Raw genomic sequence first — 45,271 nt, 5'->3', positions numbered from 1 at the left:
GGTTGTATTGCGGTTTGAGGACAGGTTTTTTGCCTTGCAACTATCGAAAAAAGAGGTTTTTTCACAGCCTGACGTTCCCTTGCTACAAGAGGTTTGGGGTTAAATTAAGCCTTATTTTCGGATTTGCCTAAACATTCCAAATGCAAGACCATTTTTTAATTAAGCCAAATACTCAAATCTATTGTAGCAAGTGTTAGCCGACGTATTTTTTACGACATCCAAGTACCTTCCAATTTTACGATTTTCCACTTTCCGTCGATTTCTTTTATATAAATTAGATATCCTCTTCCACATCTTCCGCAATAAGCAAAGCTAGCTTCTAAAACTCCGCTTTTTTTGTCTTTGTTAAATTTTATTCTTGAAATTTCAAGTAAACCAGAAAATACAAAATTATATTTTTGTTCATATAATAAGACTCTATCATGTTTTAATAGTATTTCTGCTTTTGGAAATTCAGATATATTTTTTATTTTAAATTTGCTGTTTAATTTAATTTTTGAATAGTCAAATTTAAAATTACTGTAATTTGAATTTAATAATTTTGATTCACTATCTAATCTTCCTTGCCCATACTGTAATAAATATTGGTCAAAACCAATAATTATTTTAGAGGTGTCATTGTCAACTCTTTTTTGTTCATTCTTCCAATTATGATATTTGATTCGTTCTTCATTTGTAACTTTTGAAGTATCAACTTTTATGAGTTCTCCTTTATCCCAAGTTTCTATTCCAAATCTCGGTGGCGGATTCATCTTTCTACTATCAACACAAATAGAGTCAATTATTTTTGGAAAAATTTCTGTCAGCACATTTTTTTCAAATTGTATATCATCTATTTTCTTTTCACAATTTGTAAAAAAAAATAAGAATGATAGAAGAAAGGTTGTTTTTAGTAGTTTTCTCATATATATCGGCTAACTCATATATAAACAATACAAAACCTCCTATATACATCCATTTCTGGAGGATTGGCGAAGTTCTGTTTCGTTTTGATTTGAATTCAAATATATAAAATATTCTTACAAAGTTTAGTAGAGTCGGTTACTTGTGGTTCATTTCCCTAAAGGCTTCCAGCTGAATTTCCATTTTTTGTATGATGGCTTCTTTTTCGGCTAGTTCTTTTTTTAATGCTTTTTCTTTAATGGATTCAAAACGATAAGGTAAATATTCGCCCAACTCGGCTATAAAATTGTGTTTCAATGCCATACTAAGCTTCCATAGAATAGCAAATTGCAGTGAGTCTCTCTTAAAATAATCGTTTAATCCAGTAGGGAGTATTCCTAACGATCGGCTCACATCGGCTTTTTTGATTTTATTGTGAGTAATGTGGTAATGAATAAAATTACCTACCAAAGGGTAGCGTTCTCCTAAATCTTTTTTGTATTTCCTGTTATTACTATCCATGCTTTTTGTGTTTTATCTGATAAAGATAATTATTTTTTGTAAGAAATAATATTTTAAAAATATAAATAGAGGTGTTTAACACCAATAGTACTGGTGTTAAATACCTCTATTGCTGGTCTTTATTACCTCTTTTATTGGTGTTAAGTACCAATACTATTGGTGTTAAACACCTCTGTTATTGGTTATAAACACCTGTATTATTAGTGCTAAGTACCAATAGTGCTGGTGATAAGTACCTCTATTATTGGTGTTTAACACCTGTATTATTGGTGTTAAGTACCAATAGTGCTGGTGATAAGTACCTCTATTATTGGTGTTAAGCACCTGTATTGTTGGTGTTTAACACCTGTTTTGAGGAAATTATTGGAGATATAGGTGTTTTTTTAGCAGTGAAGTTTATTTTTAAAAGATTTTGAATGAATACACATGGTCTTGCTGCAGGGCTTTGCGAGGAGGGGATTGGAATCAATATCATTAAGTTTAAGATTTTTTAGACCTCAGAGAGGTCAAATGTTTATAGAAAGAATGTTCGATTTTGACAATGACCCCAGCGGGGTCTAATGTTTTTTCGTGTCGTACAACCCCGCTGGGGTTGCTGTAACGCACATTTTTGATTTCTATAAACATTGAAACCCTCTGGATTTCTCTTAATTTCACTCTCGCAAAGACGCAGAGGCGCAAAGTTAAGATCGTATTTCTTTGCGTCTTTGCACCTTTGCGAGAATTATATCTTGGACAAACTTTAATAAGAAACCCTTAACTTAATGTCACGCCCAGAGTAATTTTAGAATTCAGATTTAAGATTTTAGGACTGAAATAAAAAATCCGCCAAGTTGAGAACAAGGCGGACTTTGGTTAAATTCAGGCTGGGGCAATTTATTATCTAAAAAACTAAAATTAAAAACTAAAAGAGCATTTCCCAGCCTGCAAGGGTTTGGTTAGTAGTATGTAAATCGTCTTACTTTGGCAATGTATTTGGCAAGCCGGATGACCTGATGGCTGTAACCGTATTCGTTGTCGTACCAAATGTATAGCACTATATTTTTTCCGTCTTTGGAAACGATGGTGGCACTGCTGTCGTAAATGGAAGGTGCCGAAGTCCCCACGATATCCGAAGAAACTAATTCGTTATTCAAAGAATATTTGATCTGTTCGACTAGTTCTCCTTCCAGTGCATATTTTTTCATAATGGCGTTGATGGCTTCGACAGATGTTTCTGTGTTTACTTCCAGATTCAGCACTACCAGCGAACCATTTGGAACGGGAACCCGAATAGCGTTGGAAGTTAATTTGCCTTCGAGTGATGGCAGTGCTTTGGCAACAGCCGTACCTGCACCTGTTTCGGTGATTACCATGTTAAGCGCGGCGGCTCTGCCACGGCGGTATTTTTTGTGCATATTATCGACCAGATTCTGGTCATTTGTGTAAGCGTGAATTGTTTCCAGATGTCCTTTTGCAACGCCGAGTGTATCTTCAATCGCTTTTAGAATTGGAGTAATGGCATTGGTGGTGCAGGAAGCGGCCGAGAAAATGTCGATTTCGTCTGGATTGTATTCGTTATGATTTACGCCATAAACGATATTTGGAACGCCTTTGCCTGGTGCAGTAAGCAGTACTTTGGCAACTCCTTTGGAAACTAAATGACGGCTCAAAGCATCTTGGGTTGTAAAAGCACCAGTATTGTCAATCACAAGTGCATTGTCAATTCCGTACTGAGTATAGTCGATTTCTTCGGGAGTATTTGCGGTAATGATATGAACGGTTGTGCCGTTGATAATTAACGCATTGTTGGCTGTATCGGCAATAACTGATCCGTGGAAATCTCCGTGAATGGAATCGTAACGCAATAACGAAGCTCTTTTTTCTAGACTTACAGCATCGTTTTTGTCTCTCGTAACGATGGCTCTCAGGCGCATTTGGTCTCCTTTGCCGGTTTTGGACATCAGCTCTCGTGCCAACAGGCGTCCGATGCGTCCAAAACCGTAAAGGACAACGTCTTTTGGTTTTATTTCTTTGGTTAATTTGGCTTTTTTTAATTTGTGTAAAACGAAATGTCTCACATCTGGGTATTTTTCGTCTTCCAATCGGTATTCGTAAGTCAATTTACCAATGTCTAATTTGGATGGCGGAAGGTCTAAAGTGAGTATAACGCTGGCAATTTCAACTGAGTCAGAAACAGAGATTGGCTTGCCGATAAATTTACCTGCATATTCATGCAGATTGATAATCTCACTTACATTCCGGTCAATTAACTGGTTGCGGAACAAAACCAGTTCAATTGATTTGTCGTACCATAAATCGCTGATGATTTTAATTAATTCTACTCCTGAACGTCTTCTGTCGGCTTGTAACGAAACCTCTTTTTCGTATAAATCCATGTTATTCATGTTGAAAATTTTGTATTTGCTTAATTTATTTTTTGTAACAAAAACAATAGTTATTGTTGTAATAATTTAAATTTTGCAGCAAAAATAATTATTTCAATCGATTTCGTAACTTTTTTTATTGCTTTTTTTATTGCTTTTTTTGAAATAAAAAAGCCAGCATGCAATTGCAGGCTGGCCTTTAGATTTAGTGTTTTAACTTTTTAGATGATGATTCTCATGATCTCACCATTTTTATTTATCATTTCAATGCGGATGCTTTGTTTTTCATCTTTATTATTTAAAATTTTAGAAACCGTTTCTACATTTGTTGCTTTGACATTGTCAATGCTCAAAATGATGTTTCCGATGAGTTCATCACTGTATTGTGCCAGATTTTCATTGGTAATTGATTTGATTTTTACACCGTAATCCAATTTAAATTTCTTTTTATCAGCTGTATCAATATTTCCAAGCTCGATTCCCTTGAATTCGGTATTGAAGCTTTCGTTTTTGCTCAAAACAACTGGTACAACCATATTTTTCCCGTTTCGGATAATAGTTACCTGTACTTTGTCATTAGGTCTTTTGGTGTTTACATAGCCAGAAAGATCGGCAAAAGTAGCAATATCCTGATTGTCCAATTTGATAATAATATCGCCTTTTTGCAGATTGGCTTTCTCGGCTCCCGAATTTTTAGATACTCTGTTAATGTAAAAACCTTGTGTTTGTGTAACGCCCAGTTCCTTGGAAGCTGTTCCGTTCAATTCACCGCCTTCAACACCAAGAATTCCTCTTTGTACATTGCCAAACTCCATGATGTCTTCGATAATTTTTCGGGCATTATTAGAAGGAATGGCAAAAGAGTAACCTACATACGAACCTGTCATTGACGAAATCATCGTGTTGATTCCAATTAATTCCCCACGGGTGTTTACGAGTGCACCACCGCTGTTTCCTGGGTTAACGGCAGCATCAGTCTGAATGAAAGACTGAATGCCTCTAGTGTCAAGATTTCTGGCTTTGGCCGAAACAATTCCTGCTGTAACTGTCGAGGTCAGGTTGTACGGATTACCTACAGCCAAAACCCATTCGCCCACTTTAACCGAATCGGAATTAGCAAATGCAGAATACGGCAGTTTTTCGTCGGCATCGATTTTTAGCAGGGCAATATCCATTTTAGAATCGGTTCCAATGAGTTTTGCCTTGTATGTTTTCTTGTTGTTCAGCGTGATTTCAATGTCTGATGCATCTTTCACAACGTGATTGTTGGTTACGATATAACCGTCCTCCGAAATAATAACTCCAGATCCGGTACCAATCTGTTCCTGCTGCTGTTGTCCGCCGTAACCGTAAAAATATTCCATAATAGGATTTGAAATTGTTCTAACCGAAACATTTTTTACGTGAACAACAGAGTGAATTGTTTTATCAGCGGCCGTTGTAAAATCGATATTTTCGGCACCAAAACTCGTTTGTCTTGCATAAGATTCGGGAGCAATTGTCGTAATTCCGTTTTTGTTTGAAGAAAAATAACCATTGCTGTCAAATAATAATTTATAAGCGCCAAGGGTTGTTGCGCCACTCAACAAGGATACCAAGAATAAATTAGAAATTTGTTTCATTTTGCTTTTCGTTTTTATTAGTTATTTGATTACGAATTTAGGGCAATTTTTTTTTCGCACAATATGGTTTAACGCTCTTTAACAATGATTAACAATTCATTAATAGTTCGTACTTTTGTGAGACTAAAATTGAAATAAAAATGCAATTAGAATTCTATAAATATCAAGGTGCTGGAAACGATTTTGTTATGATCGACAATCGCTCCGGTTTTTTCCCAAAAGACAATACACAATTGGTAGCTCATTTGTGTGACAGACGATTTGGAATAGGAGGGGATGGACTTATCTTGCTTGAAAATGATTCCGAAACCGATTTTAAAATGGTGTATTACAACTCCGACGGGAATCAAAGTTCAATGTGCGGGAATGGCGGACGCTGTTTGGTCGCTTTCGCCAAAGATATGCACGTTATTGAAAATGAAACTACTTTCATAGCGACAGATGGTCTGCATCATGCTTCATTTGAGGGTAAACTGGTTTCACTGCAGATGATTGATGTTCCCGTAATAGATATCAAAGCTGATTATTCGTTCCTGAATACCGGTTCTCCGCATCATGTGCAGATGGTTGAAGATTTGGAACATTATAATGTAAAAGATAATGGAGCAGCCATCCGTTATGGCGAATTGTACGGCAAAGCAGGCAGCAATATCAATTTTGTAAAAAAAATAGATGATACCACTTTCAGGCTGCGCACTTATGAAAGAGGCGTAGAAGACGAAACGTTAGCCTGCGGAACTGGTGCTACAGCTGTTGCCATTGCGATGAATGCCACAGGACAAACCGAAGCCACTTCCATTAATGTAAATGTTGAAGGAGGGAAACTGGTTGTTTCTTTTGATAAAAATCAAAATGGGTTTACCAATGTTTTCTTAAAAGGACCAGCAGAATTTGTGTTTAAAGGAACGATTACTATTTAATTACGAATTATCAATTATGAATTACGAAATTGGTTTGTTCAAATTAATAATTAATTATATATGAAGCCTGACAATGTAATTCAAAATAAAAGTTATGACTTCGCTTTAAGAATTGTTAAGGTTTATAAATATTTAAGTCAAGAAAAAAAAGAATTTGTTTTGTCAAAACAATTGTTGCGATGTGGCACTTCAGTTGGTGCTAATATTGAAGAGGCTATCGGGGGGCAATCAAAAGCCGATTTTTTTGCGAAATTAACAATTTCTTATAAAGAGGCCAGGGAGTCTAAGTATTGGATTAGACTTTTGAGAGATTCTGATTATCTCACAATGGAGCAGTCGGCTGATTTATTAAAAGATGTTGAAGAGCTTTTGCGAATAATAGGTTCTATTCAAAAGTCAATTCGTAATTCGTAGTATAATTACGAATTAACAATTACGAATTACAAATTAGGTAGTTGAAATTCATAATTCATTATTTACAATACATAACTCGTAATTCATAATTTAAAATTCGTAATTAATTATATGAAAACATTAAAAGGCGACACTATTTACCTCCGAGCACTTGAGCCCAATGATCTGGAGTTTATTTATGCGATAGAAAACGATCAGAGCATCTGGGAAGTAAGTAATACACATACACCCTACAGCCGTTTTTTGGTAAAACAATATTTGGAAAACGCTCATCAAGATATTTATGAAGCCAAACAGTTAAGATTGGCAATATGTCAGGATGAAGATTTTCCAGCTTTGGGATTAATTGATTTATTTGATTTTGATCCGAAGAACAATAGGGCAGGTGTAGGGATTGTAATTCAGGACAATGCAAACCGAAATCAGAACATTGGTTCGGAAGCTTTGGACCTGCTTATTCACTACTCTTTTTATAATCTCAATCTGCATCAGTTATATGCAAATATTGGGTGCGAAAATGAAGCTAGTATTGCTCTTTTTACTAAATTTGGTTTCCAAAAAATCGGCGTAAAGAAAGATTGGACTCTGATAAATGGAGTTTATAAGGATGAAGCCATTTTTCAGCTAATCAATAATCAGACGGGTGACAGCGAACTGTCTCAGTAATTTTTAATTTTTTTATTTTGAATCAAAAAAAAATAATATCACTAGCTGCAGTTGCATTAATATCAGGTTTAATCGTTTATGGTGCATTTTTAATGTATCAGGTTTTTAGCGGTAACACAAAATTTGAAGAAAATGAGGTATACGTGTATGTGCCCACAGATTCGGATTATGAACAGGTAAAGAAAATCATTACTCCTTATGTAAAAAATATAGACCGTTTTGAAATGGTAGCCAATAAGGCAAGCTATCCAGAGAATGTAAAACCTGGGCGTTTTTTATTCAAAAAAGGGATGAGCAGTTATGATTTGGTCAAAGCGATGAGACATAACGATCCGGTAAATCTGGCTTTCAATAATCAGGAGCGGCTGGAAGATCTGGCAGGACGCGTTGGCTCTCAATTAGAACCGGACAGTCTGGAATTGCTGAATACGTTCAAAGATTCTATTTTTTTGAAAGAAAACGGTTTTAATGAAGAGAACGTTTTTGTAATGTTTATACCAAATACTTATGAATTTTATTGGAATACTCCTGCGGTGAAGTTTCGTGATAAAATGATTAAGGAATACAATAAGTTTTGGAACAAAGAGCGTACTTCAAAGGCCGAAGCACAAGGCCTGACTCCAATTCAGGCAACTATTTTAGCTTCGATAGTGCATAAAGAATCGGTAAAAAAAGATGAAAGACCTAGAATTGCAGGTGTTTATCTGAACCGATTGAAACTGGGAATGCCATTACAGGCTGATCCAACTGTGATATTTGCGATGAAAAAGAAATCGAATGATTTTAATCAAGTTATAAAAAGAGTTTTTTATAATGATTTAATTATGAAGCATCCTTACAACACCTATGTAAATATCGGACTTCCTCCTGGACCAATCGCAATGCCCGATATTACCGCACTTGAGGCAGTTTTAAATCCTGAAAAAAACAATTATATCTATTTCTGTGCCAGTGTTGACCGTTTTGGATATCATGAATTTGCGGCGACTTTGGCAGAGCATAATGTTAATGCCAAAAAATATTCAGACTGGATTATTAGTCAAGGCGTACAGCGATAGTTTTATTATAACTTAAATTTTTAAAAAACTTCAAAATTGTTGAAAGACGGTTTTGAAGTTTTTTTTGCTTTTTACTATTTATTGATTCTTAAATTTGACTTAAGACCAATGTAATCATCCAATTTGACAAAACTATCTGAGTTAATTTTGCTACATTTAGATTTTGGGAAAATATTGCCGATATAAGTTTATAATCGCAATTTAAAAACTAATCACAAATGAGCGGTATGAAATGTAAAATTTCCTTTTTGTTTTTATTAATGACAGTTTTTGGCTATTCGCAAAATTGGCATACTAGTTTTGAAGAGGCTAAAATAAAGGCTGAAAAAGAAAATAAAAACATTTTATTGGTTTTCTCTGGATCCGATTGGTGCGGTCCCTGCATGAGATTGGAAAAAATAGTTTGGAAATCTCCTGAATTTCAGACTGAAGCCGATACTAACTGGGTCATTTACCGAGCCGATTTTCCCAGAAAAAAAATAAATCAGCTTTCACCGGAAAAAGCCGAAAGCAACAATAAGTTAGCCGAAAAATACAATAAGCATGGCAGTTTTCCATTGGTTTTGCTTTTGGATAAAAAAGGAAAAATAATTGGCTCCACAGGTTTCAAAAATGCATCGGCATCCGAATATATTAAGCTGATCCATTCGTTTGAAAAATAGTAAATAATGAAAGTTTTAATTGTTGAAGATGAAATAGGAATTGCCAATTTTCTAAAGCAGGGTTTAGAAGAGGAAGGCTACGAAGTCTTGGTTGCCCACGATGGAAAGTCAGGACTTGAAATAACCAGAAAACAAAAAGTAGACATCGTTCTGCTGGATTGGATTTTGCCTCAAATGCTGGGCATTGATGTCTGCAGGGAAATCCGAAAAGAAGATTCAAAAACTCCTATATTGTTTCTAACGGCCAAAGACACTATTCAGGAAACCATCGAAGGTTTGAAGGCAGGAGCCAATGATTATATTAAAAAGCCATTTAGTTTTGACGAATTGGTGGAGCGCATAAAAATTCATTTTAGAAATGAAAACCAAAATGATGTTCTTTCCCTTGGCAGGATCAGAATATTGCTGTCCAAACATCAGGTATTGGTAAATGATGATGAGGTTTTGCTTACACAGCGTGAGTACGAGTTACTCGCTTATTTAATAAAGAACAAAGGAAAAGTATGCACAAGGAATGAAATCATTAATGATGTCTGGGATATACATTTTGAATATGATACCGGTGTAATTGATGTTTTTATGAATGCCATCAGGAAAAAACTTAATTTGAATAAAGACGAAGATCTTATAAAAACCATTAGAGGTGTTGGTTATATTGCAAACGATATAAATTAAACTGATGTTTTCATTCTCCTATAAAAACCGGATTGCCTTTAATTACATTCTCAGCACAGCACTATTGATTTCGGTGGTGTTCTGCACTATTTATGGAATCACTTTATACAGTATTAATAAACATATAAACGATGACATTTTAGAGGAATCCAGTGAATATTTGGAGCAGGTAAAAATTGACAGTAATAATGCCTATCTGATTCAAGTGGATCAATGGAGAGAAAGCGACAATAACAGAGTCAATGTAAATCCTGTTTTTGTACAGTTTTTGGACAATGACAATAAGCTGATTGATAAATCTCCAAATCTCAAAGGATTTCTGCTCAAACCGCATGAACCTGAAAAAGACAATCAATTTGTTGATACTTATCTGAATAAAAAACCAATCCGGCAGATTCAGATTCCGCTTTTTGATAAAAATAAAAAAATAGGATATCTTTTTGTAGCGATGTCTTTGGATGAGGCTACATTGATATTGACCAATCTCAGAAATACTCTTTTTATTGCCTTTCCATTAATTTTAGTGCTGTTGTTTTTTATTGCCAGATTGATTGCAGGACGCAGTATTAAACCAGTAACCTTAATCACAGAAACTTCCAGCAGAATAACGAAAGACAATCTGAAAGACAGAATCATTCTGCCTCAAAATAAGGATGAATTATTTGTGCTTTCCAAAACGATTAATGATTTGCTGGATCGAATTGAAAATGCGGTCGAAAGAGAAAAACAATTCACTTCTGATGCTTCTCACGAGCTAAGGACGCCTTTGACGGTTTTAAAAGGAACGCTCGAAGTTTTGATACGAAAACCAAGAAACCAAACCGAATATGAGGAAAAAATTAATTTCAGTATTTCCGAAGTTAACCGTTTGAATAATCTGGTGGATCAATTGCTTTTATTGGCTCGGTTCGAAAATCAAAAGCAAAGTTTACGCATAGAACAGATTTATTTGAATGCTATAATTTTAGATACACTTTCTTTATACTCAAGTAAAATAAACGATAAAAAACTGGAGGTTTTGCATGATTTTACAAAAGACTATTTTGTTACATCCGATAATTATCTGGTTTCGATAATTGTTAGCAACGTAATTTCAAATGCCATAAAATATTCTCATCAAAATGGGAAAATTGTCATAAATATTGATAAAAAAGACTCAAGAACAATCTGTTCCATATCAGACAGCGGAATAGGAATTCCGGCAAGTGATTTGGACAAAATCGTAAATCCATTTTTCAGGTCAAATCCAACATTGCATCCCGAGATTAAAGGTTCCGGTTTAGGGCTTTCGATTGTAGAACGAATAACACGATTGTTAAATATCGAATTCAAAATCGAAAGCGAATTAAACAAAGGAACTACAGTATTCTTTATTTTTAGCTAAAGTTATCTTTTCGTGGAATAATCAGGATTTATTGGAGCAAAAAATATTTTTTTATTAAGGAATTACTAAGCGTGTTTTAATTTATTCTTAAGGCTATCCTTGTTTATTTGATGCAAATTTGTGTAATAAATCAAGAAGAAAATGTTAGAAAAAATTATTGCTTTCAGTTTAAAAAATAAAGCGGTTGTTTTGCTTTTTACTGCTTCAGTATTGGGATTTGGTTTGTTCTCTGTTTTCCAGATTTCTATAGGAGCTGTTCCCGATGTTACCAATAATCAGGTACAGGTAATTACCACTTCCAGAAATCTTTCTACACAAGATATTGAGCAGTTTATTACCTATCCGGTCGAAATAGAAATGGCCAATTTACCCGGAGTCGAAGAGATTCGTTCGGTGTCAAAATTTGGTTTGTCAGTGGTAACGATTGTCTTTAATGATGGTATAGGTACATATCTCCCCCGGCAATTGATTGCCGAAAAATTAAAATCAGCTTCAGAAAAAATTCCGGAAGGTTTTGGAGTGCCTGAGATGGGACCGATTACAACAGGCTTGGGAGAGATTTATCAATATACTTTGGAAGTAAAGCCAGAATATAAAAAACAATATTCAGTCACCGATTTACGTACACTTCAAGATTGGGTTGTAAAAAGACAGCTCTCCGGAATAAAAGGAGTTGTTGAAATAAATACATGGGGTGGTTATTTAAAACAATATGAAATAGCCATTGTTCCTTCGCGTTTGAAAGCGATGAACGTTACTATGAGGGATGTTTTTACTGCGTTGGAAAAAAACAACAGTATTGCTGGTGGAGCCTACATTGAAAAAGTAAATCAGAGTTATTTTATTCGTGGTGAAGGAAAGGTCAATTCTATTGAAGATATTGAAAATATTGTGGTAAACAATACTAACGGTATTCCTGTTTATATTAAAAATGTTGCTCAGGTTCGTTTTAGCCATGCCAATCGTTTTGGAGCCATTACCGGTAATGGTGAAGGTGAAAAAGTGCTCGGTCAGGTGATGATGCTAAAGGATGCCAATTCGAAACAGGTTATTGGTGCTGCAAAAGAAAGGATAGCCCAAATTCAAAAAACATTGCCAAAAGGTGTTTATATCAATGGTTTCCTCGAACGCAGTGAATTGGTAGGTAAAACTACTTTCACTGTTGGCGAAAATTTAATCTTAGGTTGTCTTATCGTAATTTTTGTTGTGGTTCTTTTGCTGGGCAACTGGCGTTCGGGACTTGTGGTTGCTTCGGTAATTCCACTGTGTCTGCTTTTTGCCATTTCGTTTATGAATATTTTTGGAATTGATGCCAACTTGATGAGTTTGGGAGCGATAGATTTCGGGATTATCATTGATGGAGCGGTTATTATAGTTGAGTTTATTGCTTTTCAAATTGCTCATAAATCGTCTGATTTGGTTAGTTTGAACAAAGAAGACCGCCAGCTTCAAATTGACCAGATAACCTATAAAAGCGCTTCCAAAATGATGAACTCTGCTGTTTTCGGGCAGCTTATCATTTTGATCGTATTTATCCCGATTCTTTCTTTGACAGGGATTGAGGGAAAAATGTTCAAGCCAATGGCTATGACTTTCAGTTTTGCGTTATTGGGAGCCATGATCTTTTGTTTTACTTATGTTCCGGTGGTTTCTTCTTTGTTTTTGAAACCAAAAGAGGAAAATCCAAATTCGATATCCTCTAAGTTGATTCAAAAGTTAAATGCCTGGTATTTGCCGGTAATTACATGGGCATTGCACAATACCAAGAAAGTCCTTTATGGATCAATAGCACTTTTGGTTTTTGCCGTAGCATTGTTTTCTACAATGGGAGGTGAATTTATACCAACACTGGATGAAGGGGATTTTGTGATTCAGCCTGTGTTGAAAACTGGAACATCGTTGTCCAAAACGATTGCCACTACAACCAAAATTGAAAAAATAATTTTAAAGAAATTTCCCGAAGTGCTTCAGGTTGTGAGCAGAATTGGTGCTGCCGAAGTTCCCACAGATCCAATGTCTATGGAAGAAAGTGATATTATTGTAAAGCTGAAACCAAAAGAGGAATGGGTTTCGGCTTCGAGCAAAGATGAACTTGCCGACAAAATAAAAGCTGCCATTACAGCAGAAATACCAAATATGGAAATCGAGTTTACGCAGCCAATTGAAATGAGATTCAACGAATTGGTGTCGGGAACACGTTCGGATGTGGCTATTAAAGTTTTTGGCGAAGACCTTACTGTTTTGGCTCAAAAAGCACATGAAATAGAGAAAGCAATAAAAAATGTTGAAGGAGCTTCGGATGTTATTATCGAAAAAACAGCAGGTCTGCCTCAGATGTATGTGCAATATGACCGTTCCAAAATTGCAAGGTATGGGCTTAATATTTCAGATTTGAATGACATGATAGCATTGAGTTTTGCAGGGAAAACGGTTGGAAATGTTTTTGAAGGAGAAAAACGTTTTGATATGGTTGTCCGTTTGGACGATGCAAACCGTCATGATATTGAAGATTTGAGAAATTTATATGTTTCTGTTCCAAATGGACAGCAAATTCCATTGAGTGAATTGGCTAAGATTGAATATACCGAAGGGCCTGCCAAGATTTCAAGAGACAATACCAACAGAAGGATTGTAGTAGGAGTAAACGTTAGAAACCGTGATCTGCAAAGTGTCGTGACCGACATTCAGAAAATCGTTAATACCAAAATAAAACTGCCTCCAGGATATTATGTGAAATACGGCGGACAATTTGAGAACCTGAATAGTGCCAAAGCCCGTTTGGCAATTGCAGTACCAATTGCTTTAGTCTTGATATTCATACTGCTGCATTTTGCCTTTGGCTCGATTAAAGAAGCCTTGATGGTTTATTCTGCTATTCCGCTTTCGGCAGTTGGGGGAATATTGTTCCTGTGGCTTCGCGATCTGCCTTTCAGTATTTCGGCTGGTGTCGGGTTTATTGCGCTATTTGGAATTGCGGTACTGAATGGGATTGTGCTGATTGAACATTTTAAAGAACTCAAACATAAAGGAATGACAGATTTGGATGAATTGATTTTAAAAGGGACAACCGACAGATTGCGCCCGGTTTTATTGACTGCTGCGGCTGCGGCTTTGGGTTTCCTGCCGATGGCTGTTTCTTCATCTGCAGGTGCAGAGGTCCAAAAACCATTGGCTACGGTTGTTATCGGTGGACTCTTCACCGCAACAATATTAACGATGATTGTTTTGCCAATTTTATATAAGTTTTTGGATGAAAAAGAAGTTAAAAAACCAAAGTTCAAATTACACAATAAATCGAATTTAATTATACTGATGCTGTTGAGTACTTCATTGGCATTCTCCCAAAACAATAATTCGGAATTAGATAGTTTCGTAGCAAAAGCCTTAGAAAACAACAAAGGAATAAAAGCAGCCGAACTTCATGTGCAACGGATGAGCGAGAATACAAAAACGGCATATTCTTTTGATAAAACCAATGTGTATTATAGTTACGACCAAAACAATCTGGCCGTCAACAATGTACCGTTAAAAGTATTTGGGGTACAGCAGAAGTTTGAATTTCCAACCGTTTATGGGGCTCAAAAAAAAGTATATAATTCTGAATACAAAAAAGAAAAAGCCAATTATGATATTCAAAAAATGAAACTTTCATTGGAGGTTTCAAAGACCTATCAGCAGATTGTTTTTCTGCAGAATCAGGAAAAACTGTATGTGTATTTGGATAGTCTGTACCAAAATTTTTCGAATGCAAGTGGGAGAAAGTTTGAATTGGGTGAAACCAATTATCTTGAAAAAATTACGGCAGAATCCAAATTCAGGCACATCAGGTCTAAGCTTTCCCAAATTGAAAGCGAGAAAAGAGCACAGTACGAAATCTTATATTCTTTGATTCAGGCTGATGAAAAAATTATAGTAAAAAACAATCAGATTAAGCCTCTTGGCAAAGTTGAAAACGACACTGTGAAATCGTATTATAACGCTTATCTGAATAGTGTGACCAATGTATATGAAAATCAGGTGAAACTAAAAAAACAAAACTGGCTGCCTGACATAAATGTCGATTATTTTCAAGGAAAAAATAGTGGTTTGACGCAGTCTTTATATGGGTTTCAAGTAGGTTTGGCTATTCCTGTTTTATTTTCGGGGACTGTGTCCAAAACAAAGGTGGCAAAGCTTGAATTACAAAGCTGGGAGCAAAGAAAGCAAAATGAAGAGCGTAAAATTGACAACTATGTGACCCAAAAGAATAATGAATTAATGAAATATCAGGAAGCTTTGGATTATTATAATAAATACGGGAAAAAATTGTCTGAAGAGATTTTAAAAGTGGCCAATAAAAGCTATAAACAAGGAGAAATTGACTTTTTTCAATACATTCAAAGTTTAGAAAACGCAGCCACCATTCAGATAGAACATCTTGATGCAGTATTGCAGTTTAATAGTACCCAATTGGATTTACAATACCTTAATTTTTAAATTTAAATATATGAAATCGCCATTAATCATATACACCATACTATTTACATCATTGTTTTTTTCTTGTAAAGAAGCAAAAAAGACTGAAGCTATGCCTAAAGATAATGGATTGATTACTGTGACCAAGCAGCAGTTTCAGTCTTCAGGAATGGAAATCGCTTCACCATCGGAACAGGATTTTAATGTAGTTATCAAATGTTCCGGAAAGATTGATGTCTCACCTCAAAACCGAGCTCAAATTACTTCGTTTATTGGAGGTTATGTTAAGTCAACCCATCTCTTAGTTGGAGATAAAGTAACCAAAGGTCAAACTTTATTGACTTTGCAGAATACGGAGTTTTTGGATATTCAAAAGGAATATCTCGAAGTGGCCGAACAAATTAATTACTTAAAATCGGAATATGAGCGTCAAAAAACTTTATATGATGAGAAAATTTCTTCGCAGAAAAATTATTTGAAGGCAGAAAGTGATTATCGTAAAACAAAAGCAATGTATCAAAGTTTACGTGAAAAATTGCTGATGCTTAATATTAATCCTGCTCAAGTCGAAAAAGGGAAATTAACTTCCACAATAACCATCTATTCTCCAATTTCGGGTGATATTGTTATTATGAATGCTAATGTAGGTATGCCAATTTCTCCATCTGACGTAATATTGGAAATCGTCGATACACAGCATTTGCACCTGGAATTGTCTGTTTTTGAAAAAGATATTTTAAAAGTAAAAGAAGGTCAAAAAATTGAATTTACGGTACCTGAAGCTACAAAAGAAGTATTTAATGCCGAAGTTCATCTGGTTGGAAAATCCATTGAAGGCAATGACAGGACCATAAATGTTCACGGACATTTGGAAGAGAATATTAAGCAAAAATTATTGACAGGAATGTTTGTTGAGGCTGGAATATTTGTGGACTCCAAAAAAGGTTTGGCGATTCCTGCCGAAGCATTAATTACAGAAAACAATAAGAATTTCGTACTTTTATTAGACAGTTCAAAAAAGGAATATTCTTTCAAAAAAGTTAAAGTTACTCTAGGTGAAAAATCAGAGAAATACATCGAGATAATTCCTGATAATGAAATTAATGCTGCATCTAAAATTTTGACCAAAGGTGTGTTTGATTTAGCAAATTGATTTTAACTCTTATTATTAAAAAACATATAACCATTAAATTTAATAAAGTCATGAACGATGCACATTTACACATGGTAGTAAACCATTTTCCAATTATTGGAACCATTTTTGGATTTGGAATTTTAATTGCAGGATTGGTTTTAAAGAACAAGACTCTGACAAATACCTCGTATGTATTATTTATTGTTGCTGCCATTTTTGGAGCAATCAGTATGGGAACGGGAGAAGGAGCAGAGGAGCTGGTAGAGGATATGCCAAACATTGGAAAACAAATCATTCACGAACATGAAGAGTTGGCCGAAAAATTAGCTGTCGTCCTCTATGTTTTGGGAACATTTTCTCTCGTTGGATTATATCTGAATTTTAAAAATCATGCCAAAGCAAAACTGCTTTCCTTTTTAATTTTAGTTGTTTCTGCAATCGGATTAATTTTGGTTCAAAAAGTTGGTACCTCAGGAGGAGAAATCCGTCACACCGAAATAAGATCCAATAGCAATGCAATGGTTGACGGTACCGTAAAACAATCGGAAGATAAGGAAGAAGATTAAGGTTCTGATTTATACTCATCAACGAATAATAATTCATAAAAGAATAGACTCAATGGGTCTATTTTTTTTTATGATTTAAAAGCTGAGTCTGAAATATTTTAAATTAAAGTTCTAGATTTTTTTTTCTAAATATGTTCGAACAAAGCTGTTAATATTGCTTTGCGGTTTTGCGTCCTGCGAAATTGAATTTTAGTCAAACTTAAGATGATTTAAGCTTTAAAAAAGGACTTGTTGGTTAAAAATTCTTACTTTTTTAATTCAAACGTTATCGTAAAATTAAATTTTAGTACTATTTTGTGTCTAATTTTTCGTTTTCACGACGTTTTTACTTTTTATAAATAGGAATAAGCTTATTTAATTCATCGTGTTTTTTGATGTATTATTCGTTTTTTGCAGATTTTGTTAACAGCCAAACGTCCGCAGTCTTAGTCACTTAGCGGGTTTTATTGCAGCAGTTGATAAGTTTAAAGAGTTGATTTTCAGCTTTATTTTTTTAAATCGTATCTTTGGGGCATAGAAATTTCAATAACGTGACAGGTTTTGAAGAAAACTACTTTATGATAAAAAAATGGTATTTTTACACAACTTTAATTGTTGTAGTAGCTTTTTTAAGCTTAGGTTTTAAACCATCCAAATTAGAATCTACCCCATGGTTTCTAATTAACGAATCAGATGATACATCCTACTTGCTACCATCGTTAAATGTGACTGATTATACCAATTCTGAAATTCCATATACCGGAACTTTCTTTGTTGGTTATAAAGAAGCAATCGCTTTCAAGGAGTCACAGGGAAAATACAGAAAGATTAATTCTCTTGGTTATTTAGGAAAATACCAATTTGGTGTTGAAACTTTAAAAACTATCGGTATTCACGATAGTGCTGCTTTCCTTAATAGTCCCAAAATGCAGGAAAAAGCTTTTATCGCCCTGCTATCCAAAAACAAATGGGAACTTAGAAACATTATTGAGAGATATGAGGGAACTGTTTTGAATGGTACCCGTATCACTGAGTCCGGAATTTTGGCAGCCGCTCATCTTGCAGGTGTAGGCTCAGTCAAAAAGTATTTCAGGTACAAAGGGAAAAGATGTTTCAGAGACGCTTATGGCACATCTTTAAAAAGCTATATGCTCCGATTTGGAGGTTATGATACTTCTTTTATCGTGGCAGACAGTAATGCCAGTGTGGACTAGGTTTGCAAATTGCGATTTTAAAAAGGCGGTTCGAATTATTCAGACCGCCTTTTAAATTTATTTACATTTTTGCAATGGCTTCTCCTTTTTTAGTAAAAATTTCTCCTTTAGGATTAACAGTCAGTTTAAGAATTTGATTGTCTTTTTTTAGTTTCAAGCTGTATTCTTTTTTAGTAATATCCCCATTTTCCTGAGTATAGAGATATTTGTCATTTACAATCTGCCAGCCTGGATATGCTTTGTAAACTGAATAAATAACAGGAGGAGGGAGTTGTGTATTGTCATATTTTTCGACTACACTGGTTAATTTTCCTTTAAAATCATAAGTGGCGGTCAAAATTCCTTTTTCCCCTTCTAAAATTACAAGATAACTGTCATAGCCTTCATAATCTTTGCCTAAATTATAAGCTATAAATTCACTCTGAAGTTTTCTAACACTTGGATCCGGATTTCTGTCTGGCAGATAATACGAAAAATCTTTTCCAGCGTTTTTGATGACAATTTCCGGAAGATCGACCATATTAATGGTTCCAGTATCGATACTTTCATCCATTTTTTCCTGAGAATATGTGGGGCAGTATATTCCCAAAGCGAGAACAATAAAAATAAGTGTTTTCATAATATCCTTTTTAAATTAAAATAATATTTGAAAATTGAGTTGTAAAACAAATTGTTAAGGCTTCTTTTGGTATTACTTCCCCTTTTTGTTATTTTAATTTGTTTTGATAGTCTGTTAGGAATCAGATCAAATGTAGTTTAATTATAAAATACTGATTGTTAATTGTTTAATTTAAAAAAGTTAATTTATAAAGCAGTTTTATTCAGATTGGTACTTATAATTTTTATAGTTATAGTAATATGACTCTGTTTTTTGCAATAATCGCCGAGTGCAGGACTATTTGGAATTATAATTTGACTCAAAAATAAGTGGAGTTTTTTATTCTTAATTTGATATAAAATAAAAGCAGTACTCCAATAGTTTGGGGTACTGCATATTTATATTGTTTTGATAAAAATTTTATAGAGCCTTTTTTATCAGTCAATTAGAATTTCTAATATCTTGATTGCCGCTTCACTGATTTTTGTTCCAGGTCCAAATACGGCTACAGCTCCTGCATCAAATAAGAACTGGTAATCTTGTGCTGGAATGACTCCTCCTACAATTACCATAATGTCTTCTCTGCCATATTTTTTTAATTCTTCAATCACTTGTGGTACTAAAGTTTTATGCCCAGCAGCAAGTGAGGATATTCCAAGAATATGTACATCGTTTTCTACAGCTTGTTTCGCGGCTTCGGCTGGAGTTTGAAATAATGGACCAATGTCGACATCAAAACCTACATCGGCATAGCCTGTGGCTACTACTTTGGCACCACGGTCATGGCCGTCTTGCCCCATTTTGGCGATCATTATTCTTGGTCGGCGTCCTTCCTGCACGGCAAAATGATCTGCCAGCTGTTTTGCTTTTTCAAAGCTTTTATCGTCTTTCATTTCTTTGCTATATACGCCACTAAAAGATTTTATCTGAGCTTTATATCTTCCAAAGACTATTTCGAGGGCATTGCTTATTTCTCCCAGTGTACAACGGTTCCTGGCTGCTTCGATAGCAGCTTCCAATAAATTTCCGTTGCTGGTTTGAGCGCAGATAGTTAATTTCTGCAGAGAACTTTCCACTTTGCTTGAGTCTCTATGTGCTTTTATTTGGCTTAATTGTTCTATTTGCTGTTTTCGAACCATCTGGTTGTCTACATCTAGAATCTGCAGGGGATCTTCTTTTTTTAATCGGAATTTGTTAACCCCAACAATTATATCCTGGGTACTGTCTATTCGGGCCTGTTTTCTCGCTGCGGCTTCTTCAATCCTTATTTTGGGAATTCCGGTTTCAATTGCTTTGGTCATTCCGCCTAATTCTTCCACCTCTTCAATGAGTTTCCATGCTTTTTGGACAATTTCATTTGTCAGGCTTTCTACATAATAACTTCCTGCCCAAGGATCAACAGTTTTGGTGATTTTGGTTTCTTCCTGCAGATAAATCTGAGTGTTTCTGGCTATTCTTGCCGAAAAGTCGGTTGGCAGTGCAATGGCTTCGTCCAATGCATTAGTGTGCAAAGACTGTGTTCCTCCAAAAACTGCTGCAGTGGCTTCAATACAAGTGCGGGCTACATTATTGAATGGATCTTGTTCTGTTAAGCTCCAGCCGGATGTCTGGCAATGGGTTCTGAGTGCCAATGATTTTTCATCTTTAGGATTGAATTGTTTTAACAGTTTTGCCCAGATCATTCTGCCCGCTCTCAGTTTTGCAATTTCCATAAAATGGTTCATTCCAATTGCCCAGAAAAAGGACAAACGCGGAGCAAAATCATCAATTTTCATACCAGCAGCTAATCCTGTCCGTATGTATTCCAATCCGTCGGCAAGGGTGTAAGCTAATTCTATGTCGGCAGTTGCCCCAGCTTCCTGCATGTGATATCCAGAAATTGAAATAGAATTGAATTTTGGCATTTTATTGCTGGTAAACTCAAATATATCGGCAATAATTTTCATCGAAGGAGCTGGTGGGTAGATATAAGTATTACGTACCATAAATTCCTTTAAGATGTCATTCTGGATGGTTCCAGAAAGCTGTTCGGGTTTAACTCCTTGCTCTTCGGCTGCAACAATATAAAAAGCCATAATAGGCAGTACAGCTCCATTCATAGTCATTGAAACAGACATTTCATGCAATGGAATCTGATCAAACAATACTTTCATGTCTTCGACAGAATCTATTGCAACTCCAGCTTTTCCAACATCGCCAACAACCCGGTCGTGATCTGAATCATAGCCTCTGTGTGTTGGCAGATCAAAAGCAATGGAAAGTCCTTTTTGGCCTGCTGCAAGATTTCGTCTGTAAAAAGCATTGCTTTCCTGAGCCGTAGAGAATCCAGCGTATTGGCGTATTGTCCATGGTTTTCGTACATACATAGATGCATAAGGGCCACGTAAATTAGGCGCAAAACCAGCTGCAAAATCAAGGTGCTCGAGTGTTTCTATATCTTTTTGGGAGTAGCTTTTATGCATCTCAATTCCTTCTGCAGTCAGGAAATGTGCTTCAGTCATTGGCTCAGCTGTTTCATGACTGGAACGTTCAAGTTTAATATGCTGTAAATCTTTTCTTTTCATTTTAATGGGTAAATCATAAAAGGCTTTCGAATAATAATTTAGCCTGAATTTTTCTAAATTTCAGATGGCAAATTCAAATGTTTCAAAAATTACTCGTTTGCCAGCCTTTCTTGTTCCAATTTTTCTGCCAATCTCTTTTCAATAATGGGTGTAATCAATGTTTTCCTTGGCTTGATTTTTACAAAAGGAAACAGTTCTAAATCCTGCTTCATCTTTTCGTTTTTGTTAGGATATTTATTAGTCCCTAAAAGTATTTCTTTGCCAGAATCAAAAAGGGCTTGTTCAGCATCAGCACTTTCCTGTATTTTTCTTTTGATAACCCCTTCATTCAGTTGTTTTAAAAAACCTCCTTTGGCTTCGATATCTTTGAATAATAACAGCGCTTTTTCGGCCAATTGATTGGTTAAGCTTTCGATATAATAACTGCCATCCGCTGGATTGTCTACTTTATCCAAATAGCTTTCGTTTTTTAAAATCAATAATTGGTTTCTGGCAATCCTGTCGCCAAATTCATTGTCTTTGTGGTACAGTGCATCATATGGCAGATTAGCAATAGCATTGGCACCGCCAAGAACTGCGCTCATGCATTCGGTTGTAGTGCGCAGCATGTTGACATTGTAATCATAAATGGTTTTGTTGCGTTTTGTTGGTGTTACCAATAAATGGCAGTCCAGGCCATGATTGTATTCTTTAGCTATGCTTTTGAAAAGTATTCGGAATGCACGCAGTTTTGCAATTTCAAAGAAATAATTAGAACCCACTGCTATTTGAAAAACAATAGGCTTGTCAATGTGATCCACTCTGTTAAAATATTCATTAGCATGAGCAAGGCTGTAAGCAATCTGCTGTACCATATTGGCTCCCGCATTTTGATATAATCCACTATTGATACTAATGAATGAAAGTGATGAAGTTTCTTTTGAAAGTATATTTAAAGTGTCAAAATTGTTTTTTTGCTGGGCAGGATACCAGTTTCCGTCTTTGGCTAATTGCCCGATTGGATCCAAAAGACAAAAAAATACAGCTTTTTTTTCTTTAGCTATGCTGTCAATTCTTTTTACGAAATCGATTGAAACGAATTGGAAATGAAAATAAACGGTAATATTTTCCAAAGGAAGTTTCTCCAATAGTTTCTCAATATTTATATTATCTGAAGGAATAGTAAAACGAAGGCTTTCGGCTCCACGATTGATAGTATCTAATGCTTTTTCAATAGATTTCTCTAAGTCAAAAACAAATATATTCTGACAGATTTTAAATTCGGAAGCTTTTGTAGAAACAGATTGTTTTTTAACTAAATCTTCTTTGTCATAAAATGGTTTTACTTTGATATCTTCAGGAGAATTCCAGATTAAGGTTTTATTATAATCGGCTCCGTTGAGTTCGAATTGAATTTTTTGTTTCCAAAGTTTTGCAGAAACTGGGCTGAAATCGTCGAATAAATTCTTAGCCATTTTTAATTGTAATTAGATTGCCGTACTATTGGATTATTTTTTCTTGACCGTGTCTCCATCAAATTGGATAATGTAAATGTCTTCACTATCCTTTTTCATATAATATTTTTCACGGGCATATTTTTCTATGAGCAAAGGATTTTTTAACTGCTTTATGTTCTCTTCATCTTTTTTGATTTCTCCACGATAATAAGTAGCGTTGTCTTCAAGCTCATCAATCTGTTTGTCTAAAAAACGATGCTCGAAATAGGAGTAATTATCCAGAAAAACCATCCATATTAAAAATGATAAAGAAACCCAAACGTATTTGTTGCTGAAAAATTTAAACCAATAACTGTTTTTAAATGGGTTTTTCATTGGGTTTTTTATCTGATTTATAATAGAAAAAACGATTTTTTTTATGCTATTCTAGTATTTTGAAACAACTAATGGCTTTTTTAAGGTCAGCGCCATAAAATTACAACAAAATTATAAAATACGCTGATTAATTACTGCTCGAACCACATCTATAGCTACTGTATTGAATCTGTCGTTTGGTATTATGATGTCGGCAAAGGCTTTTGTTGGTTCTATAAATTGCTCATGCATTGGTTTTAGGGTATGCTGGTAGCGGTTTAGGACTTCGTTCATGTCTCTTCCACGTTCTGCAATGTCTCTTTTCAGTCGTCGTATCAATCGTTCATCTGAGTCGGCATGTACATAAATTTTGATATCAAAAAGATTCCGCAGTTCAGGATTTGTCAATATTAAAATTCCTTCTACAATCATTACTTTTCGCGGATGCGTAAAAACAACATCATCAGTCCTGTTGTGCTGTACAAAAGAGTATACAGGCTGATTGATTGTGTTTCCTGCTTTTAACTCCTTGAGATGCGCTACCAGCAAATCGAAATCAATTGCCCGAGGATGATCAAAATTAATATTGGAACGATCTTCATAACTTAGGTCGTGTGTTTCCTTATAATAAGAGTCTTGAGAAATAATCCCTACTTCAGCTTCGGGCAGTTCATTCATGATTTGATGTACTACTGTTGTTTTTCCTGATCCTGTTCCTCCTGCGATTCCTATAATGAGCATATAACTAAATTGTTTGTTTATGTTGCAAAAATAGCAATTTATATTTTTAAAAATGCGTATGATTTTTTTGGAGATAGTAATAATGGGAATACTTTGTTTCTGTAGCCTCGCCCGTACAAATGTCGAACTTTTTTGTAGAGGATTTGGAACGTTTACTGAATATTTCTATAGATATTTAGGATTAAATATCATTAATATTTTTATTGTACTTATAACTTGCCAAGTCGTATTAACAGTTTTAAAAGCAAATAATTATGATTTTAAAGTTTTCTACTTGTTCCTTAAGTCTAGTCTATCTGAATTTAGATATTATTGCTCTTGTTCTGTAAATAATATATTTTGAACAGATACTAGATCTTCATTGATTATTATATGAATTAGAAACTCTATTCGACAATTAAAGAAAACCATATAAGATTCTTATATTTTATTCTAAAAACAATTACTTTTGCTTAACTTTTCGATTTAGTTTATTAAATCATCTATTTTAGAAAATTTTCACAATAGTATTTGCTATTTTTTATTAAGCAGAAATTTTCAATTTTTTTTTCACGAGCGTAAATTTTACTTAGAAATATTGAATTTTAAAAAAACTCAATATTGATTATATAGATACCACAAATTGTATGTCAAAAAATATATATATTCTATTTGTTTTAATTTTATTATTTTCCTGTAACTCAAAGGAAGATAATCAGAAAAGAATTATCATCGGATTTTCGCAAAGTATTTCCGAGGCTGACAGCTGGAGGAAATCTATGGATAATACTATGATGGTTGAAGCTTCTCTTCATCCTGAAATAGACTTAACTATTTGCAATGCAGACGGCAGTACCAAAAAACAGATTGCTGATATTGAAAAAATGATTGAAAACCATTTGGATGTTTTGATAGTAGCGCCCTACGGATCTGACTCAATAGTGCCAGTAATCGAAAAAGCAAATGCAAAAGGCATTCCCGTAATTATAGTTGACAGAAAAGTTAATACTGAAAATTATACTTCTTATTTAGGTGCCGATAATGTTGAGGTAGGTCATATTGCAGGAAAGTATATTGTTTCTAAGTCTAATGCGCATGGAACTATTCTTGAAATTAAGGCGACGACCGCGATTTCTCCAAGTGTGGAGAGAAGTTTAGGATTTAAACAGATTATTGACCAATATCCTAATATAAAAAAGATAAGTATAACTGCTCCGGATTTGGCATCGATAAATAAGAATCTTAGCAAGGTCTTAGACAGTATGCCAAAAATAGATTATGTTTTTGCGTTTAATGATATTATTGCCCTTCAAGCTTGGGAAGTAGCAAAGCAAAAAGGAAGGGAAAAAAATATAAAATTTATTGGAATTGATGGATTAAATGATCCCAATGGCGGAATACAAGCTGTTAAAGACGGTAAACTTTCTGCAACTATATTGTACCCAACGGGTGGAAGTGAAGCCATAAAGCTTGCCATAAAACTTGCTAATAAGGAAATGGTTTCTAAAAATAATACTCTCAATACCATCTTGATTGACTCCTTGAATGCAGATATAATGAGTAATCAATTTGACAGAATAAATCTTCAGCAATCGGATATTAAATTACAGCAAAATAAAATTAAAGAACAGGAAGAAAAATATTCTACTCAAAGAAATCTTTTGATCGTTATTATTTTCTTTAGTTTATTAATCTTAGGACTTGCTGTTTTCAGCGTTTATTCTGTTATAAAATTACGCAGTAAAAAGAAGGAATTAGAAAAAACAAACATTCAAATTGTAAATCAAAAAGATGAAATCGAATTGTATGCAGATAAATTAAAAATCAGTAATGAAGCCAAAATTAATTTTTTTACTGGACTGTCTCATGAATTCAAAACTCCTTTGACATTGATTTTAAGTTCTATTGAATCCTTGCATGATGAGTTTAAAAATAAGAATAGCGGTGTAAAAAAAGATTTGGATTTAATGTATAATAATTCAAAAAGATTGCTTCGTTTAATCAATCAATTACTCGATTTTAGAAAAGGAGAAAACCAGAATTTTGATTTAAAAGCAACCAAAACTAATCTATGGAGTTTTTCCAAAAAAATAGTAAAAGAATTTGAAAGAGAGGCTTTAAGAAGAAATATAAAATTTGATTTTTCTACAAATAATAAAGGCTTAGAGGTGTATATAGATCAAAATTTAATAGACAAAGTATATTATAATCTCTTGTCGAACAGTTTTAAGTTTACACCTGATAATGGTAAAATTGATGTATCTATTATTGAAGAGAAGGAAAATGGTATTGTGAAAATTCATTTTAAAGATTCTGGAATCGGAATACCAGAAAAAGATTTAGCCAATGTTTTTATACCATTCTTTAAAGGGTCTAATAATTATAAAAATGGATCTGGTATTGGATTGAATTTGTCCAAAAGCTTTATGGATCTGCATCATGGTTCGATTGAAGCTAAATCCAATAAAGGGATGCATTTTACTTTAACTTTAAAATTGGGAAGTGATCATTTTAACACAGAGGAAATAATTGAAAATTCGAATGATCAAAATTTTGAGAATGATTATGAATATAATTATCTAGATAAAACGTTGAATGAACCAAGTTCTCCTTTGTTTGATGAAAATAAGCAAAGCATCCTAATCATAGAAGACAATGTAGAAGTTTTAGATTTTATTTCATCAAAACTGAGTGAAAGTTATAATGTTTTTGAATGTAATGGAATAGATTCAGTTGAACTCGTATTAGCAACTATTCCAGATGTTGTCATATGTGATTTAAATTTACCAGAAAAAAATGGTTTTGAAATTTGTGAAATCATAAAATCAAATTTTCTTACCTCTCATATCCCCACTATTATATTAACAGCTTCGGATGATTATGAAACTAATATTAAAGCTTTGGAAGCTGGAGCAGATTTGTTTTTAACTAAACCTTTTAATTTACAAGTATTACGTCAGGCAATAAAAGGCTTGTTATTTAATAGAGAAAAACTAAGATATTTCTATACTAATGCAAAAGTGGAAACTGAGGTAAAAGGTTTTGACTTGATTGAGAAAAAATTTATAGCTAAAATTAATCAGTTTATTGATGAAAATATCGATGATTCGTCATTCTCTGTCGAAGACCTTGCAGCATTACTAAATATATCCAGAGTTCAACTGTATCGAAAAGTAAAAGCAGTATTAGGTATTGGTATAGGTGACTATATTAATAATTATAGATTGGAAAAAGCAAAAGTAATGTTGAAAACCACTTCTTTAAATATTTCAGAAATTGCTTATTCCTGTGGTTTTGCTTCTCCTAATTATTTTTCTACTTCTTTTAAAAGCAAATATTCGATTTCTCCTAAGGATTATAGAAATATTTAGTAATATGTTATGTTACATTTTTATAATAAACCTATTTGTACTGTTTTTTATTTGAATAAGGATGTCTTTTTTTATGTTGTTAAGTGTTTGTTTTATAGTGTTTTGAGTTTTTATTTTAATAAAATTTTCAATGTAACATAATCTAACTATAACGTTATATTGCTTTTGTAGTTTTATTGAAAATAATAAAAATGAAAAAGTATATAATTGTATTTCTTGCCTGCTTGGCAATTTTAAGCTGTAAGACTAAAAAAGATCCTGCACCTGATATTCCAGATCCCACACCAGTTCCAAACTCGGCAACAGAAATCCTTTCATTTAAGTTTAATGAAAATTCTGGACAATCACTGGAAGAGGGTAAAACCAAATCAAGTTTTACTATAAATGGACCCTTAAATTCTGCAGAAAGAATTTCTGGGATAGAAGGCAATGCTCTGAGAGTAAATGGATATTACGGCTGGGCAACAGGTAATGTTAAAGTCACCTATCCCACAAGTCAGGTATGTATTACTGGATGGGTTGCTCCTGCTGCATTTCCTGTTCAAAGAAAAGACTTAGATCCAATTACTGAAAACACTATAGCCGCTATTTTTTCAAATGTGAATACAACTAATAGTTCTGGAGCTGCTTTAGGTATAAATCATCATGGTAGAGTTATTGGGCAATTTAAAGCAGGTACTAATGTTATTCAAATTCTTTCGGACAAGGAAATTGAGCTTAAAAAATGGAATTTTCTAGCATTGAATATAAATGCTAGCCAAGGAAAAGCTTCTATGTTTCATAATGGTGTCCTAATAAAAGAGATTACGTTTGCAGCAGGTACTCTTGCCTGGGATAATAATGCAACTGTCTATATTGGAAAAGAGTCAAAAAGTAAAACCGTAGCAGGATTCGATACCAATGGATTAACAGGAGCTATAGATAGAGTTTCTGTTTGGAATAAAAATTTAACAAGTACCGAAATTTTAGCACAATTTAGTGCTATCACTCCTTCGGAACCAAATTTGAAAATACCTGCTGAGCGATTTGCAAATGATATTCATAGGCCGAAATACCACTTAATGCCATCAGCTGCTTGGTCTAATGAAACTCATGGCTTGATCTATATTGATAATAAATATCACATTTTCAGTCAAAGGAATTTTAATGGTCCTTATTTAGAGCATATAAATTGGGGGCATTATGTGAGTGATGATCTTGTTAGCTGGAATGAAAAGACGCAAGTACTATGGCCACAGCCTGGCTTTGATGAAGTTGGAATCTGGTCCGGTCATGCAGTTGTGAAAAATGGCGAACCTTTTATTTTCTATACAGGAGTCAATAAATCTAGAGCAGGTATTGGGCTTGCCACTTCAGCTGCTCCATACGATGTTTGGAAAAAGAATGGTAATCCAATTATTGCTAATGCTCCAACGTCATTTGCTAATGCAGATTTTAGGGATCCATTTGTATTTCAAAATAACTCAGAATGGTACATGATGATAGGTACAGGACTTAGAAATGGTACACCGCGAGGTGGATTGTTTTTGTATAAATCCACGGGAGGCGATTTTACACAATGGTCACTTCAGGGAACTATGCTCGAAGGGAATCCTTCTGTTGATGGAACCGGGGAGTTTTGGGAAATGCCAGTGTATTATAACTTTGGTTCCAAATCAATTGTACTGATTAACAAACTTCCTAATGCGAATGCTTTATACTGGTCTGGTAATTTTAACGGTTCTCAATTTATAAAAGATAATGCAGTTCCAGAACGGCTTGATGTTATTAATCAGTTACTGTCGCCATCTATCGGTCAGGATGCCAGCGGGAATTTGACAGCAATTGGAATTATTCCTGACGGCGTTTCCTCTGCCAAACAGAAAGCGCAGGGCTGGGCGCATGTTTTCAGTCTGCCAAGAGTCTGGACGCTTGTTAATGGCAAAATAAAACAAGTGCCACATCCTAATCTACTGAAGTTAAGAGGCGGTGTTACTAATTTTTCCAATGTCAATTTTAGTCAGTCAACGACGAATGTTTTGAATGGAGCCTCAGGATCACAATATGAAATTGTAGCATCTATTGATCCTGGAACAGCCACCAAAGTTGGTTTTTCACTTAATAAAAATACAGGTACAGGAGAACAGACATTAATTTATTATGATTATTCAGCAAACAGTTTTGTTGTAGACAGAAGTAAATCATCTATACTGTCTGGTGTTCCTCTTTCTAACCAATCTACAAACTATGTTTTACCTGCTGGTAATGTAAATTGGAGAATTTTTGTTGATGCTTCTGTAATTGAGGTCTTTGTAAATAACGAACTGGCTTTTGCAACACGTTCGTTTCCGTCTACAGGTAATAATCTGATAGATTTGTATGCTCAGGGAGGTACTGCTAAGGCTGTTGACTTGAAAATTTATAATGTAAGCGGAGGTGGAGTTGCATCTGCTTCAAAAATTTCAAAAGACAAAAAGGAAACAATGCATCCAACTGTATATCCGAATCCGTCTAATGCAGATTTCAATATTAGATTTAATAAAAATGAAGATGCGGTAGTATATGCGTACGTTTTTGATACTAATGGCTACCCTTTGAAAAAAATTGAATCAGTACTAAATTCAGAAAATCAAGTAATTAAATGGGATGGGCGTATGGAAAATGGTGAGAAAGCTGCAGAAGGTGTATATATCATAAAAGGTTTCTATAATGAAGAATTGTTTGACACTAAATTAATTGTAAATTAAAGTTATAAATAAGAAGAATTGAGAAATGATTTAGACTGGATATAATAGAAATGTTTGAAAAATTTTCAACAAAAACGAAAAGGGCAATCCATTTGGATTGCCCTTTTATCGTTTATATCAAACAATGTCTAATGTAAATAGAATGGATTTTTCTTTAGTCATATGGTTTTTTTGCTAATAAAACGAATTATTATTTGTGTTCAAACGATTAAAAAAATCACATTGTTAGAATATGTTATTTACCTAGTAGAACACCTGTATCAAGAATCAGAGACTTAGTTTCAAAATCATTTATATCGTCCAGACTATATTCCAGACTAAAAAAAGTAAGTACAAGAATAATGAGATGCAGATTTGTACCATTTTTATTTAATCAAAGATCCTGCATTAATTATGTTATCTAACTGTAAATAATCAAAATCAGCTCACTAATAAATTATTTATAATGTGATCAAATTTTTTAATGTTTTGTTAATACTTGTGGAATGATGGATTTTTTTATGCACTATAAGGTGGCGTATATGTATTATTTTTTTTAAATCAACAAAAAAAGAATGATATAAAAATCATATTGGTAATTAAAGTATTAAATAAATATTGAATACTGATTTATATAAAAAATGAGATGCAGCAAGAATATAATTTTATGTAACAAAATTGTAATAAATAGATGTTTTAAGAAATAAAATTAAATCGTAATAACATGTTAATCAATTGGTTATGTATTTTGTTTTTATTTCAAACGTTATAGTAACATTTTAGAAAGCTTAATTTTATGTTAATATATAGTTTTGAAATAGTAAAAATAATGAAGCATTAAAAATATATAATGATGAATAAAAAAATAATGGGTTGGTCAATCATTGCGTCATTCGCAGGATTTTTGTTTGGGTTTGATACCGTAGTTATTTCTGGAGCAGATAAAACACTGCAGTTACTATGGCATTCTACTGATGTTTTTCACGGTTCGGTAGTAATGGCTATGGCTTTATGGGGTACGGTTATTGGAGCCATTTTTGGAGGTATTCCAACAAATCAATTAGGCCGCAAAAAAACTTTGCTAATTATAGGATTGCTTTTTGCTGTTTCTGCACTAGGTACAGCATTAGCTAATAACCCGTGGATCTTCGCTATTTTCAGATTTGTTGGCGGTTTAGGAATTGGTGCTTCAACAATTGCTGCGCCGGGTTATATCTCCGAGATTGCTCCTGCTAAAGACAGAGGCCGTTTAGTAGGTTTTTACCAATTCAATATTGTACTTGGAATTCTTTGCGCTTTTTTATCTAATTATTTACTGAATGATATCGGAGAAAACTCATGGAGATGGATGCTGGGCATTCAGGTTTTTCCTTCATTGATTTATTCGATTTTGGTCTTTAATATTCCGGAAAGCCCAAGGTGGCTATTGTCTGAATCCAAAATAGATGAAGCTAAAAAAGTGCTGCAGAAAGTTTTTTCCAAAGATGAAATTGATCAATTTATTGAAGAGGTAAATAGTGACAATATTGCAACTCCAAGTTATGAGAATATTTTCATGAAGAAATACAGAGTTCCTCTACTGTTAGCTTTTTTGATGGCATCATTTAATCAGCTGTCAGGTATAAACGCATTTTTATATTATGCGCCAAGGATTTTTGGAGAAGCTGGATTGGGAGCTGATGTTGCTCTTTTAAGCAGCATTGGTATTGGGTTCATAAATTTGATTTTTACAATGGTCGGAGTCTTTTTGATAGATAGGTTAGGGCGTAAAATTTTAATGTATATTGGATCTATAGGCTATATCACTTCGTTAAGTCTTGTTTCCATGGCATTCTTTTTTCATTGGACAGGAATGTTTGTACCGGTATTTTTATTCTTATTTATAGCATCTCATGCTATTGGTCAAGGTGCAGTAATCTGGGTGTTTATATCTGAAATTTTTCCAAATCATTTAAGGTCATCAGGACAGGCATTCGGGAGTACAACACACTGGGTTTTGGCGGCTATCATTCCTTCCTTGATTCCTTTTCTATTTAGTACAATCGGGGCAGGAACTGTCTTCTTATTTTTTGCAGTAATGATGGTTTTTCAGCTTGTATTTGTATTTGTAATGATGCCGGAAACCAAGGGAATTTCTTTAGAACAGCTTAGTAAAATATTAATTAAAAAATAATTAGAATGAACAGTACATTAATTAGAGGAATTTTTAAAAGCATATTTTTCATTCTATTCTTGATTGTAATGAATAGTTGTAATAGTACTGCTCAAACAAGTACTAAAAAAACAGCATCAAATGAAGATTTATATAGGCCAAATTTACATTTTACTCCCAAAAAAGGATGGATGAATGACCCCAACGGCATGTTTTTTTATAAAGGTCTTTATCATTTGTATTTTCAGCATTATCCTGATAAAAATCTATGGGGGCCTATGCATTGGGGACATGCCACAAGCAGGGATATGATAACATGGAAAGAACAGAAAATTGCACTTTATCCTGACGAGAAAGGATATATTTTTTCAGGTAGCTCAGTTGTTGACGTGAATAACACTTCAGGTTTTGGAAGTCTAAAAAATCCGCCTATTGTAGCAATTTTTACCTATCATGATCCTGTTAAAGAAAAAGCAGGAGCTATAGATTATCAATCCCAGGCTATTGCTTATTCGCTGGATGAAGGGATGACATGGACAAAATATAAAGGAAATCCAGTAATAAAAAATCCAGGGATTAAAGATTTTAGGGATCCAAAAATGATGTGGGATACAGTTCACAATCAATGGATAATGATTCTGGCTGCCGATGTGGAAACCAAAATATACCGTTCTTCAAATTTAATTGATTGGGAATTGGCTTCAGCATTTGGAAAGAATTTAGGAGTACATGGAGCACCTTGGGAATGTCCAGACTTTTTTCCTATAAAAGCTGAAGGAACAGACGAAACAAAATGGGTGCTTTTGCAAAGTATTAATCCCGGCGGTCCAAATGGAGGATCTGCAACACAATATTTTGTTGGTGACTTTGACGGAAAAACGTTCACGTTAGCTGATTCATTTGCAAAAGATTTAAACATTGTCGATGCATTATGGGTTGACTATGGCAAGGATAATTATGCTGGAGTTACCTGGTCCAATGTTCCAGAAGCGGACGGGCGTAAATTATTTATAGGCTGGATGTCAAATTGGGAATATGCCATGAAGGTGCCAACTGAAAATTGGAGAAGCAGTACAACTATTCCAAGAGAGCTGAAACTTATAAATACAGATGGTCATTATAGAATTGTTTCTTTTCCTGTAAAAGAATTGGATAAATATATTTCTAAGACAATTAAAAAGGATCATCTTACTATTGATAAGACAACTGTGATAGCTGATAAATCTACTGCGGATATCTCAAAATTAGATATTCATTTTACAATGAAAGGTTTAAAGGAAGATAAGTATGATTTTATTTTATCAAATAAGGAAAACAATGCGGTGCATTTTGGAATCAGCAAAAAAGACAAATGCTTTTATATTGATAGAAGTAATGCAAGCCAAAAAACATTTTCAGATGATTTTGCAAAGAAAATTTCAAAAGCTCCGATTACTTCAGATTTTGATTCAATTGAAGTGAGGATAATTATTGATAAGACTTCAATTGAAGTATTTTATAATAATGGAAAAACAGTTATGACTGAGATTTTTTTCTCAGATAATCCGATGGAGTCCTTCTCAATAGCAAAGGCAGACTCCGCTTTTGAACTTAAAAATATAATCATAAACCAATTAAACATTAAATAAATGCAGCTATACTAAACTAAAACTAAAACCAAATAACCAAAAACAAATTTAAACCATGATTAATAAAATGAAAAACATGAAAAAGAGTATAACAATATGCTTGCTTTTTTTTGTATCTCTGATTTCCGCCCAGCAGATTCAAATAAAGGGAGTTGTTAAAGGAGAAGATGGTCTGGGGCTTCCAGGTGCTAATATAAATTTAAAGGGGAGTAATACTGCTGCTTCTTCGGATTTTGATGGAAAGTTTAAAATAAATGCCAAGATTGGGGATGAATTAATAGTGACATTTATTGGATACAAATCAAGGTCTGTAAAAGTAGATGATATTGATAAAACATATAATATTGTATTAGTAGATGAGAACAATACTCTTAAAGAGGTAGTTATTGTTACAGGATATACATTAGAGAAAAAATCTGAAATATCAGGTTCAGTTTCGATAGTGAAAATGGGTGAAATTACAAAACAGCCCACCCCTAATCTATTAACAGCTCTTCAAGGCAGGGTTGCTGGATTGCAAATAAATTCTGGAGGAACACCTGGAGGAAGTGATACGCAGATTGTTATTAGAGGATTAACCACAGTAAACAGTGGTTCTGCACCTCTTTGGGTAATAGATGGGGTTCAAACCACTAATTCTTCGGGATTAAATCCAGATGAGATAGAGTCTATACAGGTTTTGAAAGACGGGGCTTCAGCAGCTATATATGGAACTTCAGCAGCTAATGGGGTAATTGTTGTTACGACTAGGAAAGGGAAAAAAGGAGTTTCTGAATTTACTTTTAAAACAGAAACAATAATAAACAAATTAAGAGATAAAATTAGTTTACTAAATGCTCAGCAATGGGCAGATGTCACTTATCAGGCGCAGCTTGGTGCAGGAATTACCACACCAACGCATCCTGTTTTAATAAATAATGGTTCAGGCTTTACTATACCGCAATATTTAGACCCTAATGCGGTGCAGACAGCTTCAGATACGAATTGGGTGAATGAAATTGTTGGCGATTCGTATTCTTCAAATACCGATTTTGGTTATCGAAAAGGAACTGATAAATTGAGTTTGTATACCCAAGTAAGTTATTCAGAAGACAATGGAATTCAAAGGTATACTAATTATAAAAGACTTAATGCCAGGCTAAATACTTCGTATAAGTTTTTCGGCGACAGATTAACGATTGGTGAGAACTTTTTATATTCAAAAATTGATGAAGTGAAGGCCAATGAATTTGAAAATGCAATTCTTCAAAATCCGCTGATTCCTGTTTATACTAATTTAGGTGATTATGCTGCGCCTATGTCTGGAGGACTGCAGGATAAACCTAATCCATTAGCCAACTTATGGAGTAATAGAAATAATATTCAAAAAATTAATCGTTTTCTTGGAAATGTATATGGCAATTTTAAAATACTGGACGGCTTAGTTTTCAATAGCATATTGAATTTTGATTATAATACATTCAATTTTAATACAGCAACAGAAGCATTCTCTGTAAATGGTTCTATACCTTCTGTTTTTCAGAATATTGCTACTGATGACGTAGATAATAAAAACAGTGCTACCATTTTTACAAATACATTGGAGTATAACAAAAGTTTTGGAAGAAGTAGAATTTCATTGTTAGGAGGAATTGAAAATACAGCCAGAGAAGAGGAATTTCACAATAATTTGATAAGAGGTGTTGACATAACTGATCCTTCGGGATATGTCGTAAGAGACGATGCTGAATTTCAAACCATTGAAGATAAGATTCAATCTTATAAAATATCGCAATTTGGATCTGCAAAATATGTTTTTGATGATAAATACGTATTGTATGGTTCCTTAAGAAGAGACGGTTCTTCCCGTTTTGGACCCAATAACAGATATGGAATTTTCCCCGCAGCATCAGCAGCCTGGAATGCCAGTAATGAGAAATTTTTAAAAGACAATAAAACGCTGTCCAATTTGAAATTGCGTTTCTCTTGGGGGATTAATGGAAATGATTTAATTGGAGATTATTTATACCTGTCCAGTTTTGTAAACAATACTTCTGGAGGTGTTATTGAAAATTCAGATTATGACATTGATGGTGACGGTATCGGCTCTTCGGGTGGTGTTGTACAAAAGAGACAAGCTAACCCAGACATAAAATGGGAAACCACGACCCAATATGATGCTGGATTTGATATTGGTTTTTTTGATAACAGATTACAGTTAAACACTGATTTTTATATAAAAACGACTGATAATTTAATTCTTACTCCTATCGCCCTGGCTGTGGCTGGAGAATCAACCCCTCCTACAATTAATGCTGGTTCTGTAAGTAACAAAGGAGTTGAAACGGTGCTGAGTTATAAAAGCGCACCAGCTAATGATTTTACGTATGGAATTGATTTGAATTTTTCTAAATATGAGAATAATGTAGAAAGTCTTGATTCGGATTCGAATTTTTTACTCAATGGTGTTTCGATTACGCAAAAAGGCGCTCCAATTGCCTCTTTTTACGGTTTGATTGCTGATGGAATTTTTAGAACTCCTGAAGAGGTGGCAGTTCATGCTGATCAGCCTGGCAAAGCTCTTGGAAGAATCAGATACCGAGATGTTAATAAAGATGGTGTTATTAACCAAAGTGACAGAACTATAATTGGAAATCCGCACCCTGATTTTACGTATGGTATTAATTTAAACGCTGCTTACAAAGGATTTGATGCTAGCTTGTTTTTTGATGGTAAACAAGGAAATGATATCTACAATGCCCAGCGTCAGCTAGGTGACTTTACCTATTTTGGATTTAATTATGGCACTAATACACTGGATGCCTGGACACCAAGTAACGCTAATTCAAATATCCCTGCCTTATCTACTTTGAACAGCAATAACGAACTGCAGCCTTCCAGTTATTTTGTAGAAGACGGATCTTATTTCAGGTTAAAGACTATAACTCTGGGGTATTCCCTGAATAAGGATTTAGTGAATAAGCTTGGAATGGGCAGCCTTCGATTCTATTTTGTGGGACAAAATTTATTCTCTTATACTTCTTTCACTGGATTTGATTATGAAGTACCTGGACTGAGTGCTGGCGGTATTGGTGTTGCAGGATATGGGGTTCCTCATTACAAGTCTTTGGCTTTTGGTATTAATGCTAAATTTTAATTAAACAAATTATGAAAATAAAACTTAAAATAGTGTTTGCATGCGTGTTAGGATTACAAATGACATCATGTGTGACTGACAGCGATTTAGATGTAACTGAATATAATGTTCTTTCCGAAACAAACGTTGATCCTGATCAATTTGTAATTGCGGCATACAGCGCTTTGGATTATCGCTACAATACGGGACAGACTAGAGACAACTGGCCTTTTGACCATGCGCCATCAAACTGGGTGACTTGTGATATTCGCTGCGGAGATGCTTACAAAGGAGGTGGAGGGACTGGTGATAATCCTGGCGGTGGTATGCATCAGTTAGAAACTCAGAATTTATTTCCTTCGAGCGAGAATGTATATAATCTGTGGCGTGCTATCTACTTTGGTATTAAAAGAGCAAATACAGGATTGAAAGCGTTAAACGCAGTCGATGCAGCCCAATTTCCGAATAAAGAGGTGAGAATTGGAGAACTAAAAGTATTAAGAGCTCACTTTTATTTTGAGGCAGTAAAGAATTTCGGTTCTATAGTGTGGATTGACGAAAATACTCCAGCGGGCGATATAAATAAAATTCCAAATTCATTTGATTTCAATTTTATGTGGTCAAAGATTGAAGGAGATTTAAATGATGCTATTTCAAAATTACCAGATACTCAGACTGAGTCTGGCAGGATTAATAAAGTAACTGCTTATGCTTTTTTATGTAAAGCACAAATTTTTCAAAAGAAATGGGGTGATGCAATTGTAAGCGCGAATTATGTAATCAATTCGGGTAAGTACAGCTTAGTTCCAAATATTGAAAAATTATATTCAGAGCCGGGGTATGGAAATTTAGAAAATGTTTTTGCAGTGCAGTATTCTATAAACGATGGTTCAAGTCTAGGTAACCTTAATTTTGGAAATTTATTGAATGCGCCTGACAGCCCAGGAGATGATGTCAATAATCCATATCTAAATGGCGATGATTTTAATAAACCTTCTCAAAATTTAGTGAATGCCTACAAAGTGGGTGAAGACGGTTTGCCATTATTTGATTCTTTTAATAACTCGAATATTACTCCAGCAGATTTAGTTGACCCAAGACTTGATCATGCTATAGGAAGACCTGGCATTACATGGAAAGACTGGGCTGCAAGACCACAACAGGAAAACTGGAGCAGAGATGCTTCTACCTATGGTTATTTTGAAGGGAAAAAAAATGTTATTTCTCCAAACTCAAGCGGTTTAGCATCAAACCCTACTGGTTTTCCATGGGCACTTGGTAATTTAGATTTTCCTATAATTAAGTACAGTGATGTTTTACTATGGAAAGCTGAAGCATCTATTGAAAACGGAAATATAGCAGAGGGTATTTCATTAATTAATATGATTAGAACTAGGGCTAAAAATTCTCCTTATGTAAAAGATTTTGCTAATCCATCGATAAATGCTGCCAATTATTTGATAAATACCTATCCTTCAAATTTATCTAAAGATCAAGCTACAAAAGCTTTAAGAATGGAAAGAAGATTAGAATTGGCAAATGAAGGACATACGTACTACGATCTAGTTAGATGGGGTATTGCTGAACAATATGTTAATAATTATATCGAAACCGAAAAGACCAGACGTAGTTATTTACAAGGAGCTTCTTTACAGCCACACGAATTATATCTTCCTATTCCTCAAGTCGAAATAGACGCAAGTTCAGGTGTTTATAAGCAGAGAGCTGGCTATTAATAAAAATAACTAACCAAAACCAAATTTTTAATATTATGAAAACAATAAAGAAACAGCTTTCGTTTTTTAAAATAGCAGCAGTATTTTTTGCAATAGCTATTACTCTATTTGCCTGCAGCAAAGATGACAACTTTAATGATAATGTTCCAGATTACACGGAATCTATTATCCAGTCTTTCAAAGTTGGCAATAAATATGCCGATATTAATCATACTATTGGGACTATTACTATGACACTGCCATCAGGCAGCGATTTGAAACATGTAGCTGTAGAAATAAAAATTCCAGATTCGGCGACAATTCTGCCAGCATCTGGAACTACTCTAGACTTCAGTGCGGGGCCTATAACATTTGAAGTGAAATCAACAAATGGTGCACATAGAACGTATACCGTTAGTATTGCTGCTTATGGAGATCCTAAAATGCTATCCTTTGCGATTGGAGATAAAAATGGAGTTATTGATGAAGTAAAAGGAACCATCGAAGTAGAAATTGGAAGTCAAGACGGAAACTTAAGCAGTCTGGCTCCATCATTTGTAATTGCCGAGGGAACAACTGTTGATTTTGCTTCTGGTGTTGCCAGAGATTTTACATCACCGAAAGCCTATACTATTTTATCAAATAATGGCTATACTGCCAAACAATATTCAGTTACTGTTAAACAGACAAAAGCACCTTCAATAGAATCTTTTGAAATAAATGGTACTGCAGGTATTATTGATAATGCTGCAGGTTCAATTGTAGTGATCTTGCCTGCGGGAACGAACTTAGCTAGTTTGTCTCCAGTAATTACTTTGCCTGCTGAACAAACTGTAAGCCCAAGTTCTGGAGTTAATCAAGATTTCTCTAATGGAGCTGTACAATATACTGTTACCAATAAAGAAAATTTAACTAAAGTGTATAGCGTGACTGTTCAATCAATTGCTGCTACTAAATATGCTTTTTTAGGACTTGATGACAATATTAGTTCATTAAAAGATGACGATGCAAAAGCAGCTGCTACTTGGATGCAGGCTGCCTATGGCGCTGACTTTAAATACATTAAAATTGATAACATTTCAGCTCAAAATATTGGAGATGTAAAAGTAGCAATGCTGTATTATTTAACACCAAAAGAAGATTTAGGCTTTTCTGCAACAGCAACGGATGTGTCTACAATGCTGCCTGCTGCTTTAAGAGCAGGAAGTTCTCAGGCACAGGTTCTTAAATCATGGGTAAAAGGCGGCGGAGATATGCTTATCGCCGGTGATTCAACTCCTTTTATATTTTCACTGGGAAGAGTTCCTGCAAATTTTGGTGCTGCGAGAGCTCCAGGGAATTATGTGTATTCTGAGTTTGGCTGTGCCGGTTCCAATGGATGTTATGATACAGGGAAACCAGCCGATGATATTTGGGGATTAGGAATGAGAGATGCCAATAACTCGGGTAACAGAAGAGGTCATGCGATTTTCAAAAATTTAACTTTTGAAAATGGAGAGTATCTTCCATTACAAAATAGTGCCAATAGAGAAGTGAGATTAATCTGGTGGCAGCATTTTGATGGTATTTTGAATCCAAGCTGCTGTGGTTCTGATGCTGCTGCACAATTTGAAAAAACAATGACAGCAGTTAAATTTGGTACATTAAGACATATTGGGGATGCATTTGGTTATGGTGCTGTAGAATTTAAAAGAACTGACTTAACAAATGATGCCGCTTTTGATTCTCAGATTCCAACTGACTTCAAAGGACATATATTTGTTATTTCAAATACAATTGTAGGTTATGAATGGAATTCAAATGGATCTACAAATGCCTATCAAAATAACATAGAAGTGTTTACCAAAAACATCTTGGATTATTTGTATGGACTTGATAACAATTAATAAATCTATTAATTTTTTTTAAAAAAATGGATGAAGTAAAACATATCATAGCGGGTTATAATAAATCTGTTATGATATGTTGACTTAAAAACAATTAAAATTAAATTTTTACAAATGAAAAATAAAACATCAATCTTTAAATATGTTTTGCTGCTGGCAATTGCAGTAATAACATATTCTTGTGAAGAGCGTCTCAATTATGATGATGAGCTTCCAACTACACTTAATATTATTCAATCAATCAAAATAGGCGAAACAGAAGCGGCTATTGATGATTTATCGGGTATAGTAAATTTTGTTTTGCCTTCTGATACGAATTTATCGGCTGTTGAATTAAATATAGAAAGTGCAGATGGAGTTGCCATATCTCCAGCTTCAGGTACAATAGTCGATTTAACAAGCCCTATTTCAGTTACCGCAACATCAGGAGGCAAAACAAGAAAATATATTATTAATGCCCGTCTGCTTCCAAGCCAGATTGCATTTGTAAACGGTGCCGCTTCAATAGATTTAATAGAAGATGATGATGTTAAGGCAGCAGCGCAATGGACAAAAGATACTTACGGCGGTAAATTTGTTTATATCCCATTTTCAGATCTTACAATTGATGCTTTAAAATCGGTGAATGTTGTTTTCTTTTACCATGACGCTGTAGGAACATCAGCTCTGCCTCAGGAAAGTTTAGATAAAAAAAGTGTATTAATCCAGTATGTTGTTGAAGGTGGAAAAATGCTTTTAGGCGGTATGGCAACTAGTTATGCAGCCGTATTGGGCAGAGATAAAAGCGGTCTTTTAACGCTTAAGGGTAATGGCGCTGGTGGACCCAATCCGGATACTTGGGGTATAGACGGAGGAGTAAATTTTCAAAGTGATCAAAGAAATCATCCTATTTATAATTTCACACAAGTTATTTCGACTGATGGCAATGGTTATTTTCCGGTTATTAATGCTGGGTATAAAGAGGATCATAATAATTTATGGGATTTAGGTCCGTTATTAGCTCCTGGCAGCCAGCTAGGCCAGTTTGCTGAATTTCAAAGACTGTATGGAGGAAAAGTTTTAGCGACTTGGAGCGGTGTTGCTGATGAAGCAGTTGCAGGAATTGTTGAATTCACGCCAAATTCTGTGTATGCAGGAACTATCATTGGTATTGGAATAGGGGGTATGGAATGGGCTATGAATGATGGCAGAATAAATACATACGAGTCTAATATCAAGGGAATTTATCGCAATTCAATTGATTATCTAGGCACTAAATAAATGTTATGCAGAATATAAATGAGGTTAAGTTTATATTAGTTAATTAATTAAGTAATTTTAGGGTAAGACTAAGCTCTTGCCCTTTAATTTATTAAAATAATAAAAAATGATTAAATTATTAAAAGTGAAAGCAGTAACATTTGGAGAAGTATTATGGGATGTTTTTCCAACTCACAAGAAAATAGGAGGAGCGCCATTAAATGTTGCTCTTAGAATGAAATCGTTCGGGGCAGAATCAATGATTATCAGTAAAGTTGGTTCTGATGCTGATGGTGAAGAAATTGTTTCTTTTTTATCTGAAAAAGGATTAGACACTAATGTACTTCAGATTAGCCAAGAGTATAAAACAGGCGTTGTCAATGTGATGATTAATGAAAAAGGAAATGCTTCCTACGATATTTTATACCCTTCTGCATGGGATAAAATAAGATTGAATGATGATATTAAGAAAAAAGTTTCTGATGCTGATGTTTTTATTTTCGGAAGTTTAATCTGCAGGGATGAGGAATCCAGATCAACTTTAAATACGTTACTGGACTACGCAAAATATAAGGTTTTTGATGCTAACTTGAGAGCCCCATATTATACAGCGGATGTATTGACTGAACTTATGATGAAAGCCGATTTTATTAAGCTTAACGATGAAGAATTATTTGAAATAAGCAGGAAAATGGACTCGCCGTATAACTCTTTTGAGCAGAATATTAAATTTATTGCTGACAGGACAAATACTAAACAAGTATGTGTAACAAAAGGTGCATTTGGAGCCGTTTTGTACTATGATGAGAAGTTTTACTATAACAGCGGGTATTTTATTAAAGTTGTTGATACTGTTGGTGCGGGGGATTCCTTCTTAGCTTCATTAATACTAAGACTTCTTAAAGGGAAATCACCTCAAAAATCATTGAATTATGCATGCGCTGTAGGAGCTTTAGTGGCAGGAGAGGAAGGAGCAAATCCAAAGATTTCTGAAAAAGTAATTAGTGATTATATGAAAATTGAGAAAAAAATTAAAAAAACAGATTAAATAATCTATATAATAAATTATGCTTTTTTTAATCAGATTTTAGCATATAGTTAAAGTTTGCTCCATTTATTTTTAGGTTAATGAATTATATGTATGTTTTAACTTCTGGCTGCTTTTTTAATTTGACAGGCAGGAGTGAAAACTTGGTGTTTATTATATCCAATTAAACGTATCATTTCATTAACATTGTTTTCCAGCCCTATTTACGGCTGGAAAGGAACACTGGTTCCATTTTCTCTTTTATTTTTATCAGACAACAGGCAGCAATAGGTGCCTTGATGTCTGAGGTTTCCTGAACCAATTCATGGTGTCAGGACAAGCTCTCGGAAGTTTAGTATGTTAGATTATTACTGAGCTGTTCTATCCTTGGTTCCACTTTCTTTTTTCGATTTAAGCCATATATATTATGCTTTTGCATGAATATCGGCTTTTCAATTACTCTTTGTGCTGTTTCTGATATAAGAGACACTAAGAAGTAGTATTTTATGATATGGAGCAAAATTTAAAATTCATTAAATAATTTCAACTAACCATCAAACTAACCAATTAACTAATGATGAAAATGAAACCACTAGATGCAAATCATAGGTATGCATCCCTTTGTTTTTTTTTGGCAGCAAAAGCTCAGAAGAAGAACCAAAAAACAACAACTGATGTGAATAAAAACAAGCTCTCAGGAGCCAGTGATCTTACTAAACGAATAAAAAATGGAACCAATTCTGCATTATTATGGGGACTATTAGTTTTTATAAACTACACGTATTCACAGCAACCAGTACTTCATCTCAATTATAATGAAGCCTCTGGAATAAGTTCAATAAAGAATGTTATAGACAATACTTCGTTTCAAATAAGCAATACATTCAATAAACCTGAAAGAGTTCCTGGGATTTATGGTAACGCCCTGCGGACAGACGGGTTTTCTACATGGGTCTCAGGTGATTTCTCAGCAGCTCTTCAAGGACAGGTTACCATCGAAACATGGATTTCGTTAGAGTCCTACCCATCCGATGATGAGGTACCCTATAACGGCTTAACACCATCGGCAATCGTTTCGCAGAGAAAAGATGGAAAAGGCTTTTCAATGGGGATAAATACTTTTGGAGAGTGGTGGTTTGAGGTAAATCTATCCGGTCAGATTTATAAAGTGAAATCACCGGCTAACTTTCCATTATACCAGTGGGTTCATGCGGCAGCGGTCATCGATGCTCCAAACGGCACTTTAAAATTAGTGCTAAACGGAAATGTGGCAACGTCAACGACTATTCCCACTAATTCGATATTTACTAAAGCTGATTCACCTTTATTAATAGGTAAAAGCGAAGTTAATAAGACGATGGGGATTTTTTTAATAAATTGTCTGAATGCGGCCATTGATGAAACAAAAATTTATGCAAGAGCAAAACCAGTTTCTGAATTATTGTCTGATTATTCTAGTGGAATTGCAGCAGCAGCAACTACTGGAGAGCAGGCAATTGCTGTGCCTGAGAGCAGATTTGAAAACGATCGTTTAAGACCTGTTTTTCATGCGATGCCTCCAGCAAACTGGACAAATGAACCACACGGGCTTGTAAAGTACAACAATATGTATCATATGTTTTATCAAAGGACTCCAAACGGACCTTTTAAAACGGAAATGCACTGGGGACATATGACAAGCAGTGATCTGGTTCATTGGGAGAATAAAAAAGATGCCCTGTGGCCAACTTTGGATGGCGGTTCTACTAACGGTACTGATATGAAGGGAATATGGTCTGGTGATGTAATTGTAAAGGATAATGTAGCGCATGCTCTTTACACCAGCGTAAATCATGGGAGTATGTACAATCCAGGAATTTCATTGGCCACAAGCGGGGATTCGGGGCTGGAGAACTGGACAAAGAAAGGACCGGTTATTAACAGACAATTTGTTAATGATTTTAGAGATCCTTACCTATGGAAAGATGCTAATACAGGTAACTATAATATGATTATTGGCGCGGCAGTCGGTACTGGAGGAGGACTTGATTTTTACAGTTCATCAGATTTGGTGACATGGAATCACAAGGATCAGTTTTCTACTGTAAGTTTCGGACAGATGGATATTGGTTCGGTAATATGGGAGATGCCTGTTTTTGAATCTCTTGGAAATGGCAAATATTTATTAATTAATTCAAGTTGCTAGTTAATTGATTTGTTTAATTGTAATCCAAATACAAACAATGTAAGCTTTATTAGAAA

The 45,271-nt window shown here is 34.5% G+C and carries 30 protein-coding genes; 21 read left to right on the top strand and 9 right to left on the bottom strand.

Going from position 1 to position 45,271, the window contains the following annotated elements:
- Positions 1 to 209: 209 nt before the first annotated feature.
- From ABEG11_RS17925 to ABEG11_RS17910, 4 genes are all read right to left on the bottom strand, one after another.
- Entirely contained in the window at positions 210 to 905 is a 696-nt protein-coding gene (locus tag ABEG11_RS17925) for a hypothetical protein (protein WP_348825560.1), read from the bottom strand.
- A 136-nt stretch (positions 906 to 1,041) separates the two neighbouring features.
- Positions 1,042 to 1,404, bottom strand: a complete 363-nt coding sequence (locus ABEG11_RS17920) for a hypothetical protein (RefSeq protein ID WP_348825559.1) — start codon at positions 1,402 to 1,404, stop codon at positions 1,042 to 1,044.
- A 938-nt stretch (positions 1,405 to 2,342) separates the two neighbouring features.
- Positions 2,343 to 3,791 (bottom strand): glyceraldehyde-3-phosphate dehydrogenase, encoded by a 1,449-nt coding sequence (locus ABEG11_RS17915; protein ID WP_348825558.1) that lies wholly within the window; start codon positions 3,789 to 3,791, stop codon positions 2,343 to 2,345.
- A 200-nt stretch (positions 3,792 to 3,991) separates the two neighbouring features.
- Positions 3,992 to 5,392: a trypsin-like peptidase domain-containing protein gene (locus ABEG11_RS17910; protein ID WP_348825557.1), complete on the bottom strand. Its 1,401-nt coding sequence runs from the start codon at positions 5,390 to 5,392 to the stop codon at positions 3,992 to 3,994.
- A gap of 140 nt (positions 5,393 to 5,532) precedes the next feature.
- On the opposite strand from ABEG11_RS17910, the gene dapF reads away from it, so the two are divergent.
- The 11 genes from dapF to ABEG11_RS17855 all read left to right on the top strand — a co-directional run bounded on the left by dapF (position 5,533) and on the right by ABEG11_RS17855 (position 18,520).
- Positions 5,533 to 6,312, top strand: a complete 780-nt coding sequence (dapF, locus tag ABEG11_RS17905; protein WP_348825556.1) for a diaminopimelate epimerase — start codon at positions 5,533 to 5,535, stop codon at positions 6,310 to 6,312.
- Between the two features lie 60 nt (positions 6,313 to 6,372).
- Positions 6,373 to 6,726: a four helix bundle protein gene (locus tag ABEG11_RS17900; protein ID WP_348825555.1), complete on the top strand. Its 354-nt coding sequence runs from the start codon at positions 6,373 to 6,375 to the stop codon at positions 6,724 to 6,726.
- A 111-nt stretch (positions 6,727 to 6,837) separates the two neighbouring features.
- Entirely contained in the window at positions 6,838 to 7,392 is a 555-nt protein-coding gene (locus ABEG11_RS17895) for a GNAT family N-acetyltransferase (protein ID WP_348825554.1), read from the top strand.
- Positions 7,393 to 7,409: 17 nt separating this feature from the next.
- A complete protein-coding gene (gene mltG / locus ABEG11_RS17890) occupies positions 7,410 to 8,450 on the top strand; it encodes an endolytic transglycosylase MltG (protein ID WP_348825553.1) in 1,041 nt (346 codons plus the stop codon).
- Between the two features lie 227 nt (positions 8,451 to 8,677).
- Positions 8,678 to 9,112 (top strand): thioredoxin family protein, encoded by a 435-nt coding sequence (locus tag ABEG11_RS17885; RefSeq protein WP_348825552.1) that lies wholly within the window; start codon positions 8,678 to 8,680, stop codon positions 9,110 to 9,112.
- 6 nt (positions 9,113 to 9,118) lie between these two features.
- Positions 9,119 to 9,787 (top strand): response regulator transcription factor, encoded by a 669-nt coding sequence (locus ABEG11_RS17880; protein ID WP_348825551.1) that lies wholly within the window; start codon positions 9,119 to 9,121, stop codon positions 9,785 to 9,787.
- 4 nt (positions 9,788 to 9,791) lie between these two features.
- Positions 9,792 to 11,171 (top strand): sensor histidine kinase, encoded by a 1,380-nt coding sequence (locus tag ABEG11_RS17875; protein ID WP_348825550.1) that lies wholly within the window; start codon positions 9,792 to 9,794, stop codon positions 11,169 to 11,171.
- A gap of 141 nt (positions 11,172 to 11,312) precedes the next feature.
- Complete coding sequence (locus ABEG11_RS17870) at positions 11,313 to 15,647, top strand: CusA/CzcA family heavy metal efflux RND transporter (protein ID WP_348825549.1); 4,335 nt, start codon at positions 11,313 to 11,315, stop codon at positions 15,645 to 15,647.
- Positions 15,648 to 15,657: 10 nt separating this feature from the next.
- Positions 15,658 to 16,779 carry an efflux RND transporter periplasmic adaptor subunit gene (locus ABEG11_RS17865; protein ID WP_348825548.1) on the top strand — a complete coding sequence of 374 codons (1,122 nt, stop codon included), beginning with the start codon at positions 15,658 to 15,660 and terminating at the stop codon, positions 16,777 to 16,779.
- Positions 16,780 to 16,829: 50 nt separating this feature from the next.
- The gene (locus ABEG11_RS17860) at positions 16,830 to 17,327 is read left to right on the top strand and encodes a DUF2231 domain-containing protein (RefSeq protein ID WP_348825547.1); all 498 of its coding nucleotides are present in this window, start codon (positions 16,830 to 16,832) and stop codon (positions 17,325 to 17,327) included.
- 506 nt (positions 17,328 to 17,833) lie between these two features.
- A complete protein-coding gene (locus tag ABEG11_RS17855; protein ID WP_348825546.1) occupies positions 17,834 to 18,520 on the top strand; it encodes a peptidoglycan-binding protein LysM in 687 nt (228 codons plus the stop codon).
- Positions 18,521 to 18,581: 61 nt separating this feature from the next.
- On the opposite strand, the gene ABEG11_RS17850 is transcribed toward ABEG11_RS17855, so the two are convergent.
- From ABEG11_RS17850 to udk, 5 genes are all read right to left on the bottom strand, one after another.
- Positions 18,582 to 19,139: a hypothetical protein gene (locus ABEG11_RS17850; RefSeq protein ID WP_348825545.1), complete on the bottom strand. Its 558-nt coding sequence runs from the start codon at positions 19,137 to 19,139 to the stop codon at positions 18,582 to 18,584.
- 416 nt (positions 19,140 to 19,555) lie between these two features.
- Positions 19,556 to 21,682: a methylmalonyl-CoA mutase gene (gene scpA, locus ABEG11_RS17845; RefSeq protein ID WP_348825544.1), complete on the bottom strand. Its 2,127-nt coding sequence runs from the start codon at positions 21,680 to 21,682 to the stop codon at positions 19,556 to 19,558.
- A gap of 89 nt (positions 21,683 to 21,771) precedes the next feature.
- Complete coding sequence (locus ABEG11_RS17840) at positions 21,772 to 23,136, bottom strand: methylmalonyl-CoA mutase subunit beta (protein WP_348825543.1); 1,365 nt, start codon at positions 23,134 to 23,136, stop codon at positions 21,772 to 21,774.
- A 33-nt stretch (positions 23,137 to 23,169) separates the two neighbouring features.
- The gene (locus ABEG11_RS17835; protein WP_348825542.1) at positions 23,170 to 23,493 is read right to left on the bottom strand and encodes an FtsB family cell division protein; all 324 of its coding nucleotides are present in this window, start codon (positions 23,491 to 23,493) and stop codon (positions 23,170 to 23,172) included.
- A gap of 111 nt (positions 23,494 to 23,604) precedes the next feature.
- Complete coding sequence (udk, locus tag ABEG11_RS17830) at positions 23,605 to 24,213, bottom strand: uridine kinase (protein WP_348825541.1); 609 nt, start codon at positions 24,211 to 24,213, stop codon at positions 23,605 to 23,607.
- A gap of 626 nt (positions 24,214 to 24,839) precedes the next feature.
- Here udk and ABEG11_RS17825 point away from each other — a divergent pair.
- The 10 genes from ABEG11_RS17825 to ABEG11_RS17780 all read left to right on the top strand — a co-directional run bounded on the left by ABEG11_RS17825 (position 24,840) and on the right by ABEG11_RS17780 (position 45,215).
- Positions 24,840 to 27,563: a hybrid sensor histidine kinase/response regulator transcription factor gene (locus ABEG11_RS17825; protein ID WP_348825540.1), complete on the top strand. Its 2,724-nt coding sequence runs from the start codon at positions 24,840 to 24,842 to the stop codon at positions 27,561 to 27,563.
- Between the two features lie 191 nt (positions 27,564 to 27,754).
- Entirely contained in the window at positions 27,755 to 30,289 is a 2,535-nt protein-coding gene (locus ABEG11_RS17820) for a glycoside hydrolase family 32 protein (RefSeq protein WP_348825539.1), read from the top strand.
- 832 nt (positions 30,290 to 31,121) lie between these two features.
- Positions 31,122 to 32,441 carry a sugar porter family MFS transporter gene (locus ABEG11_RS17815; protein WP_348825561.1) on the top strand — a complete coding sequence of 440 codons (1,320 nt, stop codon included), beginning with the start codon at positions 31,122 to 31,124 and terminating at the stop codon, positions 32,439 to 32,441.
- A 5-nt stretch (positions 32,442 to 32,446) separates the two neighbouring features.
- The gene (locus tag ABEG11_RS17810) at positions 32,447 to 34,048 is read left to right on the top strand and encodes a glycoside hydrolase family 32 protein (RefSeq protein ID WP_348825538.1); all 1,602 of its coding nucleotides are present in this window, start codon (positions 32,447 to 32,449) and stop codon (positions 34,046 to 34,048) included.
- 76 nt (positions 34,049 to 34,124) lie between these two features.
- On the top strand, positions 34,125 to 37,184 hold the full coding sequence (locus tag ABEG11_RS17805) for a SusC/RagA family TonB-linked outer membrane protein (RefSeq protein WP_348825537.1): 3,060 nt from the start codon (positions 34,125 to 34,127) through the stop codon (positions 37,182 to 37,184).
- Positions 37,185 to 37,195: 11 nt separating this feature from the next.
- Positions 37,196 to 38,899: a RagB/SusD family nutrient uptake outer membrane protein gene (locus ABEG11_RS17800; protein WP_348825536.1), complete on the top strand. Its 1,704-nt coding sequence runs from the start codon at positions 37,196 to 37,198 to the stop codon at positions 38,897 to 38,899.
- Positions 38,900 to 38,934: 35 nt separating this feature from the next.
- Positions 38,935 to 40,764, top strand: coding sequence for an SGBP N-terminal domain-containing protein (locus tag ABEG11_RS17795; protein WP_348825535.1), 1,830 nt, complete (start codon positions 38,935 to 38,937; stop codon positions 40,762 to 40,764).
- 114 nt (positions 40,765 to 40,878) lie between these two features.
- Positions 40,879 to 42,024, top strand: coding sequence for a DUF4960 domain-containing protein (locus ABEG11_RS17790; RefSeq protein WP_348825534.1), 1,146 nt, complete (start codon positions 40,879 to 40,881; stop codon positions 42,022 to 42,024).
- Between the two features lie 106 nt (positions 42,025 to 42,130).
- Positions 42,131 to 43,051, top strand: a complete 921-nt coding sequence (locus ABEG11_RS17785) for a carbohydrate kinase family protein (protein WP_348825533.1) — start codon at positions 42,131 to 42,133, stop codon at positions 43,049 to 43,051.
- 562 nt (positions 43,052 to 43,613) lie between these two features.
- Entirely contained in the window at positions 43,614 to 45,215 is a 1,602-nt protein-coding gene (locus ABEG11_RS17780; protein ID WP_348825532.1) for a LamG-like jellyroll fold domain-containing protein, read from the top strand.
- Positions 45,216 to 45,271: the final 56 nt, after the last annotated feature.

This window comes from Flavobacterium aestuarii (genome assembly GCF_040049115.1).
In the GTDB taxonomy this organism is placed as follows: domain Bacteria; phylum Bacteroidota; class Bacteroidia; order Flavobacteriales; family Flavobacteriaceae; genus Flavobacterium; species Flavobacterium aestuarii.
The sequence above is the reverse complement of the archived record's forward strand: the minus strand, read 5'-3'. Positions and strand labels throughout refer to the sequence as shown.

What these genes read in the sequence shown, in the direction of transcription:
- ABEG11_RS17875 (WP_348825550.1), top strand. Translation starts at nt 9,792, where the DNA reads ATGTTTTCATTCTCCTATAAAAACCGGATTGCCTTTAATTACATTCTC.
- udk (WP_348825541.1), bottom strand. Translation starts at nt 24,213, where the DNA reads ATGCTCATTATAGGAATCGCAGGAGGAACAGGATCAGGAAAAACAACA.
- ABEG11_RS17795 (WP_348825535.1), top strand. Translation starts at nt 38,935, where the DNA reads ATGAAAACAATAAAGAAACAGCTTTCGTTTTTTAAAATAGCAGCAGTA.
- ABEG11_RS17835 (WP_348825542.1), bottom strand. Translation starts at nt 23,493, where the DNA reads ATGAAAAACCCATTTAAAAACAGTTATTGGTTTAAATTTTTCAGCAAC.
- ABEG11_RS17920 (WP_348825559.1), bottom strand. Translation starts at nt 1,404, where the DNA reads ATGGATAGTAATAACAGGAAATACAAAAAAGATTTAGGAGAACGCTAC.
- ABEG11_RS17880 (WP_348825551.1), top strand. Translation starts at nt 9,119, where the DNA reads ATGAAAGTTTTAATTGTTGAAGATGAAATAGGAATTGCCAATTTTCTA.
- ABEG11_RS17820 (WP_348825539.1), top strand. Translation starts at nt 27,755, where the DNA reads ATGAAAAAGTATATAATTGTATTTCTTGCCTGCTTGGCAATTTTAAGC.
- ABEG11_RS17850 (WP_348825545.1), bottom strand. Translation starts at nt 19,139, where the DNA reads ATGAAAACACTTATTTTTATTGTTCTCGCTTTGGGAATATACTGCCCC.
- ABEG11_RS17915 (WP_348825558.1), bottom strand. Translation starts at nt 3,791, where the DNA reads ATGAATAACATGGATTTATACGAAAAAGAGGTTTCGTTACAAGCCGAC.
- dapF (WP_348825556.1), top strand. Translation starts at nt 5,533, where the DNA reads ATGCAATTAGAATTCTATAAATATCAAGGTGCTGGAAACGATTTTGTT.
- ABEG11_RS17910 (WP_348825557.1), bottom strand. Translation starts at nt 5,392, where the DNA reads ATGAAACAAATTTCTAATTTATTCTTGGTATCCTTGTTGAGTGGCGCA.
- ABEG11_RS17895 (WP_348825554.1), top strand. Translation starts at nt 6,838, where the DNA reads ATGAAAACATTAAAAGGCGACACTATTTACCTCCGAGCACTTGAGCCC.
- ABEG11_RS17815 (WP_348825561.1), top strand. Translation starts at nt 31,122, where the DNA reads ATGAATAAAAAAATAATGGGTTGGTCAATCATTGCGTCATTCGCAGGA.
- ABEG11_RS17925 (WP_348825560.1), bottom strand. Translation starts at nt 905, where the DNA reads ATGAGAAAACTACTAAAAACAACCTTTCTTCTATCATTCTTATTTTTT.
- ABEG11_RS17860 (WP_348825547.1), top strand. Translation starts at nt 16,830, where the DNA reads ATGAACGATGCACATTTACACATGGTAGTAAACCATTTTCCAATTATT.
- ABEG11_RS17780 (WP_348825532.1), top strand. Translation starts at nt 43,614, where the DNA reads ATGAAACCACTAGATGCAAATCATAGGTATGCATCCCTTTGTTTTTTT.
- ABEG11_RS17800 (WP_348825536.1), top strand. Translation starts at nt 37,196, where the DNA reads ATGAAAATAAAACTTAAAATAGTGTTTGCATGCGTGTTAGGATTACAA.
- ABEG11_RS17865 (WP_348825548.1), top strand. Translation starts at nt 15,658, where the DNA reads ATGAAATCGCCATTAATCATATACACCATACTATTTACATCATTGTTT.
- ABEG11_RS17825 (WP_348825540.1), top strand. Translation starts at nt 24,840, where the DNA reads ATGTCAAAAAATATATATATTCTATTTGTTTTAATTTTATTATTTTCC.
- ABEG11_RS17870 (WP_348825549.1), top strand. Translation starts at nt 11,313, where the DNA reads ATGTTAGAAAAAATTATTGCTTTCAGTTTAAAAAATAAAGCGGTTGTT.
- ABEG11_RS17885 (WP_348825552.1), top strand. Translation starts at nt 8,678, where the DNA reads ATGAAATGTAAAATTTCCTTTTTGTTTTTATTAATGACAGTTTTTGGC.
- ABEG11_RS17785 (WP_348825533.1), top strand. Translation starts at nt 42,131, where the DNA reads ATGATTAAATTATTAAAAGTGAAAGCAGTAACATTTGGAGAAGTATTA.
- ABEG11_RS17805 (WP_348825537.1), top strand. Translation starts at nt 34,125, where the DNA reads ATGAAAAAGAGTATAACAATATGCTTGCTTTTTTTTGTATCTCTGATT.
- ABEG11_RS17900 (WP_348825555.1), top strand. Translation starts at nt 6,373, where the DNA reads ATGAAGCCTGACAATGTAATTCAAAATAAAAGTTATGACTTCGCTTTA.
- scpA (WP_348825544.1), bottom strand. Translation starts at nt 21,682, where the DNA reads ATGAAAAGAAAAGATTTACAGCATATTAAACTTGAACGTTCCAGTCAT.
- ABEG11_RS17840 (WP_348825543.1), bottom strand. Translation starts at nt 23,136, where the DNA reads ATGGCTAAGAATTTATTCGACGATTTCAGCCCAGTTTCTGCAAAACTT.
- ABEG11_RS17790 (WP_348825534.1), top strand. Translation starts at nt 40,879, where the DNA reads ATGAAAAATAAAACATCAATCTTTAAATATGTTTTGCTGCTGGCAATT.
- ABEG11_RS17810 (WP_348825538.1), top strand. Translation starts at nt 32,447, where the DNA reads ATGAACAGTACATTAATTAGAGGAATTTTTAAAAGCATATTTTTCATT.